At 62.7% G+C, this 57,379-nt stretch carries 49 protein-coding genes, 1 tRNA gene and 1 pseudogene (1 of these 51 cut by a window edge); 29 read left to right on the top strand and 22 right to left on the bottom strand.

Going from position 1 to position 57,379, the window contains the following annotated elements:
* Positions 1–193 (top strand): hypothetical protein (locus ACESL9_RS05570; RefSeq protein WP_372674581.1); only part of this gene is annotated, 193 nt, incomplete at its 5' end.
* Positions 194–322: 129 nt separating this feature from the next.
* On the opposite strand, the gene pgeF is transcribed toward ACESL9_RS05570, so the two are convergent.
* From pgeF to lgt, 3 genes are read right to left on the bottom strand one after another with little or no spacing between them, the layout of a single operon-like run.
* Positions 323–1,078, bottom strand: coding sequence for a peptidoglycan editing factor PgeF (gene pgeF / locus ACESL9_RS05575; protein ID WP_372610876.1), 756 nt, complete (start codon positions 1,076–1,078; stop codon positions 323–325).
* Positions 1,075–2,136 carry a class I SAM-dependent methyltransferase gene (locus tag ACESL9_RS05580; protein ID WP_372610878.1) on the bottom strand — a complete coding sequence of 354 codons (1,062 nt, stop codon included), beginning with the start codon at positions 2,134–2,136 and terminating at the stop codon, positions 1,075–1,077. The genes pgeF and ACESL9_RS05580 overlap by 4 nt, the downstream gene beginning before the upstream one ends.
* On the bottom strand, positions 2,133–3,023 hold the full coding sequence (gene lgt, locus ACESL9_RS05585) for a prolipoprotein diacylglyceryl transferase (RefSeq protein ID WP_372610880.1): 891 nt from the start codon (positions 3,021–3,023) through the stop codon (positions 2,133–2,135). The genes ACESL9_RS05580 and lgt overlap by 4 nt, the downstream gene beginning before the upstream one ends.
* A 106-nt stretch (positions 3,024–3,129) precedes the next feature.
* On the opposite strand from lgt, the gene ACESL9_RS05590 reads away from it, so the two are divergent.
* Positions 3,130–3,378 carry an accessory factor UbiK family protein gene (locus ACESL9_RS05590; RefSeq protein ID WP_372610882.1) on the top strand — a complete coding sequence of 83 codons (249 nt, stop codon included), beginning with the start codon at positions 3,130–3,132 and terminating at the stop codon, positions 3,376–3,378.
* A gap of 304 nt (positions 3,379–3,682) precedes the next feature.
* On the top strand, positions 3,683–5,686 hold the full coding sequence (locus tag ACESL9_RS05595) for a bifunctional metallophosphatase/5'-nucleotidase (RefSeq protein WP_372674583.1): 2,004 nt from the start codon (positions 3,683–3,685) through the stop codon (positions 5,684–5,686).
* Positions 5,687–5,787: 101 nt separating this feature from the next.
* Here the strand turns inward: ACESL9_RS05595 and carB are convergent, their stop codons facing one another.
* The 3 genes from carB to ACESL9_RS05610 all read right to left on the bottom strand — a co-directional run bounded on the left by carB (position 5,788) and on the right by ACESL9_RS05610 (position 11,332).
* Complete coding sequence (carB, locus tag ACESL9_RS05600; protein WP_372610886.1) at positions 5,788–9,156, bottom strand: carbamoyl-phosphate synthase large subunit; 3,369 nt, start codon at positions 9,154–9,156, stop codon at positions 5,788–5,790.
* Positions 9,157–9,275: 119 nt separating this feature from the next.
* Positions 9,276–9,923: a hypothetical protein gene (locus tag ACESL9_RS05605; protein WP_372674584.1), complete on the bottom strand. Its 648-nt coding sequence runs from the start codon at positions 9,921–9,923 to the stop codon at positions 9,276–9,278.
* Positions 9,924–10,099: 176 nt separating this feature from the next.
* Positions 10,100–11,332 (bottom strand): class I SAM-dependent methyltransferase, encoded by a 1,233-nt coding sequence (locus ACESL9_RS05610; RefSeq protein WP_372610890.1) that lies wholly within the window; start codon positions 11,330–11,332, stop codon positions 10,100–10,102.
* Between the two features lie 265 nt (positions 11,333–11,597).
* Between ACESL9_RS05610 and aspS the strand changes: the two genes are divergently transcribed.
* Entirely contained in the window at positions 11,598–13,373 is a 1,776-nt protein-coding gene (gene aspS / locus ACESL9_RS05615; RefSeq protein ID WP_372610892.1) for an aspartate--tRNA ligase, read from the top strand.
* Positions 13,374–13,538: 165 nt separating this feature from the next.
* Here aspS and proX read toward each other — a convergent pair whose 3' ends face one another.
* From proX to ACESL9_RS05630, 3 genes are all read right to left on the bottom strand, one after another.
* Positions 13,539–14,588, bottom strand: a complete 1,050-nt coding sequence (proX, locus tag ACESL9_RS05620) for a glycine betaine/L-proline ABC transporter substrate-binding protein ProX (RefSeq protein WP_372610894.1) — start codon at positions 14,586–14,588, stop codon at positions 13,539–13,541.
* A gap of 104 nt (positions 14,589–14,692) precedes the next feature.
* Positions 14,693–15,634, bottom strand: coding sequence for an ABC transporter permease (locus ACESL9_RS05625; protein WP_372610896.1), 942 nt, complete (start codon positions 15,632–15,634; stop codon positions 14,693–14,695).
* Between the two features lie 3 nt (positions 15,635–15,637).
* The gene (locus ACESL9_RS05630; RefSeq protein WP_372610898.1) at positions 15,638–16,852 is read right to left on the bottom strand and encodes a glycine betaine/L-proline ABC transporter ATP-binding protein; all 1,215 of its coding nucleotides are present in this window, start codon (positions 16,850–16,852) and stop codon (positions 15,638–15,640) included.
* A 384-nt stretch (positions 16,853–17,236) separates the two neighbouring features.
* Here ACESL9_RS05630 and ACESL9_RS05635 point away from each other — a divergent pair, with 384 nt between their 5' ends.
* The gene (locus ACESL9_RS05635) at positions 17,237–18,430 is read left to right on the top strand and encodes a PLP-dependent aminotransferase family protein (protein WP_372610900.1); all 1,194 of its coding nucleotides are present in this window, start codon (positions 17,237–17,239) and stop codon (positions 18,428–18,430) included.
* Positions 18,431–18,654: 224 nt separating this feature from the next.
* On the opposite strand, the gene ACESL9_RS05640 is transcribed toward ACESL9_RS05635, so the two are convergent.
* The 3 genes from ACESL9_RS05640 to ACESL9_RS05650 all read right to left on the bottom strand — a co-directional run bounded on the left by ACESL9_RS05640 (position 18,655) and on the right by ACESL9_RS05650 (position 21,336).
* Positions 18,655–18,741 (bottom strand) — tRNA-Leu (locus tag ACESL9_RS05640).
* Positions 18,742–18,929: 188 nt separating this feature from the next.
* Entirely contained in the window at positions 18,930–20,648 is a 1,719-nt protein-coding gene (locus ACESL9_RS05645) for a peptidoglycan-binding domain-containing protein (protein ID WP_372674585.1), read from the bottom strand.
* A 184-nt stretch (positions 20,649–20,832) separates the two neighbouring features.
* Positions 20,833–21,336, bottom strand: coding sequence for a DUF2306 domain-containing protein (locus tag ACESL9_RS05650; protein WP_372610904.1), 504 nt, complete (start codon positions 21,334–21,336; stop codon positions 20,833–20,835).
* Positions 21,337–21,438: 102 nt separating this feature from the next.
* Between ACESL9_RS05650 and ACESL9_RS05655 the strand changes: the two genes are divergently transcribed.
* Positions 21,439–22,221, top strand: coding sequence for a LytTR family DNA-binding domain-containing protein (locus ACESL9_RS05655; RefSeq protein ID WP_372610906.1), 783 nt, complete (start codon positions 21,439–21,441; stop codon positions 22,219–22,221).
* The gene (locus ACESL9_RS05660; protein ID WP_372674586.1) at positions 22,218–22,868 is read left to right on the top strand and encodes a DsbA family oxidoreductase; all 651 of its coding nucleotides are present in this window, start codon (positions 22,218–22,220) and stop codon (positions 22,866–22,868) included. Before ACESL9_RS05655 ends, ACESL9_RS05660 begins: the two co-directional genes overlap by 4 nt.
* Positions 22,869–22,941: 73 nt before the next feature.
* Here the strand turns inward: ACESL9_RS05660 and ACESL9_RS05665 are convergent, their stop codons facing one another.
* A complete protein-coding gene (locus ACESL9_RS05665) occupies positions 22,942–23,871 on the bottom strand; it encodes a LysR family transcriptional regulator (RefSeq protein ID WP_372674587.1) in 930 nt (309 codons plus the stop codon).
* Positions 23,872–23,965: 94 nt separating this feature from the next.
* Here ACESL9_RS05665 and ACESL9_RS05670 point away from each other — a divergent pair, with 94 nt between their 5' ends.
* The 14 genes from ACESL9_RS05670 to ACESL9_RS05735 all read left to right on the top strand — a co-directional run bounded on the left by ACESL9_RS05670 (position 23,966) and on the right by ACESL9_RS05735 (position 38,543).
* Positions 23,966–24,967: an Ldh family oxidoreductase gene (locus ACESL9_RS05670; protein ID WP_372674588.1), complete on the top strand. Its 1,002-nt coding sequence runs from the start codon at positions 23,966–23,968 to the stop codon at positions 24,965–24,967.
* Positions 24,968–24,984: 17 nt separating this feature from the next.
* On the top strand, positions 24,985–26,436 hold the full coding sequence (locus ACESL9_RS05675; protein WP_372610914.1) for an aldehyde dehydrogenase family protein: 1,452 nt from the start codon (positions 24,985–24,987) through the stop codon (positions 26,434–26,436).
* Positions 26,433–27,437 (top strand): membrane dipeptidase, encoded by a 1,005-nt coding sequence (locus ACESL9_RS05680; protein WP_372610916.1) that lies wholly within the window; start codon positions 26,433–26,435, stop codon positions 27,435–27,437. Before ACESL9_RS05675 ends, ACESL9_RS05680 begins: the two co-directional genes overlap by 4 nt.
* A 20-nt stretch (positions 27,438–27,457) precedes the next feature.
* Positions 27,458–29,116, top strand: a complete 1,659-nt coding sequence (locus ACESL9_RS05685) for a hypothetical protein (protein ID WP_372674589.1) — start codon at positions 27,458–27,460, stop codon at positions 29,114–29,116.
* A complete protein-coding gene (locus tag ACESL9_RS05690; protein ID WP_372610920.1) occupies positions 29,109–29,750 on the top strand; it encodes a DUF3726 domain-containing protein in 642 nt (213 codons plus the stop codon). The genes ACESL9_RS05685 and ACESL9_RS05690 overlap by 8 nt, the downstream gene beginning before the upstream one ends.
* Before the next feature lie 51 nt (positions 29,751–29,801).
* Positions 29,802–30,764: an ABC transporter substrate-binding protein gene (locus tag ACESL9_RS05695; protein ID WP_372610922.1), complete on the top strand. Its 963-nt coding sequence runs from the start codon at positions 29,802–29,804 to the stop codon at positions 30,762–30,764.
* A gap of 87 nt (positions 30,765–30,851) precedes the next feature.
* A complete protein-coding gene (locus ACESL9_RS05700) occupies positions 30,852–31,928 on the top strand; it encodes an ABC transporter permease (protein WP_372610924.1) in 1,077 nt (358 codons plus the stop codon).
* Between the two features lie 14 nt (positions 31,929–31,942).
* Positions 31,943–33,016, top strand: coding sequence for a betaine/proline/choline family ABC transporter ATP-binding protein (locus tag ACESL9_RS05705; RefSeq protein WP_372610926.1), 1,074 nt, complete (start codon positions 31,943–31,945; stop codon positions 33,014–33,016).
* Between the two features lie 118 nt (positions 33,017–33,134).
* Positions 33,135–33,797 carry a lipoyl(octanoyl) transferase LipB gene (gene lipB / locus ACESL9_RS05710; RefSeq protein ID WP_372610928.1) on the top strand — a complete coding sequence of 221 codons (663 nt, stop codon included), beginning with the start codon at positions 33,135–33,137 and terminating at the stop codon, positions 33,795–33,797.
* Between the two features lie 122 nt (positions 33,798–33,919).
* Positions 33,920–34,342 (top strand): c-type cytochrome, encoded by a 423-nt coding sequence (locus ACESL9_RS05715; RefSeq protein ID WP_372610930.1) that lies wholly within the window; start codon positions 33,920–33,922, stop codon positions 34,340–34,342.
* 296 nt (positions 34,343–34,638) lie between these two features.
* Complete coding sequence (gene ctaD / locus ACESL9_RS05720; protein ID WP_372610932.1) at positions 34,639–36,309, top strand: cytochrome c oxidase subunit I; 1,671 nt, start codon at positions 34,639–34,641, stop codon at positions 36,307–36,309.
* A gap of 103 nt (positions 36,310–36,412) precedes the next feature.
* A complete protein-coding gene (locus ACESL9_RS05725; RefSeq protein WP_372610934.1) occupies positions 36,413–36,904 on the top strand; it encodes a DUF2244 domain-containing protein in 492 nt (163 codons plus the stop codon).
* Positions 36,905–37,080: 176 nt separating this feature from the next.
* A complete protein-coding gene (locus ACESL9_RS05730; RefSeq protein ID WP_372611059.1) occupies positions 37,081–38,139 on the top strand; it encodes a peptidoglycan-binding domain-containing protein in 1,059 nt (352 codons plus the stop codon).
* Positions 38,140–38,141: 2 nt separating this feature from the next.
* A complete protein-coding gene (locus tag ACESL9_RS05735) occupies positions 38,142–38,543 on the top strand; it encodes a hypothetical protein (RefSeq protein ID WP_372610936.1) in 402 nt (133 codons plus the stop codon).
* Here the strand turns inward: ACESL9_RS05735 and ACESL9_RS05740 are convergent, their stop codons facing one another.
* Together ACESL9_RS05740 and ACESL9_RS05745 are read right to left on the bottom strand one after the other, a co-directional pair.
* The gene (locus tag ACESL9_RS05740; RefSeq protein ID WP_372610938.1) at positions 38,544–38,957 is read right to left on the bottom strand and encodes a DUF4864 domain-containing protein; all 414 of its coding nucleotides are present in this window, start codon (positions 38,955–38,957) and stop codon (positions 38,544–38,546) included.
* Positions 38,958–39,095: 138 nt separating this feature from the next.
* Positions 39,096–40,739, bottom strand: coding sequence for a lysine--tRNA ligase (locus tag ACESL9_RS05745; protein WP_372674590.1), 1,644 nt, complete (start codon positions 40,737–40,739; stop codon positions 39,096–39,098).
* A gap of 197 nt (positions 40,740–40,936) precedes the next feature.
* Between ACESL9_RS05745 and ACESL9_RS05750 the strand changes: the two genes are divergently transcribed.
* Both ACESL9_RS05750 and ACESL9_RS05755 read left to right on the top strand, forming a co-directional pair.
* Positions 40,937–41,362, top strand: coding sequence for a tellurite resistance TerB family protein (locus ACESL9_RS05750; protein ID WP_372610942.1), 426 nt, complete (start codon positions 40,937–40,939; stop codon positions 41,360–41,362).
* Between the two features lie 4 nt (positions 41,363–41,366).
* The gene (locus tag ACESL9_RS05755) at positions 41,367–41,558 is read left to right on the top strand and encodes a hypothetical protein (RefSeq protein ID WP_372610944.1); all 192 of its coding nucleotides are present in this window, start codon (positions 41,367–41,369) and stop codon (positions 41,556–41,558) included.
* A gap of 76 nt (positions 41,559–41,634) precedes the next feature.
* Here ACESL9_RS05755 and dacB read toward each other — a convergent pair whose 3' ends face one another.
* On the bottom strand, positions 41,635–43,143 hold the full coding sequence (gene dacB / locus ACESL9_RS05760; RefSeq protein ID WP_372674591.1) for a D-alanyl-D-alanine carboxypeptidase/D-alanyl-D-alanine-endopeptidase: 1,509 nt from the start codon (positions 43,141–43,143) through the stop codon (positions 41,635–41,637).
* A 109-nt stretch (positions 43,144–43,252) separates the two neighbouring features.
* Positions 43,253–43,852, bottom strand: a complete 600-nt coding sequence (locus ACESL9_RS05765) for a nicotinate-nucleotide adenylyltransferase (protein ID WP_372674592.1) — start codon at positions 43,850–43,852, stop codon at positions 43,253–43,255.
* Between the two features lie 262 nt (positions 43,853–44,114).
* Between ACESL9_RS05765 and ettA the strand changes: the two genes are divergently transcribed.
* Positions 44,115–45,770, top strand: coding sequence for an energy-dependent translational throttle protein EttA (gene ettA, locus ACESL9_RS05770; protein WP_372610950.1), 1,656 nt, complete (start codon positions 44,115–44,117; stop codon positions 45,768–45,770).
* 274 nt (positions 45,771–46,044) lie between these two features.
* Positions 46,045–47,280, top strand: coding sequence for an acyl-CoA dehydrogenase family protein (locus tag ACESL9_RS05775; RefSeq protein WP_372610952.1), 1,236 nt, complete (start codon positions 46,045–46,047; stop codon positions 47,278–47,280).
* Between the two features lie 79 nt (positions 47,281–47,359).
* Here ACESL9_RS05775 and ACESL9_RS05780 read toward each other — a convergent pair whose 3' ends face one another.
* The gene (locus ACESL9_RS05780; protein WP_372674593.1) at positions 47,360–49,504 is read right to left on the bottom strand and encodes a hypothetical protein; all 2,145 of its coding nucleotides are present in this window, start codon (positions 49,502–49,504) and stop codon (positions 47,360–47,362) included.
* 124 nt (positions 49,505–49,628) lie between these two features.
* On the opposite strand from ACESL9_RS05780, the gene ACESL9_RS05785 reads away from it, so the two are divergent.
* Positions 49,629–50,342, top strand: a complete 714-nt coding sequence (locus tag ACESL9_RS05785) for a thiamine diphosphokinase (RefSeq protein ID WP_372610955.1) — start codon at positions 49,629–49,631, stop codon at positions 50,340–50,342.
* On the opposite strand, the gene ACESL9_RS05790 is transcribed toward ACESL9_RS05785, so the two are convergent.
* From ACESL9_RS05790 to ACESL9_RS05805, 4 genes are all read right to left on the bottom strand, one after another.
* On the bottom strand, positions 50,254–51,201 hold the full coding sequence (locus ACESL9_RS05790; RefSeq protein WP_372610957.1) for a DMT family transporter: 948 nt from the start codon (positions 51,199–51,201) through the stop codon (positions 50,254–50,256). The genes ACESL9_RS05785 and ACESL9_RS05790 overlap by 89 nt on opposite strands.
* Positions 51,202–51,295: 94 nt before the next feature.
* Complete coding sequence (locus ACESL9_RS05795; protein ID WP_372610959.1) at positions 51,296–52,210, bottom strand: DMT family transporter; 915 nt, start codon at positions 52,208–52,210, stop codon at positions 51,296–51,298.
* Between the two features lie 190 nt (positions 52,211–52,400).
* Complete coding sequence (locus tag ACESL9_RS05800) at positions 52,401–53,774, bottom strand: L-serine ammonia-lyase (protein WP_372610961.1); 1,374 nt, start codon at positions 53,772–53,774, stop codon at positions 52,401–52,403.
* Positions 53,775–54,479 carry a glutathione S-transferase family protein gene (locus tag ACESL9_RS05805; RefSeq protein WP_372674594.1) on the bottom strand — a complete coding sequence of 235 codons (705 nt, stop codon included), beginning with the start codon at positions 54,477–54,479 and terminating at the stop codon, positions 53,775–53,777. It lies immediately after the preceding gene.
* 371 nt (positions 54,480–54,850) lie between these two features.
* Between ACESL9_RS05805 and rpiA the strand changes: the two genes are divergently transcribed.
* From rpiA to ACESL9_RS05820, 3 genes and pseudogenes are all read left to right on the top strand, one after another.
* Positions 54,851–55,639, top strand: coding sequence for a ribose-5-phosphate isomerase RpiA (rpiA, locus tag ACESL9_RS05810; protein ID WP_372610965.1), 789 nt, complete (start codon positions 54,851–54,853; stop codon positions 55,637–55,639).
* A gap of 121 nt (positions 55,640–55,760) precedes the next feature.
* Positions 55,761–57,119 carry a glutathione-disulfide reductase gene (gor, locus tag ACESL9_RS05815; protein WP_372674595.1) on the top strand — a complete coding sequence of 453 codons (1,359 nt, stop codon included), beginning with the start codon at positions 55,761–55,763 and terminating at the stop codon, positions 57,117–57,119.
* A 62-nt stretch (positions 57,120–57,181) separates the two neighbouring features.
* A pseudogene (locus ACESL9_RS05820) lies at positions 57,182–57,379 on the top strand (HflK protein) (its annotated part continues 242 nt past the right edge of the window); the annotation flags it as partial.

The following is a 57,379-nucleotide window of genomic DNA, read 5'->3' on the forward strand; positions in this document are numbered from 1 at the left end:
CGTGGTTTCACGCTGTGCGGTTTCGATGACCGATTTGATCCAACGGGGCTGCTTCTTCATCCTGTATCTCCTGCCTTGGCCCATCGTGGCGCTTTCCTCCATTCTTGCCAGAGGATTCGGACAAAGATTTGGCTCCGGAAGGGCGCTTTACGGGTTTGACAAGGACCGCGCGACGGCATTCATCCGTCGGTGAACACCAACCGGTGGGGCGGATGAATCGGGGTAAAAATCTTTGAAAAACATGCGCTTCCGGGTCACCGTCGCGAGAGGCAAGCGATCGTTTCCGGCATGAATGGGGCGGAGCTGTGGCCGGGATGGGCCTTCACAGGCGGATCACCGACATGAGGCGGCCGTAATCGGCCTCGCCCGCATGTGTCGTGCGGCGGTAACTGTAGAAACGGACCGGGTCGTTATAGGTGCAATGGCGGGTCCATTCGGCCGAACCCACACCGGCCTCGCGCAGACGGTGCAGCCCGTAACCGGGAAGGTCGAAATGATAGCGGTCACCGGTGCCATTGGCAAAAAAGCGGTGGTTCCCGGGATCGTCGGCGAGAAATTGGTCGAGGAATTCCGGGCCGACTTCATAAGCTGCCTGGCTGATCGTCGGGCCAATCACCGCTTGGGTGCTTTCGCGTTTGGCGCCAAGGGATTCCATGGCATCAAGCGTCGCCTCCAACACGCCGGAAAGCGCGCCTTTCCAACCGGCATGGGCGGCGCCGACGACCCCGGCCTCGGAGTCGGCAAGGAGAACAGGCTGGCAATCGGCGGTCAGAACGCCGAGTGCGAGGCCGGGTGTCGATGTGACCAGCGCATCGGCTTGCAGACGTGTTTCAGGTGGCCCGTTCAGCGTGACCACATCGGCGGAATGGACCTGATGGAGTGTTACCAGGTTGTCGGGCAAGACATTGATTTCATGCGCAACGCGGGCACGGTTCACCGTCACGGCCTCGACCTGGTCCGAGGAGCCGGGGCCACAGTTGAGCCCGGCGAACACGCCTGACGAACTGCCACCCCTGCGGGTGAAAAACCCGTGGCGCAGGGGGTGGAGCAGCGGCGATGTGATGGCTTCCAGCGTCATGGTTCCAATCCCGGCGGGGGCTTGGCGGATTTCGGATATAGCCCCAGCACCTTGAAGAGCGTCCCCATTTCAGACGGGCGCGTCAACCGCCGATGCGCGGCGATGTGGGATTGCAGGAGCTTTCCGTCCAGGTGTTCGGCCAATGCTTTCGCGCGTTGGGTGATGCCGAGCCGTTCGAGAAAGACCCCCTGTGGCGTGAGGCGGGTGTGGGCGGACGGGCTCGCCCGTGCCAGAACCTCGAAATCGACATGCGCGGTGAGATCGGAGTCTCCCATGTTTTCCAGTGGGTTGGAGGGTTTGTGCCGGTGCAGCGCCTGAAGCGTGTCGCCGAGGCTGTGCCAGTCGCCATAATCGATGAGGAGCGCGGCACCGCCGTGGGCTTCGATCCCCCGGCCGATGGATTTGGAGATGGCGGCGGCGGCGGGTGCAACTTCGACCAGGTCATCGTCGCGCGTATCGGACAGCCGGTGCGAGAGCATGGGTTCAGGGGCGGGCGGGGCGAGGACGAAGGTGAACTGGCCATCTTCGAACCCGATCCGGCGTTCGCGCCAGCCGTCGCCGTGGCGGATGAACTGGTGGATGGGCAGGGCGTCGAAAAACTCGTTCGCGACAAGAAAAAGCGGGTGGTCGGGCAGGGTTTCGATGCGGTCGGTCCATTCGACCCTGTGTCCGGCGAGGGTCGATTCCTGTGTGCTGCGCAAGGGCTCAGACGCCTCGACCAGCCAGATATTTGCCGCGTCGTGAAAGCCGGGCACGGTGCGCGTGGCGCGCAGGATGTCGGCCATGAGAGTACCGCGCCCCGGTCCGAGCTCGGCCAGGGTGAAGGGCGCGGGCGCGCCCTGATCGAGCCAGGCTTGTGCAAGGCTCAGCCCCAGAAGTTCGCCGAACATCTGGGAAATTTCGGGCGCGGTGGTGAAATCACCGGCAGTGCCCAGCGGATCGCGCGTGGTGTAATAGCCGAATCGCGGGTTGAGCAGACATTCCGCCATGAAATCCGCGACCGGGATCGGCCCTTGCGCGAGGATACGGTCGCGCAAAATGGTTTCCAATTCCTTCATGCCACGCGCGAGCGCCGGGAATAGACAATCAATCCAAGGCCAAGCGCCAGCATGGGCAGGGACAGAAGCTGTCCCATGGTGAGGCCGGTTGTGCCAATCTGGAGCGCATGGCCCAGCGGATTGCCGGGGGTGACGAACTGTGCATCGGGCTGGCGAAAGAATTCGACAAAGAAGCGTGCGGCGCCGTATCCGGCAAAAAACGTGCCTGAAATCAGGCCCGGATACTTGAACCCGCGGCGCCGCCAGACCAGCCACAGGAGCAGCAATCCAAGGATCAGACCTTCGAGCGCGGCCTCGTAGAGCTGTGACGGGTGCCGCGCGCAAACCCCTGTGATATCAGGGCAATCCTGTGCCGCCTGGCCGGGAAAGACGACCCCCCAGGGCAGGGTTGTGGGCCGCCCCCACAGCTCGGCATTGATGAAGTTCGCGATACGCCCCAGCATCAGCCCCCAGGGCACGCCAAGCGCGATGGCGTCGGCGGTGGAGAGCTTGGGGAGGTGGTGGCGCAGGGTGAAGAGCCAGATCGCGAGTGCAACGCCCAGGAAACCGCCGTGAAAGGCCATGCCGCCCTGCCAGACCATCGGGATTTGCGAAGGGTTTTCAAGGAAATAGCCCGGGTTGTAAAAGATCACGTAGCCCAGCCGCCCGCCCAGAATCACCCCCAGGATGATCCATGTGAGCAGGTCGTCGACCAGTTCGGGGCGCATCGGGGGGCTGTCGCCGGGCCAGAGCGTGGGGCGGCGCAGGGCGCGCAGGGTCAGGCGCCACGCGATGATGATCCCCAATATATAGGCGAGCGCATACCAGCGTAACGCAAAATCCATGCCAAACAGCGTGATCGAGAAGATCTCGGGCGAGATGTCGGGGAAGGGGATCAGGGCGCTCATGGTCGGTGTTTTGGGGCTGGAACGGGGGGCAAGTCAAGCTTGCGGTTCAGGCTGGACGCCCCCATATAGAAACGTAACGTGATTGCGTTTTCCCAAGGGGGTTCCCATGCAGACCCGCAACAAGATATTCGACGACATGAGCCAGCTCATGACCAACGCTATGGGCGTGGCCCAGGGCGCCAAGGACGAGGCCGAAACGGCGATGAAATCCTTTGTCGACAGGTGGTTGGCCGACCGTGATTTCGTCACCCGCGAAGAGTTCGACGCGGTGCGCGCGATGGCCCAGAAGGCGCGGGAAGAGAACGAGTCGCTCAAGGCGCGCCTCGCCGCGCTCGAGGAAAAGCTGGCCGAGTGAGGCCCGCGCAAAGCCCGCGTCAAGGATTTCGATCTGGCGATTTCGACGGGGGGTGACTTGCGTGCACCGCCCGGCTGCCATCCGGCTGCCGGGTGATGCCGGAATGTTGAAATAGGGTAAATGTTAACGGGGCGCGCGTTGTCGCGCTGGTTCCGGTGGTCGGCATGCGCCGAAACGCGTCCGCCACCGATGCAGGACAGGCGCCCGCGCGGCCCTGTCACCGAAAATTCACGCTTCATTTGCCGGGCTGTCGCATCGACCCGGTAGCGCCGACCCATCACTGACAAACCAGATGGGGTTTTCGATGCGCTTTTCCCGAACGAACATGAATCGCCGTGGTTTTCTGACCGCGGGTGCGGCCAGCGTGGCCGCCTTTAGCTCGGTGCTGAGCTTTCGCGCCAATGCCAGCGCGGGGGCGGGCGAGCTCTTGATGGTGCCGACTGAGCCCAACCCGGCGGGGTGGTTCGAGCGGCTTTTCGTGCTCAAGGGTGATCCGCTGGACGGGCCGATCGAGCGCATCGTGACCGAAGAGGGCAACCCGGTGCCCGCCCCGGTTCTGGAGCCGGGCACGCGGCGGGTGCTGCGGCTGATGCATTTCAACGACATGCACAACCACATCACCGATATGCACGGCAAGAAGGGCGACACCCACCGCATGGCGCAGATCGTCCAGCGGGTGAACGCGGCGCGCGCGGCAGCGGGCGAGGACGAGATCGTTCTGCTGCTCTCGGGCGGTGACGATCACACCGGGTCGGTGTTCGACGAATTGCTGGGCTGGGCGCCCGACGAATATGTCGCCGACGCGGGCTATCGCGTCAATTCCGCCGCCGGGGTGGATGTGGCCGTGCTGGGCAATCACGAGTTCGACCGCGGGGCCGAGATGCTGCGCATCGGGATCGAGAAGGACGCGGATTTCCCGGTGCTGACCGCGAATGTGCATGGCTCGGCGCATCTGATGCGCGATCGCGACTACGTGGCCGCCGCCGTGGGCGAGGTGAGGGGTCTGCGTATCGGGTTCGTCGGGCTGACCACGCAGGTGGATACGCGCGTGGGCCAGCCGGACGATCCGGACATGAACGTGGCGAGTCCGGTGCAGGCGATCAGGAACGTGATGCCCGCGCTGGCCGAGGTGAGCGACGTGGTGGTGATCCTGTCGCATTGCGGGTATGGCACGGGCCAGAGCCGCAGCGGCAAGGCGGGCGCGGTGCGCATGATCGGCGAGGGCGATTTTGACATCGCCGCCGCGGCGGGCGCATTGACCTACAAGCCGGTGGTCCTCATCGGCGGGCATTCGCATGATCGTCTGAACGAAGGCGGACTCAACCCCGACAACGTGATGGAGGGGGTCTTGATGACGCAGGCCGAGGCCAACGGCAAATACCTTGGTGAGATTGCGATGTCGCTCGGGGCGGATCAGGGACGCAAGGCGTGGTTCACCCATGTCGGCCTGCACCCGGTGAAGCCGCGCGATCAGCAAGTGGCCGAGGATGACCCGAAATTCGGCACGCTGGAACAGCCGGGCGATTACGACGCGGAATTCGAGGCCGCCCATATCGAGCCGCTGCGCGAGGCTCTCAAGGACAAGCTGGCCGAGACCATCGGCACGGTGACGGCGGGTGACGCGGTGAGCACCGAGACCGTGATGGCCGATCGTTATGGCCGGGAAAACGCGCTGCTCAACTTCATGAACGATGCGCTGGTGGCGCGGTCGGCGGAGTTCCCCAACGGCACGGTCGACCTGGCGCTGTTCAACGCCACGGCGATCCTGTCGGGGGTGGCCGACGGGCCGCTGACCTTTGGCCAGTGGTATGACGTGATGCCCTATGCCGACCAGGTGCATGTGGCCGAGATGACCGGCGCGCAGATCCGCGACATGGTGCAATCGAACGCCAAGCGTATCGTGCGGGCCGAGGAGGAGGCCGAGCTTGACCTTTCCGGGTTCGTCTCACGCGGGTTCCTGCATTTCTCGGACGCGCTGCGCTATCGCATCGCGCCGGGTTCCAGCGCGTCGGAGGCGCGGGCCGAGGAGGTCACCCTGATGGGGCAGCCGATCGAGGAGATGCTGGAGCGCAAGTTCCGCGTGGCGATCAACACCTATATCCGGCTGGGCGCGTTTTCCGAGGCGTGGAACGGACAGGCGATTGGTGCAGGTGTGCCGGGAGAGATCGCGGGCATGGACCTGCGCGGGCTCGATTACAAGGATACCGGGCTGGTCTATCGCAACGAGATCATCGCCTTTATCCGCGAGCAGGGCGGCATCAGCGCCGAGGCGGGCGCGCGGCTTGACGGGCGTTTGAGCGTCGGCTGAGCAAGGCGCGTAGATACGCGAATTTCCCGGGCGCGGGCGGTGTGACTGCCCGCGCCTTTTGCATGTCCGGGCCGCGATCGGCGCGGGCGGGTCTTGATGCCTTATCCCTGGAGCGAAAGCACCGAAAGCGCGTCTTCGCCGCGGGCGCGGATTGCCTGGGCGGCGGCGTGGGCGGCGGCGGCGGTGGTGAAATAGGGGATCTTGTCATAGAGCGCGACCGAGCGGATTTCGCGGCTGTCGGCGACGGCGGCGGCGCCTTCGGTGGTGTTCATGACAAGGGCGATATCGCCGTCCTTGAGCTGATCGACCACGTTGGGGCGGCCCTCATAGACCTTTTTCACCACGTCGCAGGCGATGCCGTGGCTTTCGAGAAAGGCGGCGGTTCCGGAGGTGGCGGTGATGGAAAAGCCTTGCGAGACAAGGATTTGCGCGGTCTCCACCAGTTGCGGGGTCTTGTCGGAATCCTTGATCGAAAAGAACACCCGGCCGCTCTCGGGCAGGTGGTTGCCGGCGCCCATCTGCGCCTTGAGAAAGGCCAGCGGGAAGGAACGATCCCAGCCCATCACCTCGCCGGTGGAGCGCATTTCGGGGCCGAGGATGGTATCGACGCCGGGGAAGCGGGCGAAGGGAAGCACGGCCTCTTTCACCGAGAACCATGGCATGTCGGGATCGGCCAGCGTCATCGGGTCGGCGGATTTGAGGGTGCCGGGCTTGGCATCGGCGGCATAGGGGGCGCGCAGCGGGAAGTTCTCCATCGGTTCGCCCGCCATGAGCCGCGCGGCAATGGAAGCGATCGCCGAATCCGTGGCCTTGGCCACGAAAGGCACGGTGCGCGAGGCGCGGGGGTTGACCTCGATCAGGAAGATCTCGTCCTCGCCGGCGTCATTGGATTTGATCGCGAATTGCACGTTCATCAGGCCCACGACGTTGAGCGCCAGCGCCAGTGCCCCGGTCTGTTGCTTGATTTCGTCGATGACGGCGCGGGAGAGCGAGTAGGGCGGCAGCGAACAGGCGCTGTCGCCCGAGTGTACGCCGGCCTCTTCGATATGCTGCATGATGCCCGCGACATGCACGGATGTGCCGTCGCAAAGCGCATCGACGTCAAGCTCGACCGCGCCCGCGAGATAGCTGTCGAGCAGCACGGGGCTGTCACCCGAGACCACCACGGCCTCGGAGATGTAGCGGGTGAGGTGGTCCATGTCGCGCACGATCTCCATCGCGCGCCCGCCCAGCACGTAGGAGGGGCGGATGACCAGCGGGAAGCCGATTTCCTCGGCGATGGCCAGGGCCTGCGCGTCGGTCGAGGCGATGCCGTTCTTGGGCTGCTTGAGGCCAAGCTGGTTCACGAGCGCCTGGAACCTTTCGCGATCTTCGGCAAGGTCGATGGCGTCGGGCGTGGTGCCGAGGATCGGGATACCCTCGGCGTCGAGCGCGTTGGCGAGCTTGAGCGGCGTCTGGCCGCCGAACTGCACGATCACGCCATGCAGGGTGCCGTTGTCCTGTTCGACGCGCAGGATTTCCATCACGTGCTCGAAGGTGAGCGGTTCGAAATAGAGCCGGTCGGAGGTGTCGTAATCGGTGCTGACCGTCTCGGGGTTGCAGTTGATCATGATCGTCTCGTACCCCGCATCGGTGAGCGCGAAACAGGCGTGACAGCAGCAGTAATCGAACTCGATCCCCTGGCCGATCCGGTTGGGGCCACCTCCGAGGATCACCACCTTCTTGCGGTCCGATGGCCGGGCCTCGCACTCGACATCGCCCATGACGGGGGATTCGTAGGTGGAATACATGTAAGGGGTCTGGGCCTCGAACTCGGCGGCGCAGGTGTCGATGCGCTTGAAAACGGCGGTGACACCCTTGGCCGTGCGGGCGCGGCGCACGTCGGACTCGGTGAACCCGGTGAGGTGGGCCAGCCGCGCATCGGTAAAGCCCATCATCTTGAGTCTGCGCAGACCGTCCGCGTCGGTGGGCAGGCCGCTCTCGCGCACCTCGTTCTCGGCTTCGACGATTTCGCGGATACGGGCGAGGAACCACGGATCGAACATGGTGACGGCGTGGATCTCGTCATCCGAGAGCCCGTGGCGCATGGCCTGTGCGATGGTGCGCATACGGTCGGGGGTTTGGCTCGAAATCGCCTTGATCACCGCGGCCTTGTCGGGGGCGGGCGACCACGGATCGGTGCCGACGCCGGGGATCGCCACCTCGTCAAAGCCGGTGAGGCCGGATTCCATCGAGGCCAGCGCCTTTTGCAGGCTTTCATGGATGGTGCGGCCGATGGCCATGGCCTCGCCCACGGATTTCATCGCGGTGGTCAGGTGCGGCTCGGAGCCGGGGAATTTCTCGAAGGCGAATTTCGGGATCTTGGTGACGACATAGTCGATGGTCGGCTCGAAGCTGGCGGGTGTGACCTTGGTGATGTCGTTGTCGAGCTCGTCGAGCGTGTAGCCGACGGCAAGTTTCGCCGCGATCTTGGCGATGGGAAAGCCCGTGGCCTTGGACGCCAGCGCCGAGGAGCGCGAGACGCGGGGGTTCATCTCGATCACGACCATGCGGCCGTCGTCAGGGTTCACCGCCCATTGGACGTTGGAGCCGCCGGTTTCGACCCCGATCTCGCGCAGCACGGCGATGGAGCCGTTGCGCATGATCTGGTATTCCTTGTCGGTGAGGGTGAGCGCGGGCGCGACGGTGATCGAATCGCCCGTGTGCACGCCCATCGGATCGACGTTCTCGATGGCGCAGACGATGATCGCGTTGTCGGCCTTGTCGCGCACGACCTCCATCTCGAACTCTTTCCAGCCGAGGAGCGATTCATCGACGAGGATCTGACCCACGGGTGAGGCGTCCATGCCCGAGCGGCAGTAATGGATGTAATCGTCGCGGTTATAGGCGACGCCGCCGCCAGTGCCACCCAGCGTATAGGCCGGGCGGATGATGGCGGGCAGGCCGATATCTTCGAGCGCGTCGAGCGCGATTTGCACGCCAGCAGCGAGATCGAAGCGCCCCTGTTCGTCCTTGGGGGCGGTGACGATGGTGGCGCGGGGGTTCTCGATGCCGAGCCGGTCCATCGCCTCGCGGAAGAGCTTGCGGTCCTCGGCCATTTCGATGGCCTCGCGCTTGGCGCCGATCATCTCGACGCCGAATTTCTCGAGCACGCCCATCTCTTCGAGCTTGAGCGAGGTGTTGAGCCCGGTCTGGCCGCCCATCGTGGGCAGGAGCGCGTCGGGGCGTTCCTTCTCGATGATCTTGGCCACCACTTCGGGGGTGATCGGTTCGATATAGGTGGCGTCGGCGAGCCCCGGGTCGGTCATGATCGTGGCGGGGTTGGAATTGACGAGGATGACGCGATATCCCTCTTCGCGCAGGGCCTTGCAGGCCTGGGCGCCGGAATAGTCGAACTCGCAGGCCTGGCCGATGATGATCGGCCCCGCCCCGATGATCATGATCGACTTGATATCGGTTCTTTTCGGCATGTCGCATCCCCGGTCATCATGTGGCGCAAATTGCCGTGGGTTATAGACAACGCGGCCCCACGTGCAAGGGCGGATCGGAGATGAAGCGGGCGTGCGCAGTGCCTTGCCCGGCGCCGCGATCAGGAGGCCGGGGCGAGGTCGGCGAAGCGTTCGCGGGTGACGCGCCTGGGTCGGATTCGGGCCGGTTGTGCATCGGGATTCGGCGGTTCCGGTTCGATATCGGTGCGGTCGTTGTCGAACGCGGGTTCGGCATGACGTTCGATTGATACCCCCGTGCCGAGGGTGCCATCTTCGAGCAGATCGGCAAGCGTGGTGCAGCCGATGTCGAAATCGACAACGTGGAAGCCGATTCCCATCCTGCCGTCGCCTGTCGCCGAATCGGCCCAAGCGCCCTGGCCGGTGCGGGCAAGGTGTTCCGCGATCCGGGTGATCAGCGCGTCCCGGCGGCTGCGTTCATCGGCATCGGCCGTGCCGCCGGAGAGAGGATAGTTGATGTGCAGGTAGGCCATTTCGCTGGCGGGAATCTCGGCGAAGCCGGTATCGCGCAGGTGGTCGAGATGGTCGCGGATGCGTGGCCACTGGGCCGCGTCATATCGCGCGCATTCGGCCGGGTGGCCGAGATTGCCCACCTTGAGGGTGATCACGCCATCGGCGGCGTCGAGCCAGACATAGGCCATGCCCAGGCTGTCCCGACGATAGAGCCGCAGCGGGCGCGGCAGATCCCGGGAGGCGCGATTGCGCACGCGTTGTGCGATCCGCTCGCCCATGGCGCCGGCACCCGCGGAAAGCCGCGGGATGAGTTTGGCTACGGGGCCTTTAATCGGTAGCACTCTTCTGTCCCTGGTCTGTCCAGTTCGTTTCTATCCCGCCGTTCTAGCGGGGCCACGAGGGCAGGAATGTGGCGACGATAGGGCGATTTGAGGCAACCGCGCGGCGGGGCCGGTTACTCCGCCGCGCGGACGTAATCTGCCGCTGTGCTGTCGCGGTAGAGATAATCGCGGGTGAGCGGCACCGCAGCCTGATCGGGCGAAAGCTGCACCTGGAACACGACCTGCGCATTGTAGCGGAACGTGAGCTCGCAAGCGACGAGGTAATAGCGCCACATCCGGCAGAACCTGTCGTCATAGAGGGCACGCGCCTTGTCGATATTGGCGACAAAGCGGTCATACCAGTGTTTGAGCGTTTCGGCATAATGCAGGCGCCAGACCTCGATATCGGTGGTGACGAGGCCGCGCGGTTCGACGGCGGCCATCAGCTCGGACAGGGCGGGCACGTAGCCGCCGGGAAAAATGTATTTCGTGATCCAGGGGCTGGTGGCGCCCGGCGGGCCGGAGCGGCCGATCGTGTGGACGAGCGCAATGCCGGCATCGGTCAGCAGATCCTCGATCTTATCGAAATAGGTGCTGTAATGGGGCACGCCGACATGCTCGAACATGCCGACCGAGACGATCCGGTCGAATTTTCCGGTCACGTCGCGGTAATCCTTGAGCAGGAAACGGGCGCGATCGGCAAGCCCTGCCTTTTCGGCGCGGTGGTTGGCCATTGCGTGCTGTTCGGTCGAGAGCGTCACCCCGGTGACATCGGCGCCGTAGTCGCGCGCCAGCGTGAGCCCCATGCCGCCCCAGCCACAGCCGATATCGAGCACGCGCATGCCCGGTTCGATCCGCAGCTTCTCGGCGATGTGGCGTTTCTTGGCCTCCTGCGCCTCGTCCAGCGTCATGTCGGGGTGCGCGAAGTAGCCACAGGAATATTGCCGGTCGGCATCGAGGAAGAGATCGTAAAGTTCGCCCGAGAGGTCATAGTGATGGGCGACGTTGGCGCGTGCGCGGGGCACGGGGTTGAATTGCTGGAGGCGACGCCCGGCACGGCGCAGGGTTTCGAGCGGGCGGCGGAACCACGGCTGGCCGTGGCTGGCCACGTTGCGGATGGCCAGGGTGAGAAAGCCGTAAAGGTCATCCCCCTCGATGGTGAGCGTGCCGTCCATGTAGCCCTCGCCCACCGCCATTTCAGGATTGAGTATGAGGCGGCGGGGCAGGGCCGGATCATGCAGCGTGACGGAAACGCGCTCTCCCTTGCCATTGCCGTAATGCCGGCTCTGCCCGTCGGGCAACGTGACCGAGAAATCGCCGTCACGAATGAGATGCGCCAGAAAACGATCGAGTATGCGGGTCCACATATGTCTCTCCCTCTTGTTGCGCGCCGAACCCTGCGCGCGGAAAAAACCCGTGATCCTTGCCTTGCCTCTGATTTCTTGCTCGGGACGCGAAATTCGTCCCCATTTTTCCTTGTCCAGGTGTCAATTTAGCGGATTTTCAAGATTTCGCAAAGACCCAGCCGCGGGATCGGCGGGTTCCGGCCCCGAGCCCTTGACTTTGCCTTTCATGCAAGGTGTATCGACGCGACCGGTTCAACCACCCCGCAAGCCTCGGAAGGGACGAAACATGCACGCCTATCGCAGCCATACCTGCGCCGCACTGACCAAGCAAAACGTGGGCGAGAGCGTCCGCCTGTCGGGTTGGGTGCATCGCGTGCGCGATCACGGCGGGGTTCTGTTCATCGACCTGCGCGACCATTACGGCATGACACAGGTGCTGTGCGACCCCGACAGCCCGGTTTTCGCCGAGGTCGAGAAACTGCGCAGCGAATGGTGCGTGCGCATCGACGGCACCGTCAAGGCGCGCGATGCGTCGCTGGTCAATCCCAGGATTCCAACCGGTGAGATCGAGGTCTATATCCGCGATATCGAGGTCCTGGGCGCGGCCGGGGAATTGCCGCTGATGGTGTTCGGCGACCAGGAATATCCCGAGGAGACGCGCCTGCGTTACCGTTATCTAGATCTGCGCCGCGAGAAGATGCAGGCGCATATGAAACTGCGCAGCGACATGGTGGCCAGCATCCGCCGCCGGATGTGGGACGGGGGCTTTCGCGAATACCAGACGCCGATCATCACCGCGTCATCCCCCGAGGGTGCGCGCGATTTCCTGGTGCCGAGCCGCCTGCATCCGGGCAAGTTCTATGCGCTGCCGCAGGCGCCGCAGCTCTTCAAGCAGCTGATCATGGTCAGCGGTTTCGACAAGTATTTCCAGATCGCGCCGTGTTTCCGCGACGAGGACCCGCGCGCCGACCGCAGCCCCACGGATTTCTACCAGCTCGACATGGAGATGTCGTTCGTCGAGCAGGAGGACGTGTTCGCCACGATCCAGCCGGTGATCGAGGGCGTGTTCGAGGAGTTCGGCGGTGGCCACAAGGTCGATAAACTGTGGCCGCGCATCCGTTATGCGGACGCGATGAAATGGTATGGCACCGACAAGCCCGACCTGCGCAACCCGATCAAGATGCAGGAGGTGAGCGAGCATTTCCGGGGGTCGGGTTTCGCGATCTTCGCCAAGCTGCTTGAGCAGGAGGGCACCGAGATTCGCGCCATTCCCGCGCCGGGCGGCGGGTCGCGCAAGTTCTGCGACCGGATGAACGCCTATGCCCAGAAAGAGGGCCTGCCGGGGATGGGGTATATCTTCTGGCGTGAGGGCGAGAATGGCATCGAGGCCGCCGGGCCGTTGGCCAAGAATATCGGCCCCGAGCGGACCGAGGCGACCCGCCGGCAACTGGGCCTTGGCAAGGGGGATGCGGCGTTCTTTCTCGGTGGCAAGCCGGCCAGTTTCGAGGCCGTGGCCGGGCGGGCGCGCAACGTGATCGGCGAGGAATTGAACCTCACCGAGCAGAACCGCTTTGCCTTTTGCTGGATCGTCGATTTCCCGATGTACGAGAAAGACGACGAGAGCGGCGAGATCGACTTTTCCCACAACCCGTTCTCGATGCCGCAGGGGGGCATGGCGGCGCTGGAGGGCGATCCGCTTGACGTGCTGGGCTATCAGTATGACCTGGCCTGCAACGGGTATGAACTGGTGTCGGGGGCGATCCGGAACCACCAGCTCGACATCATGTATCGCGCTTTCGAGCTGGCAGGCTATGGCAAGGACGAGGTCGAGAAACGCTTTGGCGGCATGGTCAACGCGTTCAAATACGGCGCTCCGCCGCATGGCGGTTGTGCCGCCGGGATCGACCGGATGGTGATGCTTCTGGCCGACGAGCCGAACATCCGCGAGGTCATCATGTTCCCGATGAACCAGCGCGCCGAAGACCTGATGATGAACGCCCCGTCGGAGGCCAGCCCCGAACAGTTGATGGAACTGAGCCTGCGGGTGATCGAGCGGGAGTGAGCGAGCGCCCGAAAGGCCGGGGCTGCACTTTCGCAGGGCGGCCGCATCCGGTTCGGCGCATTGGGCTGTCGCGATCTCTGCCATGACCCTGATATGACCGTGCCGCGACTCTGACGAGCCGCGGCACGGTTGAACAGCACGCATAGAGCGCGTGAACGGGAGCGGTCAGCCTTCTGCGGCCTCGCGCGCAGTGGCCAGCCACTCGTCGACCTGATCGCGGTTGTCGTCGATCCATTCGGATGCCTGGCGGCTCAGGTCTTCGGCGCTGTCCTCACCTTCGTTCATCATCGCGTTCTGGGCGAAGATGTCGTCGATCGGGATGCGGGCGACCTCGAGCAAGGCGCGCACGGCCGGATTGTCGTCGAGGAACGCGCTGTTTGCCACCGGCCGGATGTCGTTGGCCGGCCAACCCAGATCGCAGGGATCGGCGCCGCCTGCACAGCCGGCAAGCCCCTCGACCTCGGTCGCGTCGGCCAGGTCCATCTGATCCTCGGGCAGCGAGGTTTCGTCCATCTGCAGCCAGACCACGTCTTCGCCCGGCGGCAGGATGCCGACCGTCCAGTTCGGCGTCCAGGTGTAGAAGAAGATCGGATCGCCGTTGTCATAGCGCGCCACGGTATCGGCCATGGAGGCCGAGTAACCGGCCGTGATCGGCTTGAAATGCTCGTCCCAGCCGAATTCCTCGAAGTGATGCGAGATCACCTCTTCGCAGCCCCAGCCCGGCGGGCAGGCCACCAGGTCGGCAAGTCCGTCGCCATCGGCATCGAACAGGGCCTGGATCTCGGGATCGGTGAGATCCTCGACATGGGTGATGTCATGTTCGTCGGCGGTTTTCTTGTCGATCAGGTAGCCCTGGAGCGCGCCGCCCTTGGCGACATGGCCGACGACTTCGGCGCCATCGGCAAAGGAGTCCTCGTAGGTGTTGTGCAGCGGGAACCAGCCGTTGACCCAAAGATCGACATCGCCGAACGCCACCGACTGGTAGAAGGGCGGATTGTCGAGCGTGGTCGCTTCACTCACCTCGTAGCCGAGTTCCTCGAGCATGCTGGCGTAAACCTCGGCCTGCCACCAGCCGGTGTCCCAGGTTGCCCGGGCCATGTTGATGGTCGTGCCGTCGCCGGGCTCTTCTTGCGCGGTCGCGGTCAGCGGTATCGCCAGTACACCAGCGCAAAGCGCAGTGGTGGCCATTTTGCGAATATTCGACAAGCGTTGCATGTCTTTGACCTCCTGTTTCTCGGTTTCGATTGTCTGCCGTGCCGGTCATGGCGCGGCGCCGACGCCGGCGGGGCGCAGGGCCCCGTGCCGACGCCATCGCTCCGTCAGCGGGCAGGCCGGCGCAGTTCGTCGTCGCCGGTGCGCGTGCCGCCGAGGCGGATGAAGCCCTTGATCGTCTCGATCAGCGAGGGGCTGCGGCGCACGCGCCCCTCCTCGCCCAGGGCCTGGGTGATGCGGTCGAGGATGATCGCCAGAAGGACGATCCCGATTCCGCCCTCGGTCGCGGTTCCGATGTCAAGCCGGCCCAACCCGGTATACACCGTAAGGCCCAGGCCGCCCGCGCCGATCAAGGCGGCGATCACCGCCATCGAAAGCGCCAGCATGAGCGTCTGGTTGAGACCGGCCATGATGGTACGCAGCGCCAACGGGATCTGCACGTCCCACAGCACCTGCGAGCGGGTCGAACCGAAGGCATATGCGGCCTCGACCAGGTTCTCGGGTACCGAGCGCAGGCCGAGATTCGTCAGCCGGACGATGGGCGGCAGCGCAAAGACGATGGTGGCGATGATCCCCGGTGTCATCCCGACGCCAAAGAGCATCACGATGGGCACCAGGTAGACGAAGGGCGGGATCGTCTGCATGATGTCGAGGACGGGCCGCAATATCAACGCGAACCGGTCGCTGCGTGCCGCGGCGATGCCCAGCGGCACGCCCACCAGTGCACAGAACACCACGGCCGTCAGGATCATCGCCAGCGTCGTCATGGTCTCCGACCAAACCCCGATCATGTCCAGCGCCGCCAGCGCCACGAAGGTGAAAAGGGCAAGCCACCGCCCTGCCGTGCCCCAGGCGATCGCTGTCAGGATCACCGCGAAGAGCAGCATCGGCGTGGCGTTCAGCAAACCGTCGAGCCAGGACAATGTCTGGTCCACGGGCCACTGGATCATGCGGAAGAAGTCGCGAAAGTTCGGCACCAGCCAGCCGCGGACGAACTCCTGCACCCAGTCTCCAAAGGGAATCTCGATCGAATCGGATGGTTGCCACATGAATCAGCTCTGCATTCTCGTTTCCGGTGCGCCGCCGCCGTTCTCGCGCGGGGCCAACTGACCGAAGACGGCATCGGGTTCCGCGACGCCGGCCAGGCGTCCCTCCCGGTCCAGAACGGCCACGGGCAGGCCCGAAGCGCATAACCGGAACATGCGGTGAAGATGCGTGTCGGCCGCGACGGTCGGGTAATCGGTGATGACCTGGCCGCGCAGATTGGCGCCGTTGATGCGCGTGGCGGCCGCAAGGTCGCGGTATCGCACCACCCCCGTCAGTGTGCCGCCCTCCTCGACATAAAGCGCATCGCGCCCAAGGCGCTCCATCCGTTCGAGTGCCGTCTGCGGTGCATCACGCGCCAGATCGAGCGCCTCGGCCGGGGCCATGACGCTTTCGGCGGTGAACACCCGGCCGCGGTCGATGTCACGGGTGAAGGCAGCGACATAGTCGCTTGCCGGGTCTGCAACGATTTCCTCGGCGGTGCCCACCTGGACGAAGCGCCCCTCTTCCATAATGGCGATCCGGTCGCCGAGGATCAGCGCCTCGTCGAGGTCATGGGTGATGAACACGATGGTCTTCTTGAGCTTGTGCTGCAACTGGAGCAGCTCGCCCTGCATGTCGGCCCGGATGAGCGGATCAAGCGCCGAGAAGGGCTCGTCCATGAGCAGGACCTCGGGGTCGACGGCAAGCGCGCGGGCCAGTCCGACGCGCTGTTGCATCCCGCCCGAAAGCGCACCGGGCGTTGCTTCGGCCCAAGCCTCGAGCCCGACCTGTTCGAGCATTTCCATGGCGCGTGCACGGCGTTCCCGCGGCACGATCCCGCGGGTCTTGAGGCCGAACTCGACATTCTCGCGCACCGAGCGGTGCGGGAAGAGCGCAAAATGCTGGAAGACCATCGCGAGCTTGTCGCGCCGGATCCGGCGCAACGCGTCATCGTCCGCCTCGGTGATGCTTTCGCCATCGATCATGATGTTCCCTGAAGAGGGGTCGATCAATCGGTTGATCATCCGGATCAGCGTCGATTTGCCCGAGCCCGACAGCCCCATGACGACGAATATCTCGCCCTCGCGCACCGTGAAATCGACGCCCGAGACGCCCACGGTCATGCCGGTTTCTTCCAGAATGTCGGGTTTGCTCCGGCCCGATTCGAGCATGCGCACCGCGCGGTCGGGGTCTTCCCCGAACACCTTGACCAGATTCTCTACCACGAGTTTTTCGCTCACGTCGGGGATTCCTCCCTTTTCGTTCCGCGTCGCCCAATCCGGGGGTATATTTTCGCCGCTCAAAGCGATCGGAGCGGTCCGGATTGCCGCCGAATGCACTCGGCTTCGTATCTCAGGAAGTTGATATAACACCTGTCAGCGGAGGTTCAAGGGCATGTCCGCCGGCCTCCGCCGCGGGCAGGGGGCTGGATGGTCCGGATCGCCCGGCAGGGGCAGTCTTTCCGGAATTGCCCGGCCTTGTTGCGGCGGCGCCCTGCGGTCCGCTTGACCGACGGCGCCGCGCAGGGAGCGGAAGCGGCCGGCCTGGCAGCCGGGCATTCGTCGCTTGCACCGGCGCGTCACTTGGTGTCACGTGAGACTGAAATTGATCGGGACCCGGATTGCATGACACCTAGATACGCGCAACGAATGGACAAGGTTCAGCCCTCTGCCATCGGTGAACTGTTGGCCCTGGGCGCGGACCCTTCGATCATTTCCTTTGGCGGAGGCTATCCTGATGCGACACTGTTTCCCGCCGAGCAGCTGGACGCGGTGTTCCATGAGATCATCCGGGAGGCCGGCGGGGCCGCGATGCAATATGCCCCCTCCAATGGCCTTCCGCATCTGCGCGACCAGATTGCCGGGCTGATGACGGCGGATGGCATGGCCTGCACCGGCGATGATGTCCTGATCCTGCAAGGATCGCAGCAGGGCCTCGACTTCGCGGCGCGGATGTTGATTGACCCCGGTGATGTGATCGTCACCGAAGACCCTACCTTTCTGGGCGCGTTGATCGCGTTCGAACCCAGTCAGCCGGACTATGCCGTGGTCCCGGTGGACACCGACGGGATGCAAACCGAGGCCCTGCGGGAAATTCTTGAGGCCAACCCAAGGGCCCGGATGATATATACCATTCCGGATTTCCAGAACCCGACCGGTGTGACGCTCTCGCTCGCTCGGCGAAAGGAATTGATTGCGCTCGCCAACCGCCATGACCTGATCGTCCTGGAAGATACGCCCTACCGCCAGATCCGGTTCGAGGGTCGGCACCTGCCCACGCTCAAATCGCTGGATACCGAGGGACGGGTCATTCACCTGGGCAGCTTTTCAAAGGTTCTCGTGCCGGGTCTGCGCATTGGCTGGGCGGTGGCGGCCCCGGAACTGCTGGCGCGCATGGGGCTGTTGAAGGTTGCTGCCGACACCCAGACGTCAACGCTGAACATGGCCGCTGCGAGCCTGTTTCTGGATCGCTATGACCTTGCGGCCCATATCGCCACCCTGCGCGAAGCCTATGCCCGCAAGAAAGAGGTAATGCTGGACGCCATTCGCCAATATTTCCCGCAAGACATCACCGCCACCGATCCCGACGGCGGACTGTTCACCTGGCTCACCTTTGACGAGGGTTTTGACGCCACGGCCTTCATGCGTGAAGTGGCCTTGCCGCAGGCGCGTGTCGCCTATGTGCCCGGTGCGACGTTCTTTCCGCTGACCCCGCGCGCCAACCACGCCCGGCTGAACTTCTCGGCGCAGTCGCTGGACAATATCCGGACCGGGATCTCGGCCCTTGGCAAAGCCTTGCACGCCAACCCTTCGCTTTGAACCCGGGCCCCATGCCCATCACCCGGTGCGCCCCACCCGCTTTCGACCTGTCACAAGCCGACGTGGCCCGTCACGGTCTGCCCAAACTCCGGGGCAACCGATTTCGGTACCCGGCGGTTATGGTCGCAGGTGCTTTTACGCCTGACCGTGTGTGCCGGACTGGAGTCCATTCGTCGCTCCAAGTGACAGTTAACACTCAGACGACAAACAGTTTTGGGAGAAGTTGGTGCGGTCGAGAAGACTCGAACTTCCACGGGAGTTACCCCACAGCGACCTCAACGCTGCGCGTCTACCAATTCCGCCACGACCGCACTGCCCTGACTTGGTGAGGCGCGTCTTAGCGAAACCGAAACGGGATGTGAAGAGGAAATACGCGCGTCGGGGTGGCAAATGTTGGCATCCTTTGCATATTCATGCTCTTGTCGCCATTAGCCGGTGCAACCGTCCGATCGCTGGACGGTTGCATCGGCACAACGCTTCGCGAGGGTCGCGGCCCGCGTCAGTCCTGTGTCTGCCTGGCTTGCGAGAACACCTCTGCCGCCTTGGACGCGAAACCCGGAAGGCCCTGACCCTGTGTGCTCGCCGGTTCGGGCGACACCGATCGAGTGGTCGCGCCGTGGCTGTTCATCATCATCGCCGCCTTTTGGATCAGGCTGGCGCGTTCGGGTTGACCGGGCGCGAAAACCGGAGTCGCCCGACTGGCGGCCTCGTACCAGTCTATCGTCATTTCCGGGCGGTGCGCCACTCCGATGCCGGTGGCCAGGTGATGGCCGATCATCTCGCCATAGGCGTCGAGACCGACTGCCGCGAGGACCAGTGCCGAGCCGACGGCGATGTCCATGTCGTCGGTTCGATAGCCTACGGAGAGACAGATTTTTGCCGTGGCGCCAAGCTGATCGGCGCCCATGCCGGTTTCTTCCGTGAAGCTTGCCGTTCGGCGAAGCGTCTCGGCGCGCGGGAAATCGGCGATATCCCTCGTGTATGGCTTGACGAGTGCCCCGAAATCCCTGCACTGGGCCGCGATTTCGGACTCCGAGAAGCCCTTGATCGCGGCGATCATCGTCTCGCCCTGTTCCATGGCATAGCTGCGGGCGAGGCAGAACTGTTCGCCCAATGCCTGTTCGGCGTCAACAAGCGTGTCCGCTTTGATGAAGCCACCGTTCGACGAGGTGACCAGTCCAACCTTTGCGCAGAAGGAGGCCAGAGATGCCGGTCGTGTCGGTTCGGTGGCCGTGGCGAAACTTGGAAACGCGGGTTTGCCTTCATCCTCGGCGGATGCCAGTTGCGAAGAGAAAGCAGGAGCGTTGGGCGTTGAAGCCTCGGAGCGATCGGGAAGCGTGTCTTGCGTCGAAGCGTCTGGCGCGGCCCCTGCCATTTGTGGCTGGTTGGGCTGTTGCTCGCTGATCCGGCAATCGCCCTGCTGGCAGGTGAACATTGCGGGTGTGGCATCGACGGCCTGAAAATCATTGCGCACATACCCGTCGGGCGTGGACGCGAAGACCCGGACCACACAGGATCTGTCATTGCACCAGAACCCCGAACCCGTGACCGACGTGTCGAGAAGGTAATCGGTTCTGCCGTCATTGTTCATGTCGGCCAGTTGAATGAAGCCTGCGCGCGAAAGCAGTTGTTGCGGTTCGACATTCGCATTGCGTGCAATCTCGAACACGGCGGCCGAGACCCGGGGGGGCAGGCCCCCGATGGTGTCTTCCCTGTAGCCGGCGGTGGATCCGTTGGCGATCTGGTCGCGGGTTTCGAGCAGCAGACCCCGGAGCCCCTGCGGGTGGGTTGAAACGGTCCGCGTCACAGCGCCGCCGCCGAGTTGCGCTCTCTGGAACGACGTGACGAGGATGGTGCGTTCAAGCTCGGTCAATTTGCCGGTAACCGGGAATTGCATGAAAGCCTGGTATTGCGAGATCCCTGCCCGCGAGCGACTCCCGAGAACGCCATCGGTGGAACCGACGTTCCAGGAGAAATGATTGAGCGCGCTTTGCACCTCGCGGTTCTGCTCGCGTTGGGAGGACGATACGGCCGGCCGCGTGGTGCGATAGACCCGTTGCTTGGATCGGTTGTTCTTGGCGGCTTCGTTCATCAGCGCGCCACCGATGATCCCCCCCACGAGCCCACCGACGAGGCCGTTATCGGCCATGAGCCGCCCCGTTGTTCCGGTTATCAGGGTGGCTGACAAAATGGCGACCATGAAGTGCTTGGAAAACATGATTTCCTCCCCCGAGCCTTGCGAATTGCATGTTCTGCCCTGCATCGCAAACCTGCTGCAAATTTGAACTTGATCGTCGGGAAACGGTCCCGATGCGCGAAAAATCCGGGTATTCAATTCATTTCAGTATGAATTCGTCTCGCGCATCGGGCAAGGAAAAACTGACCCAAGGGAAGGGAAACGATCAGGCGCGCCCGAGCAGCAAGCGGATGTGATCCGGTCGCCGCAGCCCCCAGATCAGTGCAATCACGCCGGTCATGGCAAGTGCCGTTCCGAAGCCGCCCACCGGGGTCGTGGGAAACAGGATCGCGTTCATGATCCGCCCGGGCAGCAGGGTGAAGAGGCCGGGGATGCCCATGCCGAAGACGTAGAGCGACAGCATCGTGCGGCGGTGATCGGCGACCCGCCCTGCCCGGATATGGCCAATGCCCACCCAGAGCAGAACCAGCGCGGCGGCTGAGAGGGCGTGAATCGGGCTGAACGGGCCAAGGATTCTGATCGTGTAGATGAAAAAGGAACTCAGTGCCGTCACCGCCATTGCCGTCACCCAGATATAGCCCAGCGTGCGGTGCAGCCGGTCGCGCCGCCGCCGCATCAGCGCTACTGGCCCGATGGCCAGCGCCGCGAGGGCGGTGACGATGTGCAACTGCACCACCAGAGAGGTATCGAAAAACGGCGTCAGGGTCATGTCATTGTCCTTTCTGTTTGATATGTCCGAGGTGATGGGGCGGTCATCGCCCGCACGCTGGCCCTGCTCAAATATCGGTGTGCCGAACAACGGAGGAAATTCGTGAAACCCGGGGCAACGCAATTCGCGCTTCGTGAAACACGTGCCTTTCTTACCCGGGGACGGGTGCTGGCGGGGCTGGTTGCGGCAATCCTGATTCTGGCGGTGTCGGGGCCGTTCGGCACCATCGACATCCTTGGCCCGCTGGCGCGGGCGGGCTATTGGGGAGCGCTTGTGGTGCTGACCTTTTCGGCCGGGGTGTTGACCGATCGGCTGTGCGATCAATGGATCAAGAGGGCCCGGCTGCGCGCGGTCCTATCCATTGTAGTCACCGGCGCGCTGGCGACGCTGATCGTGCTTTTGCTCAATGCCTTTGTGTTTGGCTGGTCGCCCTTCGATATGGCGTCACGCTGGCTGCTGATCCTGCAAATTCTTTTGGTCGCGCTCGTCGTGGCGACGGGGCTTTATGCCTTGGCGGCGGGAGAGTCCGGCGGGGCCGATCAGGCCGGTGCACCCCCGCCCCTGCTCGACCGGCTGCCGCTCGACAAGCGGGGGATGCTCGTGTCAATTTCGGTGCAGGATCACTATGTCGAGGTGGTCACGACACGGGGAAATGCGTTGGTGTTGATGCGCCTGACGGATGCGATGCGCGAGGCTGGCGAGGGAGCAGGAATTCGGGTGCATCGCTCGCACTGGGTCGCGACGGATCAGGTACAGGCTGCAAGGCGCGAGGGTGAACGCGCGATCCTGACCATGACCGGCGGTCACGAGATCCCGGTCAGCCGCACTTACCTGCCCGTGATCCGTGATGCGGGCCTTTTGCCACGTGGGAGAGAGATCACATGACAAGCGATCCGCTGCGCATCGACATCGTTTCGGACGTGGTCTGCCCCTGGTGCATCATCGGATATCGCCAACTGGACCGGGCGATCCGCGACAGTGGAGTCGCGGTGACGATCCTGTGGCACCCGTTCGAACTCAATCCGGACATGCCGCCCGAAGGGCAGGACCTGCGCGCGCACATGGCCGAGAAATACGGCAGCACCGCGCAAGAGAGTGCGCAGGCGCGCGACAGGCTCACCCGGCTGGGGGCGGAGCTCGGGTTCGCTTTCAACTTTTCGGACGAGAGCCGGATGGTGAATACCTTTCGTGCCCACCAGCTGATCGAATGGGCCGAGACGCAGGGGCGCCAGACCGAGATGCAGCTGGCCTTGTTCCGGGCGCATTTCACCGATGCGCGGGATGTGTCGGACATGGACACGCTGGCGGCAATTGCGGGCGAGATCGGGCTCGATCCGGCGGATGCGCGCGAGGCACTGAAAACCGGGCGCTTTGCCCCCGAGGTGCGCACGATTCAGCGGTTCTGGGCCGAAAAGGGTATTCGCGGGGTGCCGGCGATGGTGTTCGACCTTCAGCACCTGGTGACCGGGGCGCAAGGTGTGGAGACCTATGGCGCGTTGTTGACCCGCCTTTCAGCCGATCGCGCAGGTTAGATCACAGGGTGTGCCCTTCGCACCTTTGCGCCAGCGAACAGGTGGTCCATGTGGTCGCGCGGCGGACACCGGTTCAGGCGAGGCGGCCGGGCCAGATGAGCGGCTGTGCGACTTCGCCGGAGGGCGCGATCTCAGTGGATCGGATCAGGTCGAGAAACCGGTTCTGGAAAGCGGCACAGATCGGGCTTGGGTTGCCGTTTCGCCGCAAGACAAAGCCGACTGTCCGCCGCGCCGCGGGATCATCCAGCGCCAGTGCGCGCAGGTCGCCATCTATGGTGCGTGTGGCAAGGGCCGGCAGGATCGTCGCACCGGCCCCGGCGCGCACGAGCGCAAGGAGAGAGATGACATTGCGTGCGCTGAGCGTAGACGCTTGATGCGGTCCGCTGTGTTCGAGGTCGTAAAACCCGGTCGTCGATTTGTTGCTGATGAGTTGATGTTCCTGCAGATCCGCCTGCTTCAAGGGTGTTGCCGCGCGGGCAAGCGGATGGTCCTTGCGGCAGACCAATCGGAACGGGTCGTGGAACAGGGGGATGAAGTGCAGGTCCGAGCGGGCATGAGGCTCGCCGCCGATGCCGAGTTCGACTGCCCCGGTTTCGACCAGCGTGTGCATGCTCGTGCTGTCGGTATCGAGCAACTCGATCTGGATTCCGGAGTGAACCTCCAGCATCTCTGTCAGGACCGGCGGCAGGAGCTGTGCCGCAACGGACGGCACGGCAGCGATCCTAAGGGCACCTTCCCGGCCGGCAGCGATCGCTGCGATGCGTTCGGTGGTGCGATCGTGTTCGCGCAGCAGCTCCCTAGCCAGTTTGCGCACCTCTTGGCCAAGCACCGTCAGGGTGTGCTTGCGGTCGGTTTCGAACAGCGGTGCGCCCAGTTCCGATTCGAGTTGCTTGAGCGTCATCGAGACGGCCGAGACCGTCCGGCCAAGGGCTTTGGCGGCATCGCGGATGTTTCCGCAATCCGCCACTGCGACAAAAACACGAAGGGCGTGGGATCGTATCATGAAGACGTGTTTCAACAAAACTGAAGTAAATTACATTTTAATTTGTTTGATCTGAATAATCCATGGCTCTTACACTCCATCCCGGGGGTGTTGCATGACAGACATGAGACTGACGCTGGACCAGGTCGAAGAGCTTGCTCTTGAAGCGCTGGTCAGCGCTGGTGCGTCGCGGAAGCAGGCCGTCCCGGTTGCGCGTTCGACGCGCCTGGCCGAGCGGGACGGGATACGCAGCCACGGATTGATGTATATCCCAGTTTATGCCGAGCATCTGCGCTGCGGGAAGGTTCTGGGCGCTGCCATCCCGACGGTTTCGCACCCGCGCCCCGGTGCGATCCGTGTCGATGCTGCGTATGGGTTTGCCCATGCTGCGATTGATGGTGGCTGGCCCGTGTTCGACGCAGCCGTACGCGAACAGGGTGTCGCGGCGATGGCGGTGTCGCGGTCCTATAATTGCGGTGTCCTGGGACATCATGCAGAACGGTTGGCCGAGGCCGGCTTGGTGGGGTTGTGCTTTACCAATGCGCCTGCCTCCATGGCGCCGACCGGGGGCACGAAGGCGGTGATCGGCACGAACCCGTTCGCGCTGGCGGTGCCCGACGGATCGGGCGGGGCACGTCTCGTGATAGATCAATCCGCAAGCGCCATTGCGAAATCCGAGATCATCCTGCGGGCGCGCAAGGGGGAGGCGATCGAGCCGGGCTGGGCGCTGGATGCCGATGGCAACCCGACCGAAGACGCCGAAGCCGCGTTGGCCGGCTCGATGCGGCCCGTGGGTGGACAAAAGGGTTTTGGCTTGGGCCTGACGGTCGAGATCTTTGCCGCTGCGCTTTCAGGGGGCAACCTGGGGATGGAGGCCAGCCCCTTTTCCGGGCCCAAGGGCGGGCCACCGGGCACGGGGCAGTTTTTCATCGGCTTCGATCCGGGCGCGTTTTCCGGTGACGGGTTCGGCACGGCGATGGCGCAGCTGGCCGAGGCGATCACGGATCAGGAGGGCGCGCGCCTGCCCGGTGCGCGCCGCGCGGCCAACCGTGCGCAGACCCTGCGCGAGGGTGTCGTGGTGGATGCGGCGCTGATGGACAGGATCAAAACCGCCTGAGCGCGGGAAGGAAGAACATGACATTGGAAACCCGCAATTACATCGCAGGCGAATGGCGTGACGGGGTGGCAGCGGTCGAAAACCGCAACCCGTCGGACCTGGCGGACGTGATCGGGCATTTCGCGCAAGCCGACGAGGCGCAGCTTGACGATGCCTTGACTGCCGCGCATCGCGCACAGGCCGAATGGGGGGCCACCGGCCCGCAAAAGCGCCATGACGTTCTGATGGCGATCGGCACCGAGTTGATGGTGCGGGCCGAGGAGATCGGGGCGCTGATTGCGCGCGAGGAAGGCAAGCCCCTGGGCGAAGGCAAGGGCGAAGCCTATCGCGCGGGTCAGTTCTTTACCTATTTCGCGGCGGAAGCCCTGCGGCAAATGGGTCAGACAGCCGACAGCGTGCGCCCCGAAATCGAGATCGACGTGCGCCGCGAACCCGTGGGTGTGGTCACGATCATCAGCCCGTGGAATTTTCCCGTGGCCACGCCGGCCTGGAAAATCGCGCCGGCGCTGGCCTTTGGCAATGCCGTGATCTGGAAACCCGCGAACCAGACGCCGGCCAGCGCCGCGGCATTGACCGGGATCATCGCGAAACAGGATTTGCCCGTCGGGCTCTTCAACCTCGTTATGGGGCCGGGTCGCGCGGTCGGGCAGGCACTGGCACAAAGCGCGGCTGTGGACGCGATCAGCTTTACCGGCTCGGTTCCCGTGGGGCGCGGGATCGCGGCGGCGGCCATACCCAACATGACCAAGCTCCAGATGGAAATGGGGTCCAAGAACCCGATGGTGATTATGGAGGATTGCGACCTTGACCTGGCCGTGGCCCATGCCGCCAACGCGGCTTTTGGCGGGACGGGGCAGAAATGCACCGCCGCCAGCCGCCTTGTCGTGCATGAGCGTATCCATGATGCCTTTGTCGAACGGCTGGTCGAGGCGACGCGGGCCTTGAAGGTCGGTCATGCGCTGGAAGAGGGCACGCAGATCGGGCCGGTGGTCAGCGCGGATCAGCTTGCCGCCAATCTCGATTATATCGAGACCGGCAAGCAAGAGGGCGCGGAATTGCTTTGCGGGGGCACCCGGCTGGAGCGCGCGACCGAAGGGTATTACATGGCCCCGGCCGTGTTCGCGGGCACGCGCAACGGGATGCGCATCAACCGCGAGGAAATGTTTGCGCCGATCACCTGTGTCATCAAGGCGGGCAGCTATGACGAGGCGTTGCACCTTGCCAATGATACCGAGTTCGGCCTGGCCGCCGGCATCATGACCCGCGATCTGGCGCGCGCCACGCATTTCCGCCGCCATGCGCGGGCGGGCTGTGTCATGGTCAACCTGCCAACCGCCGGAACCGATTACCACGTCCCCTTTGGCGGGCGCGGCGCGTCGAGTTATGGCCCGCGCGAACAGGGTCGCGCGGCCGAGGAATTCTATACCATCGTCAAGACATCCTATATCCATTCGGGGGTTCCCGCATGACCCCACGTATCGACGCGCTGCAATATGCCAACTGGTCAGAAAGGATCTTTCGCCAGATGCGCGCGGGCGGTGTCGACGCGGTACATGTGACCATAGCCTATCACGAGAATTTCCGCGAGACGGTGCTGAACATCGAATCCTGGAATCGCTGGTTCGAGCGATTTCCAGAACTGATCGTTCAGGGGTTCGCCGCCGAGGACATAGACCTTGCCCGCCAGACCGGGCGCACCGCGATCTTCCTTGGTGCACAGAACCCGTCCTGCATCGAGGATGACATCGGCCTTGTGGAGGTGCTGCACCGCCTTGGCCTGCGCTTCATGCAACTCACTTATAACAACCAGTCCTTGCTGGCCTCGGGATGTTACGAGGCAGAGGACACGGGGCTTACCCGGATGGGGCGCGAGGTCGTCGCCGAAATGAACCGCGTGGGGATGGTCATCGACATGAGCCATTCGGGCGAACGCTCGACCCTGGATGCCATCGCGCATTCCACGCGCCCCATCGCGATCACGCATGCCAATCCCGCCGGCTGGCACCCGGCGCTGCGCAACAAATCCGATCGCGTTCTGCACGCATTGGCGGAGAGTGGCGGGATGCTGGGCTTTTCCGCTTATCCGCACCATCTGCGCGGCGGCAGTGATTGCACCTTGGCGGAGTTCTGCGAAATGGTCGCCCGCACTGCGGACCTGATGGGCGTGTCACGGATCGGGATCGGCACCGACCTGTGCCAGGATCAGCCCGACAGCGTGGTGGACTGGATGCGCTCGGGTCGCTGGACCAAGGCCCGCGATTATGGTGAAGGCGGCGCCGACAATCCCGGTTTTCCGCCGATGCCCGAATGGTTTCGCGACAATCGCGATTTCGGGCGGATCGAGACGGGGCTGCGCGAGGTGGGCTTCTCGGTCGAAGATGTGGCCGCGATCATGGGCGGGAACTGGGCGCGCTACTTTGCCCAGAGTTTCGGAAATTTGAATCACGGTCGCCGGGAGGCGGCCCAGTGACCTGCGCAGGGCTGAATCCGATGCCGCAGGCGCGGACCTTCCGGCGCGATCCCGACGATGTCATGCGCCTTGCCCGCATGGGGTGCAGTCATCCGACGCGGCTTTCATTCCTGCGCCAGTTGTTGCGCCGGATGCAAAGCGAAGGCTGGGGTTTTGACCGGCCGGTTTGGGATATCGACGCGCAGGGCGTGGGGCGCGCGGTCTATCGCGCCGTCGGGCCCGTGCGGACCTACAGCCTTGTCGCCTTTGCCCATGACCTGCCCGACCACCAACGGTCCGACCGGGTGATCGCGACGGCATGGGATGCGACGTTCGCGCTTTTTGATGGCACGCCGGACGCTGATGACCTCGACCGGCTGGCGGTCAACGTGCCTTTGCAGGAGGCCGGGCGTGTCACGCCAAACGAGCTGTCTCTGAGCCGTGCCAATCGTTCCGTGCGTCTTTTCGATCATGTGGTCGAGAGCTTGGCCCGCGAGCAACAGCCCAATGCGGACATGCTGTTGGAGACCGGGTATCTCATGCGCACCACGGCTGTTTATGGCTCGGGCAAGTTCGGCGCGGCGGATCGCGCCGCGATTGTCGAACGCCCCGAGATGCGCGCACCCTTCCAGGCCGAGATGCTGTCGGTCTGGCTTACGCGATCCTTCACAGTCGATCTGGTCGAGCATCTGGCCCGTGCGCGTGGTGGCGCCAATGCGGCGCGGCTGGCACCGGAACTCAAGCGTGGGCTGGGCGTCGGCAACTCCACGGGACTCGGGATGGCGCCGTTCCTGGTCCGTCATCCTGTCCTGCTCAACAACTGGATGCTGGCGCGGGAAGAGGCACTGGCCCGGGTGCGAGCGCAGGAAGTCGTTGGCGAGGCCGAATTCGCCGGGTTCCTTGAGGCCTTGCGTGCTGCGCAGGATAATGCCTTGCTCTGGGCAAGCGCACACCCGATCCAGCGCGCGAAACTGGCCGATCTGCGCGACGGTCTTGCGCGGACAATGGCCCATGTCACCGAACGATGGGACCGTTGTTCGACGCACCCGTGGGACAATCTCTGGCGCTGGGGGCAGACCAGCCTTTCGCTGGAAGGGCAGGAGGCGCTGCTCGCTGCCATGCTGGAGCCGCATGGCGATCTGATCGACGGCCTGGGCGATTGCATGGACGCCGATGAAGAGGCGCATTTCCCGATTGACGGGGCCATGCGGGTCGGGGATCTGCGTGCCATACTCAGAACGCATTACGCTTGGGCACTGGATGTCGATTTCGAAGCGCGCGCCAATACTGCGCGGTTCTGGTATATCTCCGAGGACAAGCTCGAACCGCGGCTGGGCGAACGCTTTGATGAACCGGGGGCCGAGCGCGAACTGCCGCTGGACACCGGGCGGCAGGCAGCGGCGCTCTGGCGCGCACTTGAGGGAAAGCCGGGCGACATGCCCGTTGCACATCTCATTCTGGCCCATCCCGAGCATCGTCCGGCCCTGCGCCGCGCGCAGATCATCGGGCGTCACCCGTTTGCCGAAATCCGTGACAACCTGATCGCTGCGGATATGCTGCCGATCGACCTCTTGCGATGCAAGCTGGCGTTTTTCGGGGCAACACGGTTCGATCCGCGCTCGGACCGCTGGGTGCGGATCAGCCTGTTTCAGGGCGCGCCCTATCCCGAGATGATGACCGGGAGGGTGCGAGATGCCTGACTGCGCCGCTGTGGAGATGCACGAAGCAACGCAGGTTCTGCACCTGTCGTTGTCCGAGATCGGTGCACTGTCACTGCGGGCCATTCGCGGCGCGGGTCGGACATGGGGCGAAGCCGAGGAGGGGGCCGCGGCCGCTTGCTGGCTTGCCCGGGCCGGGCTGGACTGGGCAAATGCGCTGATCGGTATTCTGTCACGCCCCGCCAGCGCGCCGGGTTGTCCGTTGCGCGCGGGCATGGCGATCGCGGACTCCTCGGGGCTGTCCGACGGTGCAAGCCATCGCGGGCAGAGGTTTTCCGAACTGTGCCATCCAGGCTTTCTCTTACCCTTTTGCGCTTATGCGGCTGCCCGCTCCGGGCAGACCCTGCGGTTGAACTGGAAGGGCGCAAAGGCGGTCATCGCTCCGGGCGAGGCCCCGACCATGACAGGTGACATGGACGCGGTCGGCCCGCTGGCGGTGCGCCTTGAGCCGCATGCCCCAACCGGAACTGCAAGATCGTGTTGGCCCCGGGTCCATCTCGGGACGGTCGAGCCCGGCCAATACGCCGCTCTCAACGCCTTGATGCTGCGCATCACCGTGCCAACCTCGGCGGATTCCTTGGCCGGGGCAGGTGCACGGGGAAGCGACAATGACTGACTTTTGCAGCAAGAAAACGACGAAACCATCCACTTGAAAGGGAGATTGACAATGAAACGAACACTTATCGCCACGGCCTTTGCCGGGCTTGCCTTGCCGACCGTCGCGCTTGCCGATTGCGGGCGTGTCTCGGTAGCAGAAATGAATTGGGCGTCGGGGCAGATCATCACGCGGATCACCGAGTTCCTGATGACACAGGGTTATGATTGTGACGTGACGGTCGTGCCGTCGGCGACAACAACGGCGATCACGTCGCTGGCCGAAAACAACGAGCCCGATATCGTGCCCGAACTCTGGGTCAACTCGGCGCCCGCCTATTTCCGGCTCAACGAGGAGGGCAAGGTGCTCAAGGCTGCCGATGTCTTTGCCGAAGGCGGCAGCGAGAACTGGTGGGTGCCCGACTATCTGGTCGAGGAGCATCCCGAACTGGCCACGATCGAAGGCGTACTGGAAAATCCCGAACTGGTGGGCGGGCGTTTCCACAACTGCCCAGACGGCTGGGGTTGCCGGATCGCCAATGACAACCTCGTGGAGGCGTTCGATTTCGAGGGCCACGGTATCGAGGTGTTCAACCACGGCTCGGGCGATACGCTGCCCGCCTCGATGGCCTCGGCCTACGAGAACAAGGAACCGTGGTTTGGCTACTATTGGGGGCCGACCGCCATTCTGGGCCGCTATGACATGGTCGCGGTGGACATGGGGCCGCATGATCCCGAAATCCATGAATGCAACCAGACGCAGGATTGCGAGACTCCGGGCAAATCGGCCTACCCGGCGGCGCCGGTGCTGACCGTTGTGACCGCGGATTTCGCCGAGCGCAACCCGGACATCTTCGAGTTGGTGAGCAATATCTCCTTCGGTACGCAGGAGTTGAGCAACCTGCTGGCATGGCAGGCGGATAACAGCGCCTCTGCAGAAGAGGCCGCTGTCTATTTCCTGACCCAGAACAAGGATACCTGGATGGATTGGGTGAACGACGAGGCCGGCGAGAAGCTGGGCGCGATCATCCAGTAGACCATACCCCGGGACGGGGCTGCGCGGCCCCGTTTGCCCAACAAACAAGACCAGGCCCGTCAAGGGCCGCGCAGGGAGAGCCGGGACATGGCGACATATGATTTCATCTTTGACGGTCTGGGCCTGCGGGAATGGTGCGACAAGGATGCCACTGCCGGCCCGATGAGCATGGCCGACTTGCTGGCACAGGGGTCCGGCAAGGGCGCGGACGGAGGCACAGACGCAGGGGGCGGGTCCTCCGGCGTCTCGCTTTGGGAGTTGCCCTTCCCCTCTCTCGATGCCCTCAACAAGGCCTGTCCGGCGGTTGCCCGCACGCGTGACGTGACCAAGGGCGTCGAAAGCGGGTTTCTCGACATCAAGGACTCGCTGAAGGTTGTGCTCGACCCGGTCACCCAGCCGCTGAGCTGGTTTCTTGAAGGCGCGCTCTACACGTTTCAGACTGCGCCATGGTTCATCATGATCCCGCTCTTGCTTGCGGTGGTCTATTTCGCGTCCAAATCGTTCAAGCTCGTCAGCTTCGTGGCCCTCTCGATCTTCTTTCTGGCGTTTATCGACCACTATAATTTCGCGATGCAGACGCTCGCGATCATCTTTGTCTGCGCGCTGTTGTGCGTGCTCCTGGGCGTGCCGATCGGCATTGCGATGTCGCGCAGCGACACGCTGCAGCGCATGACGATCCCGGTTCTCGACATGCTCCAGACGCTGCCGCCTTTCGTGTACCTCATTCCTCTGATCTTCCTGTTCTCCGTGACCGAACCGAAGCTTTATGGCATTGCCATCATCCTTTACGCGATCGTTCCGGTGATCCGGCTGACCGATCTCGGGATACGGCTGGTCGACAAGGAGGTGATCGAGGCAGCCGACGCGTTCGGCATGACCGACCGGCAAAAACTCTACAGGGTGCAGATCCCGCTGGCGCTGCCCAATATCATGGCGGGTGTGAACCAGACCATCATGATGAGCCTTGCGATGGTGGTGATCGCCTCGCTCGTGTCGGCGCCGGGCCTCGGCGTGCTGGTGCTGCGCGGCATCCGCAACCTCGAACTTGGCGTCGGCCTGATCGCGGGCCTTGGCATCGTGCTTCTGGCGGTCATCCTCGACCGGGTGACCAAGGCGGCACTGGCCCGCGTCAATGCCGCAAGTGCGGTGCAGAGAAACTCATGAACGGGGCCGCGGCGATGGAAAAGACCGTCAAACTCTCGATCCGCAATCTCTACAAGATTTTCGGACCCGATCCGCGGCGCGCGCTCGAACAGGTCCGCGCCGGCGTGGACAAGCCGGAACTGTGGGAAAAGTATCGCCATGTGCTGGGTTTGCAGGACATCAACGTCGACATGAAAAACGGCGAGATCACGGTCATCATGGGGCTGTCGGGATCTGGCAAATCGACACTGATCCGGCATGTCAATCGCCTGATCGAACCGACTGTCGGTGAGATCGTTCTCGATGGCGAGAATATCATCGAGTTCGGCGAGGCGCGCCTGCGCGAACTGCGCCGCAAGGAGATGTCGATGGTGTTTCAGCACTTCGCGTTGTTGCCGCACAAGACCGTGCTCGACAATGCGGGGACGGCCCGGTCCGTGCGCGGTGAGGATCGCAGCAGCTATGAGAAAGACGCGCGCGGATGGCTCGAGCGGGTCGGTCTGGGCGGACAGGAAGGGCAATACCCGCATCAGCTTTCCGGTGGGATGCAGCAGCGTGTGGGCATTGCGCGCGCATTGACCTCGAACGCGCCGATCATGCTGATGGACGAGGCGTTTTCGGCGCTCGATCCGTTGATCCGCACCGACATGCAGGATCTTTTGTTGGAATTGCAGACGGAATTGACCAAGACCATCGTCTTCATCAGTCATGATCTGGACGAGGCACTCAAACTCGCGGATCACCTTGTGATCCTCAAGGATGGAATGGTTGTTCAGCAGGGCGAGCCGCAGGAGATCCTGCTCAATCCGAATGACCCTTACATCGTGGACTTCATCAGCGACATCAACCGCGCCCGCGTACTTCGGGTGCGGTCGGTCATGGATACCGGCCTTGATGCCGCACCGGCCGTAGCGGGCGCGGTTGATGCCGATGCCACGCTCGAGTCGGTGATCGCCCTGTCCGGGGGGGATACGGCGCTCAGCTATGCGGTGCAGCGCGACGGCGCCCATGTCGGTTATCTGGACATGAAAAAACTTGTCCGTGCCTTGGTGCCGACCGCAGCTGCACGAGACGGCATGCGCAATGCAGGACGCAGGAGCCACGGCTGAAGGGGCCTCTCGCGAGACCTGACGCTCCGGCGGCCGCAGACGGGCAGCCAGTCATCTGATCGCCCAGCCGAACAGGGCTTTTGCTTGCCCCTGAACGCGCGCGTGCTATCCCATGGTCATGGTAGAGTGGAAAATCACCGACGGGTTGACCGACTACGAGGAAGCGCTGCGATTCATGGAGGCGCGGGTCGCCGCGATCGCGTCGGGCGAAGCGGAGGAATGCATCTGGCTGCTGGAGCATCCGCCGCTCTACACCGCGGGAACGTCGGCGCGGCGCGAAGATCTGACAGATCCAGGTCGATTTCCGGTTTTCGAGGCGCGGCGGGGCGGGCAATACACCTATCACGGTCCTGGCCAGCGTGTGGTTTACGTAATGCTTGACGTGGGCCGACGTGGCCATGACGTGCGCTTTTTCGTGGGCCAGCTTGAGCAGTGGGTGATCGCGACGCTCGATCAGTTCAACATCCGCGGCGAGATCCGCCCAGGTCGTGTGGGCGTATGGGTTCCCCGGCCTGAGAAACCGGCCCTGCCCGATGGCACCTCGCGCGAGGACAAGATCGCAGCAATCGGTATTCGCCTACGCAAGTGGATCAGCTTTCACGGCATTTCGATCAATGTCGATCCCGATCTGGAGCATTTCTCGGGCATCGTGCCCTGTGGTATCATCGGCCATGGAGTGACCAGCCTTGTAGATCTTGGCCTGCCGGTGACGATGGAGGACCTCGACAACGCGCTCTTACGCACTTTCCAACAGGTGTTCGAGGGCGCCGGGCCGGGATGAGGCACTTGCCCTGCAAGGTTGGCTCTGCGACAATTGATCCGAAGAGCCGCGCTTGCCAGGGAGCGGCGCAAGGTTATATCCAAGTTTGAACGCCATCGATGTCGAAACGAAACGAGGTAAAAATGAAAACGCTTCTGACCGCTACCGCCTCTCTCCTTGCCCTTGCTGCCCCGGCTTTCGCCGAAGGCGACGCGGCGAAGGGTGAAAAGGAATTCAACAAGTGCAAGTCCTGCCACATGATCGAGACCGATGACGGCGAAACCATCGTCCGCGGTGGTCGCACCGGCCCGAACCTTTATGGTATCGTCGGGCGCGTGGCCGGCACGGTGGACGGGTTCCGCTATGGCAAGGGCCTCGAAGCCGCGGCCGAGGCCGAATTCGTCTGGACCGAAGAAGAGATGGCCGAATACATGACTGACCCGCGCAAATGGCTCGATGGGCAAGGGTTCCCGAACCAGTCGAAAATGACGTTCAAGCTGCGCAAGGGGCAAGAGGACGTGGCAGCCTACCTGGCCACCTTTTCGGAAACCGACGGCGAGGGTTGATCGGCCCGAAAGGCCCGCGCGTCAAGGAAACATGGAAAACGGGGGGTGCAAGCCTCCCGTTTTTTGTTCGAGTGCGCGTTTCGATCCGGGTGCTTTTGCGTGAAGCTGAAACGCTCCGGATCGTGCCGACTTGCCTTGAGGCCGCGCCCTGAACAGAGGGGGTGCGACAAAATTATTTGATCTGGATCAATTTGACCCGTTGCCCCGACCCGCCCCGCATTTTAAAAACAGAATGAGACCAAGGCGCGGAATACAGATTTCGCACGTCCGAGACATTCAACAGGAGGCACCGCAGCATGGCAGACGCAGCCATCCACGGGCACGAACATGAAGACAACCGCGGCTTCTTCACCCGCTGGTTCATGTCGACCAACCACAAGGACATCGGGATTCTCTACCTGATCGTCTCGGCCCTCGTGGGCCTGATCGCCGTCGTTTTCACCATTTTCATGCGGCTCGAACTGATGCACCCGGGCGTACAGTACATGTGCCTTGAAGGGTTGTATCTGTTCTCGACTCCCGAGACCTGCACGCCGAACGGGCACCTTTGGAACGTCCTGATCACCTATCACGGTGTCCTGATGATGTTCTTCGTGGTGATTCCGGCGCTGTTCGGTGGCTTCGGCAACTATTTCATGCCGCTCCAGATCGGTGCGCCGGACATGGCATTCCCGAGGATGAACAACCTGTCATTCTGGATGTATGTCGCCGGTGTTGCTCTCGGCATTGCCTCGATGTTCAGTCCCGGCGGCAACGGGCAGCTTGGTTCCGGCGTGGGTTGGGTGCTTTACCCGCCGCTGTCTACGCTCGAAGGCGGCATGTCGATGGACCTTGCGATCTTTGCCGTCCACGTCTCGGGGGCAAGCTCGATCCTTGGTGCGATCAACATGATCACCACCTTTCTCAACATGCGTGCCCCGGGCATGACGCTGTTCAAGGTGCCGCTTTTCTCTTGGTCGATCTTCGTGACCGCGTGGCTCATCCTGCTGGCGCTGCCGGTGCTGGCCGGGGCCATCACCATGCTGTTGACCGACCGAAATTTCGGGACGACCTTCTTTGACCCCGCGGGCGGTGGCGACCCGGTCCTTTACCAACACATCCTGTGGTTCTTTGGACATCCCGAAGTGTATATCGTGATCCTGCCGGGCTTTGGGATTGTCAGCCACGTCTTTGCCACCTTCTCGCGAAAGCCGATCTTCGGCTATCTGCCCATGGTCTGGGCGCTGATCGCGATCGGGGCGCTGGGTTTCGTGGTCTGGGCGCACCATATGTACACGGTTGGCATGTCGCTGACCCAGCAGAGCTATTTCATGCTCGCCACGATGGTGATCGCGGTGCCCACCGGCATCAAGATTTTCTCGTGGATCGCGACGATGTGGGGCGGCAGCCTTGAGTTCAAGACGCCGATGCTCTTTTCGCTGGGCTTCCTCGTACTCTTCACCATCGGTGGCGTGACGGGCATCGTGCTGGCGCAGGCCGGCGTGGACCGCGCCTATCACGACACCTACTATGTCGTGGCGCATTTCCACTATACCATGTCGATGGGGGCGGCCTTTACCATCTTTGCCGGGATATACTTCTATTTCGGCAAGATGACTGGACGCCAATATCCCGAGTTCTGGGGCAAGGTGCACTTCTGGCTGTTTTTCATCGGCGTGAACCTGACATTCTTCCCGCAGCACTTCCTCGGGCGTCAGGGCATGCCGCGCCGCTATATCGACTATCCAGAGGCATTCGCCTATTGGAACTATGTGTCGAGCTGGGGCGCGCTCCTGAGCTTTGCATCTTTCGTCCTGTTCTTCGGAATCGTGTTCTACGCGCTCTTCCGCGGCGCCAAGGTGACCGAGAACAACTACTGGAACGAATACGCCGACACGCTCGAATGGACGCTGCCTTCGCCTCCGCCTGAGCACACGTTCGAGCAGCTTCCCAAGCGTGAAGACTGGGACAAGAGCCATGCGCACTAGTGGCAGGTAACTCCTCCGAAGAGGGCCTCGGGACGATCCGGGGCCCTTTTCCATTCCACCCCTTTTCGCCCGCTCTGTACGGGCCGACAGATCAGGATCAGGAATGCCGCATCGCTGGACCCACGGCCCCGACGGAGAGCACGAGGTGGTCCTCTGGCCCCACCGGTCGCTGCCGCGCCGGGGCTTTGCCGCGATCATCCTCATGGCCTTTCTGCTCGCCACCGTGCCGCTTTACGGGCTTTTGGGCACCATGGTTCTGTGGGGCCTCTTGCCCTTCATGCTCCTGGTCGTGGGGGGGCTTTGGTGGGCGCTTGAGCACACATACAAGACCGCCGAGATGCGCGAGACGCTGACCATCACGCCCGATCTAACGCGGCTTGTCCATCAACCGGTGAAAGGCGAGATTCTGACGTGGGAATGCAACACCTACTGGACCCGCGCCCATAGCCACGCCAGTGGGGGGCCGGTCGAATTCTATCTCACCCTCACCGGGAACGGTCGCGAGGTGGAACTCGGCCGCTTCCTGACGGAAAAGGAACGAAAGGTGCTGATCGGTGAGTTGCAATCAGCCTTGCGAGAGATGCGTGATTCCTGAGCAAACCACCCATGTTTCCGATGGTTTCCCAAGACTCGACGCTGGCCAGGGCTTCCCGCGCAAAAGCGAGAGCTTTTTGGGGAGGTGATTCCGCAGTAAGCTGAATCGCAACCCTTGACGATACGAGCATTGACATGCGGTTCTTCGGTTATTGCCTCGCGGCGTTTCTTGCCGTCATGGCCCAAGGCAGCGGGCCGGCGGCTGAAACAAGTGCCCCGGATACGAGGAACGGATTATTTTCGTCCCACGTACTTCAGGGCCTTCTAGGCAATCACATCAAGAATGAGCACGACAAGGGGCCCCGCGCGACCAAAGTCCCGCCACGCCCCCCCGTTTCAAAGGTTTCGACCACCCAGGCACAGACAATGCTGAACGACCTCGGATTCGATGCCGGGGTGCCCGATGGGATCGCCGGGCCCAGGACCCGCGCCGCGGTGATCCGGTTTCAGCAAGCGGCCCGGCTGCCCGGAACCGGCAAGCTGGACCCGCGCACGGTGCATGTCTTGATGGGCGCCCACCGGATCCTGAAGGCCCAGCCCGGCCTTGCCCCGGACGAAGCGACGCGCCGCGCCATTCCGGGAACCGATAGCACGAGACCTTTCACCGCAGCGTCCGCGCAAGCCAGCATCACACCGGTCCGCCGTTTTGCCCATGCTGATGAATACCCGCCGGAGCGTTATCGCGGTTACGGCCTGATCGTGTTCAAATCCGGTGTCAGCAGTTTTGACCGCGAACGACACCGGTTCTTCTGTGAGGCGTATATGACCTCGATCCTGCATGTGCGCGCGATCGGCAAGGATGAACCGAACCAGTTCGTGACGATCTGGCCACTCAAATCCCCTGCCACGGCGCGGGCCCTGAACGGCCGCTGGCGGGAACCTGCGTCCTCGATCTGCAATATCGCGATCGACGACTACGACAATGTGCTTGCGGCAAAAGCCATAGAGGCCGCCAAGAAGGCGGGGTTCGACGAACAAGGTGCCGGCCCGTTCCTCCTGGGTTGGCTGCCGGGCGCGAAATACGGTCAGGCCGATGCTCTCATCCTCACGCTCGATCTCAGCCATGTCGAGGATTACGAAATGGCACAATCCCTTTTCCAGGATTGGAAATACGACATACAGAGTGATCCCGACCTGCTCAAACCCGGGTTCCGCCTGGAAAAGCTGCGCCGCAAGGTTCGGCGCTGGAGCGATACGAGGGGGCCTGGACTTTTCTCGGTCGTCTGGAGAGGTTGACGATGGATCTGGCGCGCCTCATTGGACGGTCCGGCATTGCGGGTGCCCTGGTTGGCCTGGTTTTCGCAACCTGGGTCAACCCGGCGACCAATCAGGGATTTGCCTTGCTGGTCGTCATCTGCGTGCTGGCCGCGATCATCATGTCGACGGGCCTGTCCGTAGCGATGCATGCCTACGCGCGCTTGCGTTTTCGTCCGGGTCGCAATGCCTCGGTCGGAAACGGGCAGCCGGACGAACAGGCACCGGAAAAAGCACCTTCCAGTGACCCGCTGGTCGCGGAGGTCACACCTCTCGAGCGAGCACCCGCGCAACCAGCACCCCCGGACACGCCCGCGACGCTTTCCGATGACGACGGCGATACCGCTACCGCCGACCTCGATGATCGTGACAGCGGCAAAGCTTGATCACACCGCCATGCCCGGTGCCTTCAACAGCTCAACACCGTTGATCTTCCACGCGCCGTCCTGCTCGATCATCTGGTATTCCAGCAGGTGCAACGCGCCGCTTGCGTCGCGGATGCGCACCCTTTGCCTGAGCTGGCCGTCTTTCATCCGCAGTTCGAGAAACTCGACCTCGCCCGCGCGCCAGACCATGGGATAGCCATGTTGCACCATGTGGCCGAATACCTGCGGATTGCGGAAAATGCGCTGGATTGTCGGGCTGGCGAATTCGAAGGCCCGCTCGACGTTGTCGGCGCGGAAGGCTTCGATCTGGCGGGTGATGACGTTTTCGACGGCCATGTTGCGGGCTTCATCCGCGTTCGCGTCACGCGTTGACATGCCGACAACGATCAGGATGGCAAGAATGATCTGTTTCATCTGTTGTTCCCCCTGTTTGACCATCGTTACGCAGGGACAGGGGGAACGGATCATTCCCACGTTGCGCAGGTTTCATGACGCAGCGTGAGGCAGGGTTTTCACAGGATGCGTCAGGGGCGTTTCCGGCCCGGGCACGGATTAGCCGAGTTCGCCCGAAAGTGCCTTTTCGATCAGCGTACGGGTTTCCTCGACGCCGTAAAGCGCGATGAAACCCCCGAAACGCGGGCCCTGGCTGGCGCCGAGGCAGACCTCGTAGATCGCCTTGAACCAGTCGCGCAAGGGTTCGAAGCCGTGATTCTTGCCCACTGCGAAGACGATGGATTGCAGGAATTCCTCGTCTTCGAAATCCGCTTCGGGCAGGGGCGCGTCATTGCCCATTGCGGCATTCTTGCGCGCAATCTCGTCGAGTGCCAGCGCCGGATCGCCCAGCGCCGCCGCCAGCGCCGCCAGCGCGGCGCGTTCCTTGTCATCCGGCGCACGATAGACTTTCTCGGGCTTCACGAAATCGTTGAAATACCGCACCGCGTAGCCCGCCGCTGCGTCGAGGCCGGGATGGGTTTCAGGGGTGGCGTCAGGGGCGTATTTGGTGATGAAGCCCCAAAGCACCTCCTTGTCCTCGGCGCTGGACGCGCTGGCGAGGTTCAGGAGCATCGAGAACGGCACCACCATGTCGGATTCGGGCACATTGCCGTTGTGGATGTGATGCACGGGGTTCATCGCTTTCTGGGCCCAGTCCTGGCCGGGATAGGCGCGCAACTGTTGGTGATACTCGTCCATCGCTCGCGGGATCACGTCGAAATAGAGCCGCTTGGCCGTCTTGGGCTTTTGATACATGAAATACGAAAGGCTTTCGGTACTGGCATAAGACAGCCATTCGTCGATCGAGATACCGTTGCCAGAGGATTTGGAAATCTTCTGCCCCTTGTCGTCAAGGAACAGCTCGTAAGTGAAATGCTCCGGGGGCTTGGCGCCCAGGATCGAGCAGATCCGGTCATAGATCGGCGTGTTGGTCGAATGGTCCTTGCCATACATCTCGAAATCGACACCCAGCGCCGCCCAGCGCGCACCGAAATCGGGCTTCCATTGCAGCTTCACGTTGCCACCGGTCACAGGCAGGGTCCATTCACGGCCCTCTTCGTCATCGAAGGTGATCTCGCCCCTGGTCCCGTTCACATGCTTAATCGACACATAGAGCACCCGACCGGTTTCCGGGTGAATGGGCAGGAAGATCGAATAGGTCTGCCGGCGTTCCTCGCGCAGGGATTTCAGCATCACCTGCATCACGTCGTCATAGCGTTCGGCGGCGCGCAACAGCACCGTGTCGAACTGGCCCGATTTGTAGAACTCGGTGGCCGAATAGAAATCGTAGTCGAACCCGAACGTGTCGAGAAACCGGCGCAGCATGGCATTGTTGTGCGCGCCGAAGCTGTCATGCGTGCCGAACGGGTCTGGCACCGAGGTCAGCGGCTTTTGCAGATGCTCGGCCAGCGCCTCGCGGTTGGGCACGTTGCCCGGAATCTTGCGCATCCCGTCTAGATCGTCGGAAAAGCAGATGAGCCGTGTCGGGATGTCGCTGATTGTCTCGAATGCGTGGCGGATCATCGTGGTGCGCAGAACCTCGCCAAAGGTGCCGATATGCGGCAGGCCAGAGGGGCCGTAACCCGTCTCGAAGAGAACATATCCCTTTTCTGGCGGCGCCTTCTCGTAGCGTTTGAGCAGGCGGCGGGCCTCTTCATAGGGCCAGGCTTTGCTGTTCATCGCGGCGTCACGCAGATCGGACATATCATTTCTCCAGATGCCTCCGCGCCCCATGCGCGGAAACTCGGGCGTTTCCTAATGTCTTTCAAGGTTCAGCGGAAGAGCGAGTTTGCATGGTTCCTCGCATCGGCCACAAGTTGGGCATGGGAAAACGGCCTGTTGCACGATACGCTCCGGCGCAATATCAACATCGGCGCCCCCAAGCCGCCAAGGAACCCCTGATGAACGACAACATTCCCCATCCGCTTTCGCCGCAGGACTGCCTTGTCGCGGTGATGATCGCGGTGTCCGCTTCGGATGAGAACATCCGCACATCCGAGCTGGTCAAGATCCAGTCGACGGTCAATCATCTGCCGATCTTTGCCGATTATGACACCGATCGGATGAACATCATGGCGCAAACGGTGTTTGATCTTTTCGAGCAAGAAGATGGGCTTGACGCGCTTTTCGGCCTTATCCGCGACAACCTGCCCGCCCGCCTGAACGAGACCGCCTATGCGCTGGCCTGTGATGTCGCCGCCGCCGACGGCACCTTGGGCGACGAAGAACTGCGCCTGCTGGAAGAAATCCGCTATGAGCTTGACATCGACAGGCTCTACGCCGCGGCCATCGAACGTGGCGCACGGGCGAGGCATATGACAGTCTGAACCGATGTGGATTAGTCTTGGTCTTCTATGGTTTCTGGCCGTTGCGGCCGGGGCAGCGTTTGCCGATCAGATCGACCGGCTTGGTGAGCCGGCCAGCGCGGGTTGCGTATGCCTGCACCTTGAACACGCGGAATGGCTCTATGAACTGGTCCTGGAAGACGGTCGGGAAAATGTGCTGATCGCGATCACACGCTGAGTCTGGCTGTGCCATAGGGGAAACGATTCTTTCGTGAAGATGCGGAATGCCTGTTGCACGAGTGCCGGGATGCGCGTCACGCGCCGTAAAGCGTTGCCCAGCGTTCGATAAGCCTTTGCTGCAACGTCTTTGCCCGCATGTTCCATCCCCGTGCGCCGGGTGGCCTTGCACCGTTGCCGGCCCGCTCGCGCCGACCGACATCAGCCGCCAGGATCGCAAAGGCGAGGTCCCCGCCCCCAGATGCAGAAGCATAGCCCGCGAGGCCGCTCACGAAATACAATGTGCCCGTCTTGGCCAGCACCTTGATCGGGTGGGATTTGTCGACGCGTCCATTGTCGTCCCTCATGTCGAAGGGCTTGAGTATCGGTTTGAGTGTCTTGCTGCGATGTACACGCGCCAGCGCCAGCGCCATATCCTCGGCCGTCATCCGCGATCTTTCGCTGAGGCCGGAGTGATCGACAAGCGCAACGCGTGCCATGTCCAGAGTTTCGGCGGCCCAGTTGTTCATTTCCCTGGCGCTGTGGCCGAGTCCACCCACACGTCCTTTTCGCTGAGCCGTTGACGCCATTCCGACCATCTCGGCGGTCAGGTTGTTCGAGTATTTCAACATGTCGCGCAGGATGACCGGCAGTTCCGGGCTGACATGCCGCGCCACCACTGTCCCACCTGGAAGATCGCCGCGCTTGCGCGGCTCGGGCAAGTCGATGTCATGGCCGCGCGCAAAACCGCGCAGGACCTCGCCGGCGTAGAGTTCCGGTTGGCGCACCGGTAGCCAGCGCGCGCCCCCGTTGCCCAGTGCGCCGCTTGCCACGGTCCAGTGGTCAATGCCATCCTTCTCGGCATAGGTATAGACGGGCGTGCGGCGGTTCACGACCTGCATGCGCGCGACCTGCACCTCGGGCCGGTAGCGGTCGCTGCGCGCATCCATGTGCACTTTCCAGCCATTGCTGTTGCGCTTCCATTCGAAATAGACGCGGTTGTAGTTGAGGCTAAGCCCCGAGATCGCCGGGTTGTATCCGGCATGATCGGGTTGTGTCCGGTCAATCGCGGGGACAAGAGGCAAGGCTCCGCCCCAGACATGAAACCCGCCTGTGACTTCGCGCAGGCCGCCGGCCTTGAGTTGCGCTGCCATATCGGCCAGGGCATTGGTGTCGAGGGTCGGATCGCCCCCGCCCGCCAACACCAGATCACCTTTTAGAACCCCGTTGTGAATCGGCCCGGTCGCGACAAGCCGTGTGAGAAAGCGATGCTTTGGCCCAAGAGTGTCAATCGCGTAAAGTGCGGTTGCGGCCTTGCTCACGCTTGCAGGCGGCTGCGAGAGGCCAGCGTCATGCCCTTCGAGCATCTGGCCGGTACGGGTATCGACGACTGCAAAGCTTACACGGCCACCGAGCTGCGCCGCCTCAATCAGCGCCGCCGCCCCGGGCACCGAGGTCTTGCTGGCCACCTTGGCCGTCGTCGCGACCCCGCCCGGCCGAGGCATTGGCCGCAATGACTGTCCCGGGGCCTCGGCCAGCACAGGTCCTGCCGTCAGCCCGGCAAGTGCACCGCTCAGAAATCCCCGTCTTGAAAACCGTGACACCATGATTGCGAATTAACCTCTGGTCTGGGCGCCGCACAATTCACAATTCGCGGGATCACCGTTCCCGACGTTCAATTCATGGGCCAATCCGACCATGATGGTACCAGCACGGTCAAGCCCCCTTGGCGTCGCGCGTCGCCCATTGTCCCTTGGCGCGAATATCGCTCGATGAGACATCGACCATTGGCACGTTCACGAAACACCAGCGCGGCGCGGGACCATGGGCCAGCAACCTGCTTTCAAAGCCACGCAGCCGCGCGTAGCGATAGATATCGGCCGCCTTGGCGTTGCGGGCCGCTATCCGTTGCCCGGGCCGGGCCAGCACGCCCACCGGCACGTGGTCCATGATCCAGCGCCAATCCTGCCATTGATCGAACTGCGCGAGGTTGTCCGCCCCCATCAGCCAGACGAACCGCACCCCCGGACAGGCCCGCGTCAGCGCCCGCAAGGTCTGGGCGGTGTATCGCGTGCCCGCCCGCATCTCGAAATCGCTGATCCTGACCCGCGGGTGATCCATCACCGCACGCGCCCTCGCCATCCGTTGACCCATCGGCGCCGGTCCGCGCGCCTTGAGCGGATTGCCCGGGCTGACCAGCCACCACAATTCGTCCAGCGCAAAGCGCTTGAGCGCCTCGCGGCTGATATGCGCATGGCCCTCATGGGCCGGGTCGAACGACCCGCCGAGAAGCCCGATCACCCGACCGGGTTGCATATATGGCAATCCCTTTTTCATTCGCGCGTTTGTGACCTCCACCCCGACCCCTGTCAACGCGCAACGCTAACCGGGGCGAGCGTTCCCCGCTTTATCTGGAAGTAACATCTCGGGGTAGCGACCAGACGCCTTGCGCATTGCCTTGGGGGCAGAGCTTCCTTCCCGCCTTTGACGGATTGCCCCGGCATCGCTGCATTGCCCCTGTCGGCGCAACCGACTATCTAGGCCGTCAACAGACCCAAACCGCGCAAGGACGACGAGAATGGCAGCCTATCAATACGTCTATCACATGCAGGACGTCTCCAAGACCTATCCCGGTGGCAAGAAATGCTTCGAGAATATCCACCTCAACTTCCTGCCCGGGGTGAAGATCGGTGTCGTGGGGGTCAACGGGGCCGGCAAATCGACCCTGCTCAAGATCATGGCCGGGCTCGACACGGATTTCTCGGGCGAGGCCTGGGCGGCGCAGGGCGCGCGTGTGGGCTACCTTCCGCAGGAACCCGAGCTTGATCCTGACCTTGACGTGCGCGGCAACGTGATGCTGGGCGTGGCCGAGAAGAAGGCCAAGCTTGACCGGTTCAACGAACTGGCGATGAACTACTCGGACGAGACCGCCGACGAGATGGCCCAGCTTCAGGACGAGATCGACAGCCAGAACCTGTGGGATCTCGATGCCCAGATCGACGTGTCGATGGAGGCGCTGCGCTGTCCGCCGGACGATGCCGACGTGAGCACGCTTTCGGGCGGTGAGAAGCGCCGCGTGGCACTGTGCAAGCTGCTGCTGGAGCAGCCCGACATGTTGTTGCTTGATGAGCCGACCAACCACCTCGACGCCGAGACCATCGCATGGCTGCAACAGCACCTCATCGACTACAAGGGCACGATCCTGATCGTCACCCATGACCGGTATTTCCTAGATGACATCACTGGCTGGATCCTTGAACTCGACCGTGGCCGGGGCATTCCCTACGAGGGCAACTATTCCGCCTGGCTCGAACAGAAGGCCAAGCGGCTCGAACAGGAGGCGCGCGAGGACAAGTCCAAGCAAAAGACGCTCGAACGCGAGTTGGAATGGATGCGCCAGTCGCCCAGGGCGCGGCAGGCCAAGCAGAAGGCCCGGATCAACGCCTATAACGACCTTGCCAACCAATCCGAGCGTGAGAAACTCAACCGCGCCCAGATCATCATCCCCAATGGCAAGCGGCTCGGCTCACGGGTGATCGAGGTTGACGGCCTGTCAAAACACATGGGCGACAAGCTCTTGATCGAGGATCTGAACTTTGCGCTGCCACCGGGCGGCATTGTCGGGGTGATCGGCCCCAACGGTGCGGGTAAAACCACGCTTTTCCGTATGCTCACCGGGCAGGAACAGCCCGACAATGGCAGTATCGAATACGGTGACACGGTCGAGCTTAGCTATGTCGATCAGACCCGCGACGCACTGCCTGACGACAAGACCGTGTGGGAGGTGATCTCGAACGGGCAGGACATCATCCAGCTGGGCGATGCCGAGATGAATTCGCGCGCCTATTGCTCGGCCTTCAATTTCAAGGGCGGCGATCAGCAGAAGAAAGTCAACCTTTTGTCGGGTGGGGAGCGCAACAGGGTGCATATGGCACGCCTGTTGAAATCAGGTGGCAACGTGCTTTTGCTCGACGAGCCGACCAACGATCTCGATGTTGAAACCCTGCGCGCGCTTGAGGATGCGCTTGTCGATTTCGCAGGCTGTGCGGTGGTGATCAGCCACGACCGCTTTTTCCTCGACCGCATCTGCACGCATATCCTCGCTTTCGAGGGTGATGCCCATGTCGAATGGTTCGAGGGCAATTTCGAGGATTACGAGGAAGACAAGAAGCGGCGGCTGGGGCCGGATGCGCTGGAGCCGAAGCGGATCAAGCACAAGAAGTTTGCGAGGTGAGGGCTTCGTCGTACCTGAACGGGTTTGTGCCAACGACCGTGAAACCTCTTCCAGGAAATTGCGGCGACCTCGGGGAAAGGTCGCCGCGGAACGTCTGAAACAGGGAATCGGAAATTGCGGTCAGGGTGCCACCGACAGGTGACAGGGATGTGACGGATATCCGGGGTATGGGTGGGCCGTGCCGCGACGCAACGGCATTTGCATGCGCCCTTTACTCTCGGTCAGGCGGGGCTTCTACTTTGGCCGAGACGCATTGAGAGGAGAGGAATCCAAGATGGAAATGAATCTGGGGATGCGCGAGGAGCATATGCCGCTTCTCGAAAAGGTGCGCGACATGATCCGCAACGAGGTCATGCCGCTGGAGGAGGAATACCACGCCGAGATCGGCAAGGGCGACCGCTGGCAATATACCGACCGCCAGCGCGAGATTCTCGAAAGCCTGAAGGCGAAGGCCAGAGAGCGGGGCCTGTGGAATTTCTGGCTCACCGACAGTGAGCGCGGGTTCGGCCTCAAGACCGTGGAATACGCCTATTTCGCCGAGGAAATGGGCAAAACGCCGCTGGGCGCCGAGGTGTTCAACTGTTCCGCCCCTGACACCGGCAACATGGAGGTTCTGGAACGCTACGGCGCCGACTGGATGAAGGAAAAATGGCTCAAGCCGTTGCTTGCGGGCGAGATCCGGTCGGCCTACCTGATGACCGAGCCGGATGTGGCGAGTTCTGACGCGACCAACATCTCGATGTCCTGCGTGCGTGACGGCGATGAGTATGTCCTCAACGGCGAGAAATGGTGGTCCTCGGGAGCGGGCGATCCCCGTTGTGCGATCTACATCACGATGGTCAAGACCGGCACGAATGATATGCCAAAGCACCAGCAGCATTCGATGATCCTTGTTCCGGCCGATACGCCGGGTATCGAGGTGCTGCGCCCTTTGCAGGTCTATGGTCATGACGATGCACCGCACGGTCACATGCATATCCGCTTTACCGATGTGCGGGTGCCAGCCGACCACATGATCCTCGGTGAGGGCCGGGGATTCGAGATTGCGCAGGGGCGTCTTGGCCCGGGGCGTATTCACCACTGCATGCGTGCCATCGGGCAGGCCGAAGCGGCGCTGGAGCGAATGTGCAAGCGGTCGCTGGAGCGTGAAGCCTTTGGCAAGCCGATCGCGCATCTGGGCGCGAATTACGACATCATCGCCAATGCGCGGATGGAGATCGAACAGGCGCGGTTATTGTGCCTCAAGGCCGCGTGGATGATGGACCAGGGCGATGCGCGCGCCGCGGCGCCTTGGATCTCGATGATCAAGGTGGTCGCACCACTGACGGCGTTGCAGGTCATCGACGAGGCCGTGCAGATCCATGGTGGTGGTGGTGTCAGCCAGGACACGCCGCTGGCCATTGCATGGACACAGGTGCGCACACTGCGTCTTGCCGACGGGCCGGATGCGGTGCATCGCCGCCAGGTGGCACGCAAGGAATTGCGGCAATACACCCAGCAGAAGGTCTGAAGATCGGGCTGGATGATCGCTTGAAAAAGAAACGGCGCCCTGCGATCGGGGCGCCGTATTCAGTTGATGTCATGGGGTGTCACTCGCCCGCGTAGCGTGCGTCGGGACGGTAGGAGATGCTGTCAGACGCGGTAAAGCGCCCGCCCTTGAGCTTGATGATCTTGCCTTCGCGCAGAAGCTGGCCAAAGCTGCGCAACCCGTCTTCCCGACTGAAATCGTCTTTCTCGACCTCGCGCACATGGGTCATGAGCTGCGGGCGCGAGAATTGTTCGCGACGCTCCACGAAGGAAAGATAGGCCGCTGCTGCTTCGAGAAGTTCGGGCAGGCTCGTTGCACCGACGCTTTCGGCATAATCGGCGAAATCGCTCGCCGCCGCTGCCTCGGCATTTGCCGGTGCGGAGACCTGCACTCGCCGCGGCCGCACGGGAGCTGATTTCGTCTCTTCCAGATCAACCCGTTGCTCGGCGACCAGTTTGAGCGGGGCCGGGCGTGCGGTTTCGGGACGGCGCGGGCGGCTGCCCTGATCACGGGTCTGCGGGCGACGCGGACGCACCACGCTGGCGAGATCGTCGCGATAGACCTCGGAGTCCGGGCCTTCGCCTGCCAGGTCTCCGCCTGCGCCGATCTCGGCCTTGTTGGCTTCCACGGCGGCGCGCAGATGGGCGATGGCGTTGCGGCGCCCGCGGCCTGTTTCCTCATTGAGATGGGCGTCAGTTTCTTCAAAGATACGGCCCATTTCGGATTCGGCATCGGTTCCGGCAAAGGGGGTAAAGGGGGTGGTGCGACCGCTCGTATTGCCAGAATCCTCGTCGTGTTCGTCGCTGACTTCATCCTCGCCGACACTGTTATCCTCATCGGAAAAGAAATTGATGCTGTCTTCGCCCGTTTCGTCTTCGTCCTCATCCTCTTCGTCTTCGAGCTCGTCGATCAGCGAGGCATGATGGTATTCACCTTCGTCCTCGTCTTCTCCATCTTCCGAGGCAGTATCGGTGTGCCCGCTGTCCGTAGACACGGCCAACTCGGCTTCGACGGCAGCCAACTCGCGCAGAAGGTCCGCTTCGTCCTCGGGCGAGAGTTTCGATTCCGCTGTCCTGTCCTCTGACACCACTTCTTCTTCGAGGTTGCCGTCTGCAATCGCGGCTTCGAAATCGGCGCGCTTCATCTTCACAATACGAGCGCGGAGCCGCGGCGTATCGGTTTCGGCGGCCTGTTCGGGTTCGCCCTCCGGACCCGGGGCAGTGGATTCGGCTTCGATCTCACCGGTGGTTTCCACGGGCGTCTCATCGGATGCGTGCAGATCGGCTTCGGTCTCGTTGTCGACTATATCAAAGGCGCGTGCTTCATCCTCGGTTTCGTAGAAAAGGTCCTCGTTGTCTTCGTCGGGAGAGTCGAAGCGCGACAGCAGGGACGAGATCGTGTCATTCTCGTCGGCCGCCTCGTCGTCGCCTTCGCTTGTGTCCGCCCGCTCCATCTCGACTTCGTCGTCAATTTCCAGCGCCGCATTTATGTCGTCATGGGTCTCGGAGATGAAATCGTCGGCGTGCTCGTCCTCGGAATAGGCGACAGTAGGCGTTTCCGCGGTCTCGGCCTGGGATACGACGGCACGGATGCGCTGAAGCTTTGCTGCCACGCTCTCGATATCGGAACCTGCGGACGGGATCGGTGCGTGAGTCGCAGCTTCGGGTTGCTCGGCGGTTTCGCCTTCCTCCTCGGTCTCGTCAGGCATGTCATCGGTCGCAGGTGCGCGCATGTCGTCCGGTTCGGCAACCTCGGGCTGGGCTGTGCTATCGGCGATATTCTCGTTTTCTTGCGGCTCGCCTTGGGCAAAATCGTCGCCTGTGGAGGCCATTTCTTCGGCCTGATCCGTTTCCTTGATCAGATCCGATGCTTCCTCCGAGGCGGCGTTCTCATCTGCATCTTCATCTTCCGCAAAGGTGCCTGCAGCCGATGCGGTCGTCGGGGTGCTACCGGGATCGGCGCGCAGGACGATCCTGTTCTGTTCGAAATGAGCATTGACACGGCGGGCAATCTCGCGCTCGGCGATCCTTGCCAGCATTTCGGCGTCCGGTGTCGGTGGCTCCGCGCCGAAATAGCGGTCATCGGAGGCGAGATCGCGAAAATATTCGGCGATGGCTTTCATGGTTCCGAAAGAATCGTCGAAACCTTCCAACGTGCACGAAAACGTGCCGTAGGAAACTGTCAGGATCTTGCTCGTGTTAACCATTGTGATGCTCGCCCAAAGATGTGTTAATTGGCTAAAGTTTTAACCTCCCTACAGAGACGAAAGCCGCCCGAATCTTGGATGTTTACAGTATCATTTCGTGACGAGAATGTGATCTGTTTCCTCAATGGGAGGTAAATCTATAGTGAACGCGGCAATTGTTGACGAAAGCGGTCCGGTCACGCTGATCGGTTGCGGAAGCGTGAAGGGATCCGTTCTGCGCCGTGCGATTGTTCAGGCTCCGGTGGTGGTTGCAGCGGATGGGGCCGCCCAAGTAGCGCTTGATCATGGGATCATGCCGGACGCGGTAATCGGCGATTTCGATTCGATTCCCGAAGCGGCGCAAGACTCTATTCCGCAGGCACGCCTATATCGGATCGCCGAACAGGACAGCACCGATTTCGAGAAATGCCTGCGCAACATTCGCGCGCCGTTGGTGATTGGTGTGGGGTTCGGAGGTGGCCGGGTCGATCATCAACTGGCGGCGTTTCACGGGTTGATGCGCCATGCCGACCGGCCTTGTCTGCTTCTGGGAAAGCGCGATCTGGTGTTCATCGTGCCGCCCGCATTTCATTTGTCCCTGCCACAGGGCAGCCGGTTTTCGCTGTTCCCATTGGGCGAGGTGCGGGCCAGGTCGCGTGGCTTGCGCTGGCCGCTGGATGGGATCGCGTTTGCGCCGGGGTCGCGGATTGGCACGTCGAATGCGGTCTCCGGGCCGGTCAAAATCGAGGTCAACGCACCCGCGATGCTGGCTATTCTGCCGGCGCGGACATTGGAGGCCGTGATTGCGGGTCTGACGGCGGACGATGCCGGGCGCTGGCCCTGCGTTCCGTCATCATGATGTAGAGTCCGGACGCGATGGTGACAACGATGCCAGCCATGGCCAGCCCGTTGGGGAAATCGCGAAACACGATCCAGCCCAGAACTGCGGCCACCGGAATCTCGAGATACTGCATCGGGGCAAGCGTGGCAGAGGGCGCATAGCGCAAGGACCATGTCATGAGCAGATGACCCAGCGTGCCCAGAATGCCGATGGCCAGGAGCATCGCCCATTCGGTGGCATCGGGCCGGATCGTATCGAGCAGGCCGGTGCCAAGGCCTCCGAAGAGCCACATCAGCGGGGCCATGAATACGACGGCCATCGCTCCGCTGATGGCCTGAAGCCCGATCGGGTCGGTTTCGCGGGCGATCTTGCGGGTGACGAGAATGAAGAGCGCGAAAACCACCGCAACGCCAAGCGGCAGCACAGCGGGCCAGCCGACAGCAGCAAAGCTGGGCTGGATCACGAGAAGGGTGCCGGAAAAGCCCACGATGCAGGCGAGGAAGCGGCGCCGTCCGACTTCTTCATCCAGAAAGAAGCGCCCCAGCAGCAGCAGGATGAAGGGCATCACAAAGGCGATCGCAATGGCGTCGGCCAGCGGCAGGTATTGCAATGCCGAGACCATCAGGCCGATTCCCAGGATATGCAGGAGGGTCCGCAGCATGACGAAATGCAGGATACGCCCGCGTATCCGCCATGGTCGCAAGCCGAGCATGAGGAAGGGCAGCAGCAGCAGGAATTGTACAAGAAAGCGGATCAACACAAGTTGCCCCACTGGCACCGACTGGCCCAGCAGTTTCGCCACCGCGTCGGCCATCGGCGCCATGATGCAAAATCCGAGCATCAGCGCGATGCCGAGCAGGGGGCGGTCCGTGTTCATGCCGGCACGCTAGGGCCAAATGCGCGGAGGGGCAATCGCGCATGACAGGTAGAATTCCCGTGGAGCATGGACGTGATCCTGTTGCGGTCGTGCCTCAGGGGGCAGGAGGTGGGCGCCGTGCCGGGCGGCCAAGGGCGCGCTCACGGGCAAAGACGTAAAGACCCGACCCCACGATGATGGTGCCGCCCAGCACGGTCAGACCGTCGGGAATGTCGGAAAAAATGTAATAGCCCAGGATCGTGGCGAAGACGATCTCGAGATATTGCAGTGGCGCGATGGTGGCCGCCGGGGCAAACCGCAGCGCGAAGCTGACGAAAAGATGCGAGATGGTCGAGACGATCCCGACGCCAAGCAGCGTCCAGACTGCCAGTCCGCGCGGCCAGACCGGGTCGAGCGCGGCGATGCCTGACCCCTCAAAGCCCCAGAGCAATGGCACGATGAAAAGCATGGCCGCAATGGCGGTATAGCCCTGAAGTGCCAGAGGGTGGGTGCGTTTGGCCATTTGACGGGTCAGAACCATATAGAAGGCGAAACAAAAGGCAGTGACGACGGGCAGGAGGCTGACCGGGCCAAGGTCGGCGAAACTCGGCTGGATCACCAGAAGCGCCCCGAGAAACCCGACGAGGCAGGCGATGATCCGGCGCGGGCCGATCGACTCGCCCAGAAAGAACCCGCCCATCAGCGTCAGGATGAAGGGTTCGACAAAAAAGATGGCAATCGCATTTGCAATCGGCATGAAGCGCAGCGCGGTAAAGAAGCAGCCGGTGGCGACAAGAATCAACAGCGCACGCACGACATGCAGTCCGAGTTCACCGCGCCCCGGGCGGTGCGCATGCCGCATCCAAAGCGCGATGGGCAGCAGCAGAAGCGCCTGGACGCCAAAGCGAGCGGCGAGGATCTGCAGCACCGGCACCTCTTCGGGCGTGGCCTTGGCAAAGCTGTCCATCACCGGGGCGAGGATGGAAAAGCCGATCATGAAGAGAATGCCGAGAATGGTGCGGTCGGTCATGGCTGGCTCGCTTGCAAGGATAGCCCGGCTTAAATGGGAGGATGAGGAGGGTCAATGCCGGCTATGATGAGGGAGATGGCGTCAAGGTTCGCATTTCATGTATCCCCCTTTGCGGGCGGCCCTTCTGCAAGAATGTAGGAGTAAAAGGGCTCAGCTATCCGATTGCCATGCAGATGAAAACGCGTGCAGTTCAGCAATTCGGCACGTTGACGGCCAACCCGCCAAGCGAGGTTTCTTTATACTTTTCGTTCATGTCCAGCCCCGTCTGGCGCATCGTCTCGATCGCGGAATCGAGTGGCACGAAATGGGTGCCGTCGCCGCGCAGGGCGAGCGAAGCGGCCGAGACGGCCTTGATCGCGCCCAGCCCGTTGCGTTCGATGCAGGGCACCTGCACCAGACCCTTGACCGGGTCGCAGGTCATGCCGAGGTGATGTTCCAGCGCGATCTCTGCGGCGTTCTCGACCTGTTCGGGGGTGCCGCCCATCACCGCGCACAGCCCGGCGGCGGCCATGGCGGCGGCGGAGCCGACCTCGGCCTGGCAACCGGCCTCGGCCCCGGAAATCGAGGCGTTGTATTTGACCAGCCCGCCGATGGCGGCGGCGGTGAGCAGGAAATCCTCTATCTTCGATGGTGTGGCGCCAGGCACGTGATCAAGCCAGTAGCGTATGACCGCGGGCATTACCCCCGCCGCGCCGTTGGTGGGGGCGGTGACGACCTGCCCCCCGGCGGCGTTTTCCTCGTTCACGGCCATTGCATAGGTCGAAATCCAGTCATTAATCGTGTGCGGTGCGTTGAGGTTCATGCCGCGTTCGGCTTCGAGCTGTTCGCGGATCGCCTTGGCGCGGCGCTTGACGCGCAGCCCGCCGGGCAACTCGCCCCCGGTGTCGAGACCGCGGGTGATGCAATCATCCATCACCTGCCAGATCCGCGCCGTACCCTTTGCAAGGGATTGAGAGCAGCCGCGCGAAATCTCGTTCTTGCGCTTCATTTCAGCAATGGATTTGCCCGAAATGCGCGCCATGTCGAGCATTTCGGCGGCCGACTTGAACGGGTAGGGGACGGGCGGGCCGGTGTCGGTATCCTTGCCCGCGGCCAGTTCCCTTTCGGTGAGCACGAAGCCGCCGCCGACGGAATAATAGGTCTCTTGCAGGATCACGTCGCCCTGGCCGTCGGTCGCCATCAGGATCATGCCATTGGCATGACCGGGCAGGGCGGGGCCAAAATCGAAGATCAGATCGTCCTTGGGGCGGAAGTTCAGTGTAGGCAGGCCGGGTGGTGTAACCGTGCCGCTGTCGCGAATTGCGGCGAGTGTCTGCTCGGCTCGGTCGTGGTCATAGCTTTCGGGCTGAAACCCGGCGAGGCCCAGAATCGTGGCGCGGTCAGTGGCATGGCCAACGCCGGTAAAGGCCAGCGAGCCATGCAGCGACCCGCGCAACCCCGCGACATCGAAAGGCGCGGCGCGTATCAGGTCGAGAAACCGGCCGGCGGCGACCATCGGCCCCATGGTGTGCGACGAGGACGGGCCGACGCCGATCTTGAACATCTCGAAGACGGAAAGAAACATCTAGGTTGCCGATCCTTCTCGTGGGGTGGCGATCGAGGGCGCGGTGAACGGGGTCGGACCCAACCCCTCGGCACGGATCGCGCGTTTCACGCTGTCGCGCTCTTCGATTCGCGCCGCGAGACGGGCCAGATGCGGCGTTCTTCCAAGCGAGAACCACGCGGTTTCGCCCTCGGGGTAAATCGCCATCCAGCGCAGGCAGGCACAGACGTAAAGGTCGAGCATGGTCAGCGGAATGCCGTTCAACACCGGCGCACAGGTCGCGGCGAACTCATCAAGCCGGGCGAGATGCGTGTCGAGATTGGCCTTGGTCCGGGCGCGTAGTGCGGCTTGGGCCGCTGGATATGAGCCGGCGTATTTGGCTGGGTAGAACAACATGCGAAGGTTGGCATGGAGCGTGTTTGAGGTAAAGAACAACCATTTGAGGAAGGCTGCCCTGTCGGGATCGGTCGGCGCCGGGGCCAGCGCGCCGTGGGTGTCGGCAAGCCACAAAAGAATCGCCCCGGTCTCGAAAATCGGGCCGTGGGGCGTGTCCAGCGTGGGGATCAGCCCGTGCGGGTTGAGTGCGAGATAGTCAGGCGCCGATTGGCCCCCGGCGGCGCGATCGACCAGGGTGGTATCATAGGGTATGGCCAGTTCTTCGAGCGCAAGCCGCACGATGAGTGACGCGTTGTCGGGGGCATAGTAAAGGCGGTAGGTAATCGTCATGCGATAACAATAGGTCAAGCATTGCTCGCGAATGCAAGGAAAGCGGCATTGTGGGCGTGGGCCACGACCCGGCGCTTGTTTACGGTGCGTTTTTACGGTGCGTTAAGGCGAGGCTGAAACAAATGAAGAACACAAGATGCAGGGGAGAGGCCCGAGATGTGGGTCATGTTCTGGGTTGCGGTCTTGGCGGCACAAGGCATGTTGGCGGCTGAGAACGGCGAGCTTCTGGCCCAGCCTGATAGGGTCGATGTGACCGGATCCTGGGCGTTATTGTTCCTTGGCTGGTGCGCCCCTGTCGTTGGATTTTTGCCCCTCGCCTGATCCTGGCAAGTCACCTATAAGGCAGGTGCAACGTCAGGAAAGGGGCTGTCATGGCTGGGGAACTTTCACCGATTGACAAGGCGAAATTCGTGGCGGCAAAGCGCGCCGCCGACATGGTCGAGGACGGAATGCGCGTGGGGCTGGGCACCGGGAGCACGGCGGCCTGGCTGGTGCGTTGCCTTGGCGAGATGGTGCGCGAGGATGGTCTGAAGATCAAAGGCGTACCGACATCGACACGCACAGCGGAGTTGGCCCGCGATGTCGGGATCGAAGTCATCAGTCTCGATGAGGCACGCTGGCTCGACATCACGATCGACGGGGCGGATGAGTTCGACGGCGATCTGAACTTGATCAAGGGCGGCGGCGGTGCGCTGTTGCAGGAAAAGATCGTTGCAACGGCCAGCGACCAGATGGTGGTGATCGCCGATATCGGCAAGGAGGTCGAGACGCTCGGGGCCTTTCCACTTCCGGTCGAGGTGATTCCGTTCGGCTGGCAGACTACCAAGGCGCTGATCGAGGAAACGCTGATCAGCATGGATGTCCTGGGCCGTCAGACCTCACTTCGGATGAATGGCGAAGTCCCCTTCATGACCGATGAGGGAAATCACATCATTGACCTGCATTTGAACCGGATCGGTAATGCGCGGCAACTGGCCATGGTTCTCAACCAGATGCCCGGCGTGGTCGAGAACGGGCTCTTCATTGATATCTGTGATGTGGTGGTCGTGGGATTCGGCGACGGACGGGTGGAATTGCGCGACATCAATGCAGGCACGATCGAAGAGGACAGACTGGATTTCGTCGAAGATGACAATCTCTTCACGGACCTCATGGATTGAAGGTGCGCAGGCGCGGGTTTTCTGCGACAATTCCCCAATCTTGGCGGGCCTGTCCCGAACGGGGTAGACTCCGGGGCCTGATGCAATAGATGTGGTGCTCGTGGCTGGAAAGGTGCGGCAGATGGCATTCGACTATGATCTTTTCGTGATCGGCGGCGGTTCAGGCGGCGTGCGCGCGGCCCGGGTGGCGGCGTCGGAGGCGGGGGCGAAGGTCGCCCTGGCCGAAGAGGACCGCTATGGCGGGACCTGTGTGATCCGTGGCTGTGTTCCCAAGAAGCTCATGGTGTTCGCGAGCGGGTATTCCGCAGCTGTGGAGGATGCCGCCGCCTATGGCTGGACGGTTCATTCCGACGGCTTTGACTGGATGAAGTTCCATGGCAAGCTTGAGGCGGAACTGGACCGGCTGGAAGGGATTTATCGCAAGTTGCTGGCCGGGGCCGGGGTTGAGACCTTCGATGCGCGCGCACGACTGTTGGATGCACATACGGTCGAGCTTTCGACCGGCGAGCGCAAGACGGCGAAGCACATTCTTCTGGCGATGGGCGGGCATCCGGTAAAGGCAGGGATTCCCGGCGAGGAAAATGCCATCACCTCGAACGAGATTTTCCATCTGCCGGAACTGCCCAAATCCCTGCTGATCGTCGGCGGCGGCTATATCGCCTGCGAATTCGCCGGTGTAATGAACGGGCTCGGGGTGAAAACGACCCAGTATTACCGTGGTGCGCAGATCCTGCGCGGATTCGACGAGGAAGCGCGCGGGCTGGTGTCGGAGGAAATGATCCAGAACGGTGTCGAGCTTCACCTTGGAACCAATGTGATCGAGATGGAGAAGACCGAAACCGGCATCCACGTGAAGGCCACAAATGGCGACAAGCGCGAGTTCGACGTGGTGATGTTCGCCACCGGGCGTGCGCCAAACACGGCCGATATGGGACTCGAGCAGATCGGGGTCGAACTTGGGCGCAAGGGCGAGGTCATCGTGGACGACTATGGCCAGACCTCGGTGCCTAGTGTATACGCGGTGGGGGATGTGACCGATCGTGTGAACCTGACGCCGGTTGCCATCCGCGAGGGAATGGCGTTTGTCGAGACCGTGTTCAAGGGCAATCCGACCAAGCCGGATCATGACCTGATCCCGACCGCGATTTTCACGCAACCCGAATTCGGCACGATCGGCATGAGTGAGGAAGAGGCGCGCGATCAGGGGCCGGTCGAGATCTACTGCACCTCGTTCCGGCCGATGCAGTCGCTCTTTGCTGGCCGTGAGGCGCGCGGTCTGATGAAGCTGGTGGTTTGCGCCGAAACGCGGCGGGTGCTGGGTTGTCACATCGTCGCACCGGGTGCAGGCGAGATGATCCAACTGGCCGGCATCGCGGTCAAGATGGGGGCTACGAAAGAGGATTTCGATCGCACCATGGCGGTACATCCGACGATGAGTGAAGAGATGGTGACCATGAGATCGCCCGTTCGGGCGGCTTGAATTTTCCGGCGCATTGCACAGGTATGTTGATGAACCGGTTCGACGCAGAGAGGAAGAGTTGAATGGCAGGACATTCTGGCGGCCCATGGGGCGGCGGAGGAAGTAACGGTAGTGGCGGCGGCAAGGACGACCGCGGCGACCGTGGAGGCGGTGGGCGTCGGCCCGGTGAGGACAAGCCGCAGATTCCCGAGATCGACGAATTGATGAAAAAGGGCCAAGAGCAGTTGCGCGTCCTGATGGGCGGGCGTGGCGGCGGCGAT

Origin of the sequence: Aquicoccus sp. (assembly GCF_041686535.1) — a bacterium.
GTDB lineage: Bacteria > Pseudomonadota > Alphaproteobacteria > Rhodobacterales > Rhodobacteraceae > Aquicoccus.

Bases quoted from the DNA above. Each gene is read 5' to 3' on its own strand.
- pgeF (WP_372610876.1), bottom strand. From the start codon at position 1,078: ATGACGCTGGAAGCCATCACATCGCCGCTGCTCCACCCCCTGCGCCAC.
- ACESL9_RS05580 (WP_372610878.1), bottom strand. From the start codon at position 2,136: ATGAAGGAATTGGAAACCATTTTGCGCGACCGTATCCTCGCGCAAGGG.
- lgt (WP_372610880.1), bottom strand. From the start codon at position 3,023: ATGAGCGCCCTGATCCCCTTCCCCGACATCTCGCCCGAGATCTTCTCG.
- ACESL9_RS05590 (WP_372610882.1), top strand. From the start codon at position 3,130: ATGCAGACCCGCAACAAGATATTCGACGACATGAGCCAGCTCATGACC.
- ACESL9_RS05595 (WP_372674583.1), top strand. From the start codon at position 3,683: ATGCGCTTTTCCCGAACGAACATGAATCGCCGTGGTTTTCTGACCGCG.
- carB (WP_372610886.1), bottom strand. From the start codon at position 9,156: ATGCCGAAAAGAACCGATATCAAGTCGATCATGATCATCGGGGCGGGG.
- ACESL9_RS05605 (WP_372674584.1), bottom strand. From the start codon at position 9,923: ATGGGCGAGCGGATCGCACAACGCGTGCGCAATCGCGCCTCCCGGGAT.
- ACESL9_RS05610 (WP_372610890.1), bottom strand. From the start codon at position 11,332: ATGTGGACCCGCATACTCGATCGTTTTCTGGCGCATCTCATTCGTGAC.
- aspS (WP_372610892.1), top strand. From the start codon at position 11,598: ATGCACGCCTATCGCAGCCATACCTGCGCCGCACTGACCAAGCAAAAC.
- proX (WP_372610894.1), bottom strand. From the start codon at position 14,588: ATGCAACGCTTGTCGAATATTCGCAAAATGGCCACCACTGCGCTTTGC.
- ACESL9_RS05625 (WP_372610896.1), bottom strand. From the start codon at position 15,634: ATGTGGCAACCATCCGATTCGATCGAGATTCCCTTTGGAGACTGGGTG.
- ACESL9_RS05635 (WP_372610900.1), top strand. From the start codon at position 17,237: ATGACACCTAGATACGCGCAACGAATGGACAAGGTTCAGCCCTCTGCC.
- ACESL9_RS05645 (WP_372674585.1), bottom strand. From the start codon at position 20,648: ATGTTTTCCAAGCACTTCATGGTCGCCATTTTGTCAGCCACCCTGATA.
- ACESL9_RS05650 (WP_372610904.1), bottom strand. From the start codon at position 21,336: ATGACCCTGACGCCGTTTTTCGATACCTCTCTGGTGGTGCAGTTGCAC.
- ACESL9_RS05660 (WP_372674586.1), top strand. From the start codon at position 22,218: ATGACAAGCGATCCGCTGCGCATCGACATCGTTTCGGACGTGGTCTGC.
- ACESL9_RS05665 (WP_372674587.1), bottom strand. From the start codon at position 23,871: ATGATACGATCCCACGCCCTTCGTGTTTTTGTCGCAGTGGCGGATTGC.
- ACESL9_RS05670 (WP_372674588.1), top strand. From the start codon at position 23,966: ATGACAGACATGAGACTGACGCTGGACCAGGTCGAAGAGCTTGCTCTT.
- ACESL9_RS05675 (WP_372610914.1), top strand. From the start codon at position 24,985: ATGACATTGGAAACCCGCAATTACATCGCAGGCGAATGGCGTGACGGG.
- ACESL9_RS05680 (WP_372610916.1), top strand. From the start codon at position 26,433: ATGACCCCACGTATCGACGCGCTGCAATATGCCAACTGGTCAGAAAGG.
- ACESL9_RS05685 (WP_372674589.1), top strand. From the start codon at position 27,458: ATGCCGCAGGCGCGGACCTTCCGGCGCGATCCCGACGATGTCATGCGC.
- ACESL9_RS05690 (WP_372610920.1), top strand. From the start codon at position 29,109: ATGCCTGACTGCGCCGCTGTGGAGATGCACGAAGCAACGCAGGTTCTG.
- ACESL9_RS05695 (WP_372610922.1), top strand. From the start codon at position 29,802: ATGAAACGAACACTTATCGCCACGGCCTTTGCCGGGCTTGCCTTGCCG.
- ACESL9_RS05700 (WP_372610924.1), top strand. From the start codon at position 30,852: ATGGCGACATATGATTTCATCTTTGACGGTCTGGGCCTGCGGGAATGG.
- ACESL9_RS05705 (WP_372610926.1), top strand. From the start codon at position 31,943: ATGGAAAAGACCGTCAAACTCTCGATCCGCAATCTCTACAAGATTTTC.
- lipB (WP_372610928.1), top strand. From the start codon at position 33,135: ATGGTAGAGTGGAAAATCACCGACGGGTTGACCGACTACGAGGAAGCG.
- ACESL9_RS05715 (WP_372610930.1), top strand. From the start codon at position 33,920: ATGAAAACGCTTCTGACCGCTACCGCCTCTCTCCTTGCCCTTGCTGCC.
- ctaD (WP_372610932.1), top strand. From the start codon at position 34,639: ATGGCAGACGCAGCCATCCACGGGCACGAACATGAAGACAACCGCGGC.
- ACESL9_RS05725 (WP_372610934.1), top strand. From the start codon at position 36,413: ATGCCGCATCGCTGGACCCACGGCCCCGACGGAGAGCACGAGGTGGTC.
- ACESL9_RS05730 (WP_372611059.1), top strand. From the start codon at position 37,081: ATGGCCCAAGGCAGCGGGCCGGCGGCTGAAACAAGTGCCCCGGATACG.
- ACESL9_RS05735 (WP_372610936.1), top strand. From the start codon at position 38,142: ATGGATCTGGCGCGCCTCATTGGACGGTCCGGCATTGCGGGTGCCCTG.
- ACESL9_RS05740 (WP_372610938.1), bottom strand. From the start codon at position 38,957: ATGAAACAGATCATTCTTGCCATCCTGATCGTTGTCGGCATGTCAACG.
- ACESL9_RS05745 (WP_372674590.1), bottom strand. From the start codon at position 40,739: ATGTCCGATCTGCGTGACGCCGCGATGAACAGCAAAGCCTGGCCCTAT.
- ACESL9_RS05750 (WP_372610942.1), top strand. From the start codon at position 40,937: ATGAACGACAACATTCCCCATCCGCTTTCGCCGCAGGACTGCCTTGTC.
- ACESL9_RS05755 (WP_372610944.1), top strand. From the start codon at position 41,367: ATGTGGATTAGTCTTGGTCTTCTATGGTTTCTGGCCGTTGCGGCCGGG.
- dacB (WP_372674591.1), bottom strand. From the start codon at position 43,143: ATGGTGTCACGGTTTTCAAGACGGGGATTTCTGAGCGGTGCACTTGCC.
- ACESL9_RS05765 (WP_372674592.1), bottom strand. From the start codon at position 43,852: ATGCAACCCGGTCGGGTGATCGGGCTTCTCGGCGGGTCGTTCGACCCG.
- ettA (WP_372610950.1), top strand. From the start codon at position 44,115: ATGGCAGCCTATCAATACGTCTATCACATGCAGGACGTCTCCAAGACC.
- ACESL9_RS05775 (WP_372610952.1), top strand. From the start codon at position 46,045: ATGGAAATGAATCTGGGGATGCGCGAGGAGCATATGCCGCTTCTCGAA.
- ACESL9_RS05780 (WP_372674593.1), bottom strand. From the start codon at position 49,504: ATGGTTAACACGAGCAAGATCCTGACAGTTTCCTACGGCACGTTTTCG.
- ACESL9_RS05785 (WP_372610955.1), top strand. From the start codon at position 49,629: ATGGGAGGTAAATCTATAGTGAACGCGGCAATTGTTGACGAAAGCGGT.
- ACESL9_RS05790 (WP_372610957.1), bottom strand. From the start codon at position 51,201: ATGAACACGGACCGCCCCCTGCTCGGCATCGCGCTGATGCTCGGATTT.
- ACESL9_RS05795 (WP_372610959.1), bottom strand. From the start codon at position 52,210: ATGACCGACCGCACCATTCTCGGCATTCTCTTCATGATCGGCTTTTCC.
- ACESL9_RS05800 (WP_372610961.1), bottom strand. From the start codon at position 53,774: ATGTTTCTTTCCGTCTTCGAGATGTTCAAGATCGGCGTCGGCCCGTCC.
- ACESL9_RS05805 (WP_372674594.1), bottom strand. From the start codon at position 54,479: ATGACGATTACCTACCGCCTTTACTATGCCCCCGACAACGCGTCACTC.
- rpiA (WP_372610965.1), top strand. From the start codon at position 54,851: ATGGCTGGGGAACTTTCACCGATTGACAAGGCGAAATTCGTGGCGGCA.
- gor (WP_372674595.1), top strand. From the start codon at position 55,761: ATGGCATTCGACTATGATCTTTTCGTGATCGGCGGCGGTTCAGGCGGC.